We start from the raw sequence: 57,671 nt of genomic DNA, 5'->3' as shown, positions 1-57,671 counted from the left end.
CGCGCTTTTTGGGGAAGCCTTGGTGATCAATCATCCCGCTTTGCAGGAGGACTTCCGTTATTCGATCAAACAGCGGGGCGGCCTCTTGGCCAAAGGCCGTTTGTTGGGTTTGCAGTTTCTGGCTTTACTGCAGGATGATCTCTATTTTCAGATTGCTGCTCATGCCAATCAAATGGCGCAGCGTCTACAGACAGGCATCGCCGCGCAAGGGTATGGCTTCTTGACGCACTCTGCTACCAATCAGATCTTCCCGATTTTCCCCGATGCGATCTTACCGCAGCTGCAGGCTGTTTGCCGTTATGAGGTTTGGGGTAAAGCGGACGCTGCTGATACGGTCGTTCGCTTTGTAACTTCCTGGGCTACCAAAGAAGAAAGCGTAGAGGGATTTCTACAGGCTTTGGCTAAGGTGCGGGCATGACAACCGATTTGCAGACAGAGCGCGTGATCATCCGCCGCTTTCATCCGGATGATCTGATATCTCTTTGATGCAGCCGTGCTGTGCTATGAGCCCTATGCAGTGATGGATTTGGCTGGCTGCCAAGCAGAATTGGCTTTTCACTGCAATAATGCTGATCCTTATGCGGTCTGCTTGAAAGAAAGCGGCAAGCTGATCGGCAACTCCAGTTCGGGCAGCCGTTCTGGCAGGACACCTATGTTTATACCATCCTAGAAGAAAAATGGTTTGCCATGTATCCCGGCAAAGCAGAGACTCTCCCTCTTCGTTGAGTTAAGGGGGAACAAAATCCCGTCTGATTTCCGAATAACGACAAGCTCATTTTTCAAAAGAGCTGCCGCGGGAGACCGGACGGGGTTTTTATCCTTTTTTCAGTGATTCGTTGCTTGAATCGCCGTTTATTCTTGGTGGCGGCCGGCGCTGGCGTCGATCAGGTCGACAGCCGGCTGCAGATAATTCTGTTCGAGCAATTCCAGTTCGCCCCGATCGCAGGCTGCCGCCAAAGCGGGGTCGATGGGGATTTCTCCCAAAACGGGGATTTTGTGTTTCGCGGCCACTTCCTGCAGATGATAGGGACCGAAGACGGAGATTTTTTTGCCGCAATCCGGGCAGAGCAGATAGCTCATGTTTTCGATCAAACCGTAAATTGGGATATTCATCAATTTTGCCATCTTGATTGCTTTGCCAACGATAACAGACACCAATTCCTGCGGAGAAGTGACGATCACAATGCCGTCAATCGGCAGAGATTGAAAAACAGTCAGCGGTACGTCACCGGTACCGGGCGGTAAATCAACAAACATAGTATCGATGCGATCCCAAATGACTTCCGTCCAAAATTGTTTGACAGTGCCGGCAATAACCGGACCGCGCCAGACGACAGGATCTTCCGCATTCTCCAGCAAGAGATTGATGGACATCACAGCGATGCCGGTTTTGCTGTAGACAGGATAGAGTCCAGTTTCATCGGAAGTGGCTTTTGCGGTTAACCCAAAAATACGGGGAATCGAAGGGCCGGTCAGATCGGCATCCAGAATTGCAGTATGGAATCCCCGGCGCTGCATGGCGATGGCTAATAATGAAGTGACCAATGATTTTCCGACTCCGCCTTTGCCGCTGACGACACCGATCACCTTGCCAACCTGACTCATCGGATGGAGCGGCGCTTTTAAATCCTGTGGCTGACGCGATTCACAATTGCTTGAGCATTGTTCACAGTTGTGATCGCAGGTGGTATCATTCATGTGATGCGTCTCCTCTTTTCTTCCCATTGATTATAGAACGCTAAGACAGGAAAGTCAAATCGGGCTAAAAAAGTAAGTGCGGACAGGGACTTTGTTTCCGGTCAAAAAGCGCCGGCTTCCTTGCAATTTCACGGTTTCTCGTTATAATAGAATAAATAAGAGAGGGGAGGAAACGATGAACGATTCACTGCTGTTTACCGCATTGGCCGGTTTTACCCTGATCAATCTGATCGTGCTGGTGGCAGTCTATTCGATGCTGAAGCGAAATCTGACGAGAGAACGCGAGTTAGAAAAGCAATTTCGCGATGTGCTGCAAAATGAATTGCTGCAGGAAGAACGTCAGACCCGTCAGGAAATACAACAAACCATGCAGAATGTTTTCAGCACTTTCAGTCAATGGGTCCGCGACGGTCAAAGCCAAAATACACAGATGCTGGATACCCGTCTTTCCGAATTAAACAAGCAATACAGCCAACGTAATGAAGAAATGCAGCGTCAGATCAGTCAATTAACGCTGCAGACACAGAATCAACTGGCTGAAATGAATCGCAATGTCAATGAAAATCTGACGGCAATGAAGACCGAGAACGGCCGGCAACTGGACTTAATGCGGCAGACTGTGGATGAAAAACTGCAGAAAACCCTGGAGGAGCGCATCGGTCAGTCCTTTCAGCTGGTCAGTCAACGTCTGGAAGAAGTCTACAAAGGCTTGGGAGAAATGCAGACCCTGGCTGTCGGTGTGGGCGATTTAAAAAAAGTTCTGACCAACGTCAAAACACGCGGTATGTTGGGTGAACTGCAGTTGGGCGCTATTTTAGAGCAACTGCTGTCCCCGGAGCAATACGCAACCAACGTTGCGGTCGTTCCCAATACGGCCGAACGGGTTGAATTTGCCATTAAATTGCCGGGTGACGGCAGCGGGACCGTCTGGCTGCCGATTGATTCCAAGTTCCCGGTCGAGACGTATCAAGCTCTCCTGGCTGCTTATGACAGCGGTCAGGCGGAACTGGTGGCTCAAAGCGGTAAAGAATTCGAACGCATCATCAAAACCTTTGCCAAAACCATTCACGATAAGTATATCCGGCTTCCCTTTACTACGAATTTTGCCATTATGTTTCTGCCGGTAGAGGGGCTTTACGCCGAAGTGGTGCGGCACGGTATGATTGAAACCTTGCAGCGGGAGTACCAAATCAATATTGCCGGACCGACTACCATGGCCGCCTTACTCAACAGTTTGCAAATGGGATTCCGGACGCTGGCGATCCAAAAGCAATCCGGTGAAGTCTGGCGGACCTTAGGCGGTGTTAAAGCGGAATTCGAGAAATTCGCCGGTGTCTTGGGGTCAACACAGAAGAAATTGGATCAGGCCAGGGATGAATTGGATAAATTGGTGGGGGTGCGCACGCGAGCGATTCGCAGTAAACTGCGGGAAATAGAGGCGCTGCCGGAGGCAGCGTCCGGTCCGGAGCCGGAATTGGCAGTGAGTGCAGAATCCGAAGCGGAAAATCCACCGCTTGGCGGCGGATAAAAAAATTCCCGGCTGCCGGTATGAGCTTTTCTGGGCTAGTCAAACAGTAAAGGTTCCCCTTTTTTTCGCACTTGTGCTTGCCGAAAAGAAGTGTTAAAATGTGATCAAAATGAGGGAAGGGAAGAATTTAGGATGAATGAAACGATTCAAAGTATGCTGGATCGCCGCAGTATTCGCGCGTTCAAAGCAGAGCAGATTAAAGAGGAAGAACTGCAAACGATCTTAACCGCCGGTTTAACAGCTCCCAGTGCCAATAATTCTCAGCCCTGGTATGTCACAGTCATCCAGAACAAGGAAATCATCGATTGGATTGTTGAAGAGAATAAAAAAGTAATGCGCGCCTCCGGCAATCCGGAAATGGTCCAGCGGGCAGATGACCCTAAAACCCATAATTTTCATCATGCACCAACTGTCATTGTCTTTTCCGCCGAACAGAGCAGAACCCACGGTAAAAGTGACTGTGCCAATCTGGCGATGCAAACCGCTTTGGCAGCTCACAGTATCGGCCTGGGTTCCTGTTATGTTGCTTCTTTTATGCGGGCGTTTGCCGCAGAGAAAGGTTCGGATCTGGTCAAAAAACTGCAAATTCCGGACGGATATTTTCCGGTCTTTGCTCTGGCCGTGGGTTATCCGGATGGTCCGCAGCCTGCCGCAAAACCGCGCAAAGAAAACTGTATCACTTATTTGCGCTAAGCTTTTGAATTTCAGAACCACAAAACCGGCAGCAACAAGAATCTGGTTGCCGCCGGTTTTTTAAAGGAGTTTGAACCGTCTGTCTAGAAAAAATTAGCTATCACGACGATTTAGAAAGGGTGACATGAAATGAAAATAGGATTAATCGGCCTGCCGCTGGTGGGAAAGACCACTCTTTTTAATCTGTTAACAGACGGTGAAGCCGAAATCTCCAAACACTTAAGCGGCCGGACCGAACCAAATTTGGGTATGGCAAAGGTGCCGGATATCCGGATCGACTGGCTCAGCAAACTCTATAAGCCGCGAAAAACCACTTATGCTCAGATTGAAATTACCGACTTGCCGGGGCTTAACCATGAAGGTTCCACCGGCGCTAACTCGTTTTTGGATCGGATTCGGCAGGTTGATGCCCTGGTGCATGTTGTCCGTGCCTTCAAGACAGATGAAATTGAGCATGTGGACGGCAGTGTCGATCCAATTCGGGATTTGAATAATGTCGATGCGGAATTAGTTCTGGCGGACCTTGATTTTATCGAAAAGCGCTTACAGCGTATTCATGACGGTAAAAAAATAACTCCGGAGCAGAACCTGGAACGGACTGCTTTAGCAAAATATCAAACTGCTCTGGAAGCGGAAAAACCGCTGAGAGAAGTTGTTTTAAGCGAAGCAGAAGCTGTTTCCATTCGGAATTATGCTTTTTTCACTATGCTGCCGCAGCTGGTCGTTGTAAACGTCGATGAAGAGCAGTTCAAAGCCAATGATTTCCCTTCCAAAGCGAAGGTGGAACAAACCTTACGGGAGAAAGGCTACGGTTATTTGATGATCTGTGCCGAGATGGAGAACGAAATCGCTCAACTGCCGCAAGAGGATCGTACGCTCTTTATGGAAGATCTGGGCATCGTTGAAGCCGGTACTTATCGTTTGGCACGCAGTATGTATGAATTGGTCCACCTGATTTCTTTCTTTACCTCAGGTGAAGATGAGGTGCGGGCTTGGACCATTACAAAAGGATCGGAAGCCAAAAAGGCAGCCGGTAAGATTCACAGCGACTTGGAGCGCGGCTTTATCCGGGCCGAAGTCGTGGCTTATGAAGATTTGCACACCTATGGGACGGTTGGCAAGTGTAAGGAAAAGGGTTTGCTGCGCCTGGAAGGCAAAGACTACATTGTCAAAGACGGCGATATTTTGAATATCCGTTTTAATGTCTAGTCCCGGCAAACCGCTGACAACGGGATGCGGCGGTTCAAAAAACGAGCCGCGACATACGGTTGCTTACTGGTTTTCTGAACATTCCGCGGGGTGTGCTCAAATTGTTATGCCGCCGGCTGTTTGCAGGAACTCACCCCTCGCGCAGCGAATTTTTCTTTTGGGTAATAGTAAGGGATTTCCTGCGTTTTATTTTTTTAAGAGAACGGAAGGGGAAGATTTAGAATGATCGTTAAGCCAAAGGAAGCCACTCTCGTGGTAAAACAAAGCGTGAAAGGCGGCAAGGGAGCCATCGCCATGCGTCAACTAATGGAGGAACAGGATTTTGCCGGAACCGGTCGCTTGTTCAATGTGATGACGTTAAAGCCGGGGGATTCTGTTGGCCATCATACCCATGAAGGGGATTGGGAGGCCTATTATATTCTGGCCGGCCAAGGTTATTATCTTGACAACGGGAAAGAGTGTCGGGTGGAGGCGGGCGACTTCGCGCTTTGCCGTGACGGCGACAGCCATTATGTTTTAAACGATAGCAACGAAGACCTGGTTCTCCTGGCAATCGTGATTTATTCGGTAAAGAAATAATTTTTTGACTGACTTTACAAAAAGAAGCTGCAGCGGATGCGGCTTCTTTTTGTAAAAAAAGGTAAAATTACGAGACTGTCAGAAATAAGAGAAAGGAATTAAGCAAGTAATAAGAGAATCAAAAAAGACCTATCCAATGCGGCTGAGTTGAAATGAGCTGCATGGATCGTTTATTCCGAAGAATCAATTGAAATAGGAGGAATTAAAATGGGTTTGATTCGAGCAGCAATTTCGGTTGCGGGCAGTGCAATTTCCGATCAGTGGCTTGAAGTGATCGAGCCGGATGCCATGAGTGATACTACCGTGATGACCAGCGGCGTGACGGCACGTCGCGGTGATAAAAGAAATTTAAACCGAAATGCGACAGAAGGAACCATTAATGACGGTTCGGTTATCCATGTTTATCCCAATCAATTTATGATTTTGCTGGATGGCGGCGGTATCGTAGATTTTACTGCGGAAGAAGGGTACTATACCGTCAGCAATGTCGGCAATCCTTCTTTATTCGCCGGCGATTTTGCCGATGTTCTCCAGGATACCTGGAAACGTGTGAAATTCGGCGGCATGCCTTCCGGAAAACAAAAAGTGGTTTATATCAATACACAAGAAATCAAAGGCATTAAATTCGGTACACGCAACCCCATCGGCTATTTCGATAATTTCTACAACGCGGAACTGTTTTTACGGGCTCACGGGACCTATTCGATTAAAATAACCGATCCCATCTTGTTTTATACAGAAGCGCTGCCGCATAATAAAAGCACGGTGGAAATCGAAGAGATCAACGAACAGTACTTCTCCGAATTCATGTCGGCGCTGCAAGCCGCAATCAATCAAATGTCGGTGGATGGTATCCGCATCTCCTATGCTCCTTCCAAGAGTGTCGAACTGAGTAATTATATGGCAAATATTCTGGATATCGATTGGAGAACCAAACGCGGGTTTGATATTCAATCGGTTGGCATCGCCAGTATTTCTTATGATGAAGAATCAGCCAAACTGATCAATATGCGTAACCAAGGCGCCATGCTGAGCGATGCCAATGTGCGGGAAGGTTATATACAAGGCTCCATTGCCAGAGGATTGGAGGCTGCCGGAGCCAACCCTGCCGGCAGTATGTCTGGTTTTATGGGGATTCACATGGGGAATCAGACAGCCGGCGGCTTTATGGCGGCGGCGGCCAATCAGAATATGCAACAGAACGGTACCGCTGCCGTAGAGCCAACAGAATCTTGGAAATGCAGCTGCGGAGCTACTGCCGGCGGGAACTTTTGTTCTGTCTGCGGCGCGGCAAGACCCGGCGTTCCCTCTCATTGCAGCCAGTGCGGCTATCAATTTCAGCTGAGTGAAAAGAACGCAAAATTCTGTCCGCAATGCGGCAAGAAACGATAATCGAACCAAAAGCGCAGGGAACAGGATGGCAGGCTGCGTCACAGCTCTGATCTGAAATTGGCAGCACCTTTGCCAGCCGGAATGCAAAATTGATACGATAAGCGGACAGATTCAGCAAAAACAGCCGCCGCCGCTGCAGTTTTTGCTTTGATTGTACGCTGCGGGAAAAGAGGGTTACAAAGAGGAAAGAGAAGGTAAGCTTTATGAATATTGTTTTTCAGGATTTACCGAAAGACTATCGGGAGTTTGAGACTCTGGCATCGGAGATGATGGAATCACCTTTACATACGGTCGCATTATTCCTGCTTGCTTATCTCAGCTTTGAAGGGAACCCTGAGGAATCGGTTAAAATGATGAATTTGCTCAAAGGAGATAACCCCTTAAAAAAACGGGAAATCATCTACTTAAAGAATGCCAATAAAACCAGAGCGTATATAGCCAAGTCCTACTTCATCGGAGCCACGGCAAACAACCATTATCAACTGATCAAACCGCTGACCTTAGACATTCAAATCGACCGATCTCCGCCGACAAGCGAAGGGATGCAGAAGCTCTATGTCAGAAATGAAAGTTCGGGCAGTGACAGAGTGGTGATCGTTCGCAGAAAAGGCGGGAAATACTTCATTTGGGATTATTCGAACTTACTGTTGGACGTAAAAGATCCAAACGATTTTGAAGGATGGGATTAAGGCAGGTACCTGGCTTTGCCTTGATCCCACCGGCAGTTTGCTGTAAAAAATCACACTCCGGCAAAGAGTGTGAGAGATTCAAGGGATGCTTGTGATTTGAGGCCGGATTGAGGAGGTAATGTTGATGAAAGTCCTGATTCTAAATGGCAGTCCACGGCACAACGGCAATACGGCTGCAGCTTTAAAGGCAGTTCAGCAGGGGATCCTTGAGAAATCAGCTCAAACTGAAATCGAATTCTGCAATGTAACCCAATGGAATATCAAAGGTTGTATTGCCTGCAATATCTGTAAAACGAACGGCGGCATTTGCGTAATGCCCGATGAAACCAATCAAATCATGCAAAAAGTTACGGAAGCTGATCTGCTGCTTTTGGGCAGCCCGGTCTATTATTGGGGGTTGACGGCCCAATTGAAGACAGTGATCGATAAATTTTACTGCCGCAACAGCGCTTTCAGAATCGGCGGCCCCAAAAAGGTCGGTCTGGTGACAGTCGGCGGCGCCGCCCTGGATGATCCGGAGTATCGGCTGATCAGCGGCCAAATCACCTGCATCTGCGAGTATCTGCATTGGTGCCATCTCTTTACCAAGAATATTTCAGCCTATGATGCAGGCGAAGTGGCTGAGAATCAGGCTTTGCTGGCGTCTTTGCGGCTGTTGGGAACAACCCTGGTCTAGTCTGGCAGCTGTCGCGTGAAAAAGCGGCCATGCGCGGAAAATTGCAGCTTTTTTCTTTGTTTAGCTGCCGCAGGATGCCTGCCGGTTTCGGTGAAAAGCGGCAACCAAGTCCAGGATCGGTATAATTCTGCCAGTCAGCACGTTGGCGAATCGTGATAGGATAATAGGTATAGGTACCGCCGGGTGCCGAGCAGCTGGAACAATGGATCGAAAGTCAGCCATCGGGTATTGCTGATCTGTTCCGTATGACCGGCAGACGCCCGATATTGCTTGCTTCCTGAGTGGAAACCTGGCAGACAAGGCTTTTGCTTGGCAGGATGACTTCTTCCGAGCTCAGCTGCCGGATCCTCTGCGGTGAACCAATCTCTGGGAATGAAGCGAAACGTCCTTAACCATGGCTTGCCGGCTGCGCCGCTGCGCAGCCAAAAACCGGCAGCGGGTTGAGACGCTTTTTAGTTTGCGTAATCTGTTGCCGCGACGTTTTGGCGGTTGGTCGCAGAAGCAAAGTCATCGCCTCTGTAAATCAGATCAAGACAATGATCTGATTTACAGAGGCGCTCCGCCCGGAGGTCACCGCTCAGATATCCGCAATGCTGATCGGCTGTGTGACATCCTTTTTATTTATTCTTTAAGTTTTGTTCGAAAAACTTCATCATCCGCGGCAAGGCATCCAGCCAAGTCTTGCGGTAACGGAAGGTATGGCTTTCACCGGGATAATAAATGGCCTGGAAAGCCTCACCGCGTCCCAGGGCAACACAGTCGCGGACCAATTTATCCTGTTGGGTGATATCAACATTTAAATCAGCCGTACCTTGCAGACTGAGCAGGGGTTTGCTGAGGTTGTTTTTGTAGGTGCAGGGCGAGCCGAGTGCCCATAGTTCCGGATGCAATTCCATATCACCCAAAAAATAGGAATCGCCGTCATAATTGCCGTATTCCGCCCGCATCCAGCGACCCCATTGAGCAATGTCCCATAAACCGGCCAGATTGATTCCGCAGGCAAAAACATCGGGATATTGAGTCAGCGCATGCAGAGTCATATAGCCGCCGTAACTCAAACCATAAACAGCAACCTTGGCGGCATCGACGAAATCAAGCTGCTGCAGGTAGCGTCCGCCGTTGACGATATCGATCGTATCATCGATGCCTTTCTTTTGCCAGAGCCCGTGTCGGAAATCACGTCCGTAACCGATGCCGCCTCTGAAATTGGGAGAGAGAACAACGTAACCCTGATTGGCTAAATACTGATTGAAAGCGTAAAAATGGGCATAGGTCGCCGACGGATGCCAACTTCCCCGCATCTGACGCATGGGACCGCCATGCACCCAGACGATGGCGGGGTATTTCTTCCGCGCATCAAAATCGATCGGTTTAAAGAGGAAGGCATCGAGCAGCCATCCCTCCGCACCGGTATATTGAATCGTTTCGCTTTCCACCATTTTCTCGGCCAAACCTGCCGGCATCGAATGGGTCAATTGCCGGCTTTGACCGCTCGCAAAATCATAAAGCCACAAATCGCCATTGCGGCGCTTATCACAGTGCGTATAGACAAAGGATTGACCATCGGGGGCAAAAACCGGTGCAAGATTGCTGACCGCCAGATGCGTCAATTGCTGTTCGCTGCCGGTGAGGGTATCGTAGCACCAGATTTGTCGTTCGATCCGCTGGCTGCGGTTGCTGGCATACAGGAAGTACCTGCCGTCAGGTGACCAATCGGCCCGATCCCCCGCTTGGCCGAAATCTTCACAATGCCCGAACGTCAGCTGAGTCAAAGTTTTGCCGGTGAGGGAGTAGAGATAATGATGCAGATAACCGTCCAGTTCCAAACCCAGCAGCAAATCCTGACCGCCGGGTCGAACTGCTGTCATATATTGAAAATTACAGCTGCGCTCCAGATCCTGATGACTGGTAATTACTTCGATTTGAGGCGTAAAACGTGAAACGATGCCAAGCGGAGTATAGTTTTTCCAGGTTTCCCGGGCCGGTATCGTCACATGATAAGAGCAATATTCAGCGCCGAAAGCACCGCTCAGCAGGAAAATAAAGCTGTCATTGGTCAGCCATTCACCGGAACTGATCATTTTACTGTGTCCGGCAGAACGCCAGACATTGCCGTCTTCCAGAGTACAGATCGCCAGCCACGGCTTTTTAACGGAATCTACCCAGGTATAGAGAAACATACTGCCGTCGGGGTTCCAACAGAAAGAATCATGATGCACTGTTTGGCTGAAACGGCCAGCAAAGACATCGCCCAGTGGTTTGATGTCTTTGCGTAAACCGGTATCTACCTGCAAGAACATCAGCGTCTTTGCATCGGTAAAAGCCAGCCATTCGCCGTCGGGGCTGAAGGCAAGACACCCCATGATACCGCCTTGCCAGGTCAGCTGCTGTGCTGCAGACGGCTGATCGATCTGCATCCGATAGAGCGAGCCGTCCATGACATAAGCAAGTTCATGGCGGTGGGGACGCCATGAAAAATCGGCAACACCGGATTTGGCATGGGTCAGCTGTACAGCCGGCTGTTTTGCTTGCGGATTGATCAGCCAAAGATCATGGACTCCGCCATCATTCCATTTGTAGAGCAGCCATTTTCCGTCATCGGACCATTTGGGTAACCCGCTCAGATATTTCACGGATAAGACATCTTGAATTGTCATTTGATCCATCAGAAGCGAACCCTCCTTCACTTTTGTATACTTCATTTGTATACGATTCACACTACATTCGCTCAAAATGCAGTGAAATCCTGCATAGCTGTCAAAAGAAAGACGAAAAAAGTTCATATCTCCAAGAGGAAAGCGGTTGTAAAAGGGACGGTTTAATGATAAAATGAAATACATCCTTTGCATCAGTGTATTCGTTAGTATGTGGTTTTTTATCAGAATCCACTGAAACAGCAGAACGAAGTGATTAGGGGGAGCTTTATGTTCAGATCAAAACGCAGGATCTCACGCTGGTGGTTGGTTTTAGCGATTTTCCTTGGTTTGCTGATTGGTGGTTTACTGGGCGACTTCATCGGAAATTGGCTGCCGCTGGCACGCCTCGGCCTGGAAATCGGCAATGTGGAGCCATTTATTTTAACGAGTGCTTTGCTTGATCTGAGTTTGCAATTTATGATTCGCTTCAATCTGGGTTCTTTGATCGGACTCTTGATTTCTATACTCATTTTCAGATTATTGGATAAATAGGGAGTAGGCTGATGAAAGCTTTCATCTTAGCCAGCAACTCTCCGCGCCGAAAAGAGTTGCTGCAACAAATTCAGCTGCCTTTTCAAGCCGATCCCAGCAATCTTGAGGAGCTGGTTCCGGCTGGGTTATCGCCGGAACAGACGGTACTGTGTCTGGCACGGCAAAAAGTTGCCGATACAGCGCAGCGGCATCCGGATGCTGTTGTGATTGGAGCGGATACGCTTGTTGTTTTGAATGGCCAATGTCTAGGCAAACCGATCGATCATGATGATGCTTTGCGCATGCTGCACCAATTGGCAGGCAAAACGCATCAGGTCATGACCGGCATCGTTGTACGGGATACCTTGACCGGTAAACAGGCGGAGGCAGTAGAAATCACAAATGTTACGATGGGAGATCCTTCGGAGGCGCTGCTCCGGCAGTATGCAGCCAGCGACGAACCGATGGGGAAAGCCGGCGCTTACGCAATTCAGGGAACAGCAGCCATGTTCATCGAGAAAATTGACGGCTGTTACAATAATGTAGTGGGACTGCCTCTTTATCGTTTGTGCCGCTTGATTGAATTGGTGCAATCTTAAAGAAAGCAGACATAGGTGATACCCAATGGATGAGAACGGTGAAAACAAGAATTATTTTCATCTTTTACCGCAGGAAAGCAAGCCGCGCGAGCGGCTGCAGGCAGAGGGAGTGAAGAGACTTCGCGATGAAGAACTCCTGGCTATTTTGCTGCGTACCGGCTATAAAGGAACTGATGTCATGACCTTAGCAGCAAGGCTCTTGCAGACATATGGCGGCCTGCGTGGGTTGGTTGGCTTGGAGTATCAACAATTATATCAGGAAAAGGGACTGGGTAAGGCAAAAGCAGCCGAATTGGCCGCTTTGCTGGAGATTGCCTTGCGGATAGCAGCACCGCAAGACCAGCTCATCCTGACATGTCCTGACGAGGTTGCTGCTTTTTTAATGCCTTTGCTGCGGCAGGAGAATCAGGAGAAATTCCTGGTGCTTTCCTTGAACAGCAAGAATCAGCTGATTCATCAGGATGTCGTCTTTATCGGTACGCTCAATTCCACGGTAGTGCATCCGCGTGAAGTTTTTAAATCGGCGCTGCAGCATGCCGCAGCCGGAATTATCGTTGCCCATAACCATCCCAGCGGCGACCCGACTCCCAGTGCGGAAGACATGAAAGTGACGCAAAACCTGGTAGAAGCGGGTAAAGTGATGGGGATTCCCTTGCTGGATCACTTGGTGATCGGACATGGAAAATGGCTTAGTCTGCGCGATTGCAAGAATTTTTAATTTTCTTGCGGTCAATTCGTTCCGTTGGAAGAGACAGGTTTTTCTGAGGGAGGCTTCAGTATGCAAAATCAAACGCCAAAAAAGGATCGTTTCACTTTATGGATCATTGCAGGCGTTATTTTGCTTTGCTTAATGATAGCTTTTGATGTGCGGACCAGCAGTATCAGCAGTACGGTTCAGGGTGTTACCCGTGATGTTTTGGCTCCTATGCAAAAATGGTCGGCTGAAATCCTTGACTGGTGGAGAGAATCCGTTGATACGCTGCGTTCCCTGCAAACATTAAAAGAAGAAAACGCGGAATTGAAAGAACAAAATGATCTCCTGCTGCAGGCTTATTCCCGAATGCTGACAGTGGAAGCGGAAAATCAGCGGCTGCAGCAAATGTTGGATTTTAAACAAACCAATTTACAATATGAAATCGAAATCGCCAAAATCATTGGCTGGCCTGCTTCGAATTGGTCCAGCCGCTATATCCTGGGGCTGGGCAGCAAGGATGGAATATCAAAGAATATGGTGGCTGTTTCTACTTCGGGTCTGATTGGTAAAATTGTTCAGGTGACGGAAGCCACCGCCGAATTGATGCTGCTGACTGATGAGCTTTCCTCGGTTGGAGTCCGCATTCAATCCAGCGGCTGCCTCGGTATTGTCAGCGGAAACGGAGCCCAGACACCGACCTTAACCATGTCTTTTATTTCATCCGATGCGGTGGTGAAAGAAGGAGATTTGGTAGTCACTTCCGGCTTAAGCGATATATATCCGGAAGGTCTGGTGATTGGCAAAGTCGTCCGTTGTGCAGAGGAAGCATCCGGTATGCATCAGACGGCAGAGGTCGAAATGATTTCTGATTTCTATAGTCTCTATGAAGTGATGATTTTGCGCAATGTGCAATCGGTACCGACGGTAACCGCCAACAATAACCTTGCAAGCGGGGTGCCGCAGTGAAACAAAAGCTATTTTGGCTGCTGATTATCGTCGTGTTCTTATTGCTGCAAATCCTTGTCTTGCCCAATTTTTTCTTGGGAAGACTGAAAGTCGATTTGATGCTTTTATTGGTGATTGCTTTTGCTTTACTAAAAGGATCAAACGAAGGTATGATTTTCGGTTTGACAGCCGGATTGCTGTGCGATTGTTTGATTGGACAGCCCTTCGGTCTGCAAATCATCATGAAGGCACTCTGTGGTTTTGCAGCGGGGAAATTGCATGACATGTATATTGAAAATCAGCTGGGAGTTCCGTTGCTGGCTGCTTCCGCTTTGTTTTTACTGGCTGAACTTTTCCAGCGTATTTGCTATTGGCTGTTTTACGGTGGCGTTTTTTGGCCAAAAGGTTCTTATTGGACGGGAATCGGTATTTTATTTCTGCAGCAATCGGTGGTTTTTAGTTTGATTTATTACCTGGTGCGTTATTTATTGCGCTGGCAGTCGCGCAGGGAAGCGCTATTAAAGAAATAAGCTGGTGATGAAATCATGAATCCGGAGTATCTTGCCGAAATGGACAGCCGCAGACGGTTTCGCTTTATCGTGATCTGCCTTGTCGCGGTTGGGGTTCTGTTGATCGGCAGACTTTTTTATCTGCAAATCGTGAAGGGGGAGGAATATGATTCCTCATCTCAAGGAAATCGGATCCGAATCCTGACCGTGCTGGCGCAGCGCGGCGATATCTACGACTGCAATGGCAAATTGCTGGTGACCAGCCGAGCCGCCTATTCCGTCAGGATGATCGATTTAGGCGAAGAAAAAGTGCGGCAATCGGCCGAACTCCTGGCAGTTTTACTGAATCTGCCGGTAGAAACTATTCTGGATAAAGTGAATAACCGGGAAACAAAGGCGGAACCTGTCAATGTTGCCGTAAATGTGGATTTTACTACGGTGACGCGGGTGAAGGAACAAAGTGAAAGTCTACCCGGCGTCTATATCGATAGTCTGCCGATTCGGGAATACATCTACGGCGCGACACTTGCTCATGTTTTGGGTTATATCGCGGAGATTTCTCAGGAAGATTTGGATGGTTGGGCTGCCAATCAAGGCTATAAAGCCGGTGATTTAGTCGGCCGTGCCGGATTGGAACGCTCCTATGAGTCGGTTTTGCGCGGTAAGGACGGCGGTTTGGTTGTGGAAGTTGATTCACAGGATAACCTCATCCGTGTTCTGGAGCGAATCGAGCCGGTGGCCGGCCGGGATCTTCATCTGACCGTGGACATCGACTTGCAGCTGACAGCGGAAGAATGTTTGGAAAAATCGCTGACGACGATCCGCCAGCAGGTATGGCCTTCCTATCAGGCTTTGTCTGCCTACAGCGGCTCTCTGGTCATGTTGGAAAATGAGACGGGTCGGATTTTAGCGATGGCCAGTTATCCTGATTACGACCCCAACGATTGGGAATTTGGTGTTTTGACAGAGGAAGGGAAACGTCTGCAATACTTGATTGGTTCAAAAACCTATCCCAATGCGATGATGAATCGCACGGTCTTGGCAGCTTTGGCTCCGGGTTCCATTTTTAAACCGATTACGTTGGCAGCGGCTCTGGAGTCCGGCGTCTTACAGCTGGACGAAACAGTCGAATGCAAAGGGTATTACGATACTTTGGACTCGGTCAATCCACCCAAGTGCTGGGTTTATCCCAACAGCCATGGCTGGCTGACCGGGACACAGGCCATCTCCCATTCCTGCAACAGCTTTTTCTATGAAATGGGGCGCCGGGTCGGTATTGATCGGCTGGATTATTATGCTTCGCTTTTCGGCTTGGGAGAGGATACCGGTTTCAAGGATTTATTATATGAAGCGGAAGGTGACTATAGTTTTACCCATCGTTCCAACCCGGAATATAAACTCTGGGCTTCGGAAAATGGCCTGATTGCCGATGAACCCTGGTATGAGGGGGAAACCATTTTCTCCGCTATCGGTCAGGAATTCAGCGCATTTACACCCCTGCAGATGGTGGATGTGATGGCTCAACTCGCCAACAAAGGGGAGCGCTATGCTCCTGCTTTGGTCGATTATATTCAAAATGCCGACGACAGCATTGAACAGGTTTATCAAAAGACTTTGATGGAGAGCATTGAACTGAAAGACTCTACTTGGAATGCCATTCAGGAGGGCCTGGTTGGGGTAACCAAAGCGGGAGGCACTTCCGAGACCGCCAGCTTCGGAACGCAGGCGGCACTTAATCTGTGGCAAGATTTACCTTATGATGTAGCGGCAAAAACAGGTACGGCACAGGTCGCCAATGATCCCTATGATTTAAAGTCAGATGCCTGGTTTTCGGCTTATGCACCGGCAGATAATCCAAAGATTGCCATCACTATGTCGGTTGAAGCCGGACGCAGCGGCAGCTCCGCCTGTGCGCCGACGGTATCCCAATTGATCCGTCAGTACTTTGGCAATACCAAATTGAATTTACAGTTCATCAATTAGCGGCAGAAGCGGTTATTCGCCACGATCGGGGGGGGTGACAAAATGGGTAAAATTTATGCGATTGTTTCCGGCAAGGGAGGCACAGGCAAAACGACAGTGACTGCTAATTTAGGCGCGGCTTTGGCTATGCAAGGCAAGAAAGTCCTGTTGATTGACGGTGATGCCGGTTTACGAAATCTGGATTTGCTGCTTGGTCTGGAAACGGAGGTTTCTCTGGATTTCTCCCATGTCATCCAGCATATTTGTCCGGCAGAGAAAGCGATTTTAACTGTACCGTACTTCCCTACGCTGTTTTTCTTAGCGGCAGCAGAAAAAACAACAGAGTTTCCAGTCTTTGAAACAACGGAATTGCTGCGGCAGCTGCGCGAACAGTATGATTTTATCCTGCTTGATTGTCCGGCCGGGTTGGGAGATTTTTATCGTCTTGCCACCAGTCAAGCGGATGCTTTCATTTGCGTCACGATTCCGGATATTGCTGCTGTGCAAAACGCCAGACGAACTTTGCAGGAAGCGGCGCGCCACAGCAGCGCTGAAATCTACCTGATCATCAACCGGGTTCAGTTTCAGGTCATGCATCGCGGCGAAATGCTGGATATCGAGAGCATTTGCCAGATCATCCCTGCCATGCTGCTGGGGATTGTTCCTGAAGATGCCGGTTGTACGCGAGCCGCCAATCAGGGAGAGTTATTGGTATTGTCCGATCAATCGGCTGCTTCACAGAGTTTCCGCAGAATTGCCCGCCGCTTACTGGGAGAGAAAATAAGCTTCCCCAGACAGGAAAAACAAATTCAGGTCAGACGCGGGTTTTTTACCCAACTGATCGGCTTATTCCACAAAGAAAGCGAATTTCATGAGTAAGGTGAGGATAAAGAGATGAATTTTTTTCATTTCGATCGACGGTTATTGAAAAATGCAGATTGGCAGCTGATTGGGATCATGATCCTCTTTTTGATTGTCAGCAGCTTTGTGATTTACAGTGCCAGCCGTGATTTAGTAGAAGACCAACCTTATTATTATATTATTCGTCATCTTCTGGCTATGTTTTTGGGAATGGTGCTCTTTTTTATGAGTGCGATGGTTGATTATTCGATCTGGAATCATTTCAGCCGCTGGGTATATGGGATTATGATCGGTCTTTTAATTTTGGTCTTGTTGCTCGGGCGGGAAGGAAACTACGGCGGACAGTCTTGGATTCCGTTAGGTCCTTTGAGTTTACAGCCGGTCGAATTAGCCAAAATTATGCTGAGCCTGACCTTGGCAAAACTTTTGCTTGATGAGAACCGCTTAAAATCGATTCGTTGTCTGGGACCTTTGCTTTTGCTGGTGTTGGTTCCTTTGGGTTTGGTTTTATTGCAGCCGGATCTTGGTTCCGGTCTGGTTTTATTGGCGATCTGGCTGGGCATGGTGTTTGTGGCTGGACTTGATTGGCGCTATATCGCAGCTGTGATCGCGGCAGGCTGCGCGTCAGTTCCGCTCCTATGGGGCCATTTGGAAGAGTATCAAAAAGTGCGGCTGCTGATTTTTACCAACCTGGAATACTATAAAACAAATTCGGCTTATGGCAAATATACCTGGCAGTTGATACAATCCATGATCGCGATCGGTTCCGGACGGCTTTGGGGCAAAGGGTTTTTACAAGGAACGCAGACACAATTGGAGTTTTTACCGGAAAAACATTCGGATATGATTTTCTCATCCTTAGCAGAAGAATTTGGCTTTGTCGGAGCCAGCCTGATGATTGTCCTCTATCTGATCCTGATTTACCGCATTTTTTTCATCAGTTTTCATGCCGAGGACCGCTATGGAAAATTGATATGCGCCGGTATCGGCAGTATGCTGCTGTTCCATTTATTGATCAATGTCGGTATGACTTTGGGTGTGATGCCGGTTACCGGCATCCCCTGGCCCTTGATGAGTTATGCCAGTTCGAACCTAATGGCGGTTTTATGGGGCTTGGGTATTGTCACTTCGGTTGCTATGCGCAGCAATAAGACGTTGTTCCATAACTAGGGACAACGCTTTTTTTGCCCAGCCGGAAAGAGCAAAAACCGAACAGAAAACTTGCTGGCATATCGGCAGACAATCGGTTATAATGCGAATTATAACTGCGTTCAGATTAACGGCATGGTTACCGGAAAGGATGATTTGTCATGGAGGAAAACTGGCAGCGTAATCTGTATATTCTGTGGATCGGTACCTTTATTGCAGGTACCAGTTTTTCTTTGGTCTCACCCTTTTTGCCTTTATTGCTGCAAGAAATCGGTCAGGAAAGCAATGTAGAATTTTGGTCCGGTTTGATTTTTTCCGCTTCTTTTATTACCAGTTCGATCATGTCACCTATCTGGGGTTCTTTGGCAGACCGATTTGGTAAAAAGCCGATGATCATTCGTTCCGGTTTAGGCATTGCTCTGACCTATTTTATGATGTTTTTTGCGACACAGCCGTGGCATCTGCTGGTCTGTCGTCTTTTAAACGGTTTGCTCAGCGGCTTTATTCCTTCGGCGATCTCATTGGTGGCAACCAATACGCCGGAGCATCGAGTCGGACGTTCCTTAAGTTTGATTTCCACCGCCAGCAATGCCGGCAGTGTGATTGGTCCGCTCTTTGGCGGACTGTTGGCGGCAGCCTTCGGCATGCGTCAGACCATGCTGATCGGCGGCGGCACCCTGCTTTTAGCCACTGTGGTCGTTATATTCGGCGTACAGGAAAAGATTCTGAAAACGGAGAAACCGCGTTCCAATATCCTGCAGGATTTAAAAGAAGCGTCCTATAATCGCAGCCTGATGGCTATGCTGATCACGCAGACGATGATCACCCTATCGCTGATGATCATTCAACCGGTTCTGACTCTCTTTATCGGTCAATTGGGTGTCGGTGAGAATGTTGCCACCTACTCCGGCATTATTTTCAGTCTGGCTGGGATTGCTTCTGTAATTGCCGCACCGATTTGGGCGCGCTACGGAGAGAAGATCGGTTTTCGCAACACCTTATCCTACTCCCTGGTCGGAGTGGCTATGATGAATCTGCTGCAAATTTTTGCCCATAATGTCTACGTTTTTGCCGCCATGCGCTTTGCCTATGGGCTGTTTCTGGCCGGTGTGGTGCCGGCTGTCAATGCGATCATTGCCGCGTCGGTGCCATTGGAATTCCGCGGCCGTGCTTTTGGCATCAGCAACAGCTTTAACGGTTTTGGCGGTGCCCTGGGACCGCTGATTGGCGGTGCAATTGGTACCTGGCTCGGCATTCGTTTCGTATTTTTATTTGCCGCTGTTTCTATTGTGGTCAATCTGATCTGGATCCGCCTGGTTTTCAAAAAAGGGGTAGAGAATAGTACTGCCACGCCGGGGTAGAAAATCTGTTACCGGCAAGAAAACCATGCAAGGACGCTGCGGGTGAAAATTGCTGCTGCTTCTGCCACAAGCAATGATCAGGTGGGGATTCGGCAGCTTTTTCTATACTGTGTGTTGTCTTGTCAAACACAGTTGCTTCCTGTATACTGAAAATATGAAAAAGCAGAACTGAATGAATAGGTGATAGCGTGAAAAGGAACTGTTTGCATCCTTTTCATCTCGATTTATGCCATGAGCGCTGCGAAAGGAATGGATTTTAAAATGACAAAAATACTCGATGATGCTTTGCTGGCGACCGTCAGCAAACCGGTTCGCTATATGGGACAGGAGCTGAATGCTGTTGTTAAACCTCCGCAAAGCGTGGAAGTGAGCATGGCTTTTGCTTTTCCTGATGTTTATGATGTGGGTATGTCCCATTTAGGCTCAAAAATTCTCTATCATGTCGTCAATCGGTTGGAATGGGCCAGCATGGAACGGGTTTACGCTCCCTGGCCGGATTACGAAGCGTTGCTGCGCCGGGAAGGCGCCGCTTTGACGACGCTGGAAAACCGGCTTCCTCTGCATCAATTTCCTTTTTTGGGAGTGACACTGCAATATGAATTAACCTATACCAATCTGCTCACCATTCTGGATTTGGGTGGTATCCCCTTGCTGGCAGCGGATCGCGAGGATAGCGATCCAATCGTCATCGCCGGCGGACCGGGCGCCTTCAATTGTGAACCGATCACCGCTTTCCTGGATTTGGTCACTTTAGGCGACGGAGAAGAAATTTTACCGCAGCTATTGCAGCTTTACCGCCAACTCAAGCAAAACGGGCCGGTCAAACGTCAGGAATATCTGCTGCGGGCTGCTCTTCTGCAAGGCGTATATATCCCTTCGCTTTATGCAGCCAGTTATGATGAAGCGAATCGGTTTAGCGGGATTAAACCCTTGGTGCCGCAGGCAGCTATGCCGGTCCGCCGCAATCTCATCCAGGACCTGGATAAAGCACCCTATCCGGAGTCGCTGGTAGTACCTTACGGTGAGATCATTCACGACCGCGCCATGATTGAATTGTTCCGCGGCTGTACAGCCGGCTGCCGTTTTTGTCAAGCCGGCTGTTTATATCGTCCCGTGCGGGAACGTTCGCTGTCAACCTTATTAAAACAGGCGGAATTGCTGCTGCGCAGTACCGGTTACGATGAAATCTCGCTGATTTCTCTTTCCAGCATGGATTATACGCAAATTGAAGCGCTGATTGATCAGTTATTGCTGCGCTACCGCAAGGAAAGCATCGGCATTGCGCTGCCTTCGTTGCGCGTAGACAGTTTTTCCGTTCAATTAGCGGATAAAGTCCAGCAGGTGCGTAAGAGCGGTTTAACCTTAGCGCCGGAAGCAGGCAGCCAAAGATTACGCAACGTAATCAATAAGCGGGTATCGGAACAGCAGATACTCGATGCAGCCGGCGGGGCATTTGATGCCGGTTGGAGCAGTTTGAAATTGTATTTTATGCTTGGACTGCCCACGGAAACGGAGGAAGACCTGACGGAAATAATTGTTTTAGCGCAGAAAATTGCCGCTCTCTATCGTCAAAAAAAGCGCAGAAGCAAGCTGCATATCGGCATCAGTATTTCTACTTTTGTGCCGAAACCGCATACGAGTTTCCAGTGGGTGGGGCAGATTGCTCCGGAGGAAATTAAAAACCGGCAGAATTTTCTGCGCAGGCAGTTGCGCGACAGAGCCATTGAATTATCGACCCATGATGCGGAAACCAGTGCTTTGGAAGCAGTTTTCAGCCGCGGCGACCGTCAGCTTGCCAAGGTAGTGCTGCGTGCTTGGCAATTGGGGGCGCGCTTTGACGGTTGGTCCGAATATTTCCGGCCGGATCTTTGGCGTCAGGCTTTTGCAGAATGCGGTATTGTGCCGGAGAATTACAGCGAAGGTGCGATTGATTTTGCGGCAGCTTTACCCTGGGATCATTTAGACAGTGGTATCAGCAAAGAATGGTTGATCAATCAATGGCATTTGGCGGAGCAAGCGCACGAGACGCCCGATTGCCGCAGCGGTAACTGCAGTCTGTGCGGCGTCTGCCCCTCTTATGGTGTAGAGAACCTGATGGCTAAGGAGGAGTGGTAAACATGCGAATCTTCTTGAAATTTCAGAAAAATGCGGAAGTACGTTGGATTTCACATCTTGATTTGATCAAAGTGTGGGAACGGGCAGTGCGGCGGACCCAACTGCCGATTGCTTTTAGCCAGGGGTTTAATCCCCGCCCCAAGCTGAGTTTGGCGACTGCCCTGGCAGTCGGTGTGAGCAGCGAAGCGGAATATATTGAAATGGAATTCAGTGAAGAACTGCCGCTGAAGGAAATTTTGCAGCGCCTCAGCGCACAGATGCCGTCAGGGCTGCCGATCAGCGGGATCGGCGTTTTGCCGGAAAAGTCGCCGGCTTTAATGTCGCTGGTTTTTGCTTCTCTTTATCGCATCACGCTGCCGCCGGGCGACAGCCGGGAAATTGCAGCGCTCGAACACGCTCTGCTTGCTCTGCTGGCCGAAAAACAGTTGATTTTCAACTATCAGAACCGAGAAGGGAAAACGATTTGTCAGGATCTGCGGCCCGGGCTGTTTACAGCTGAGTGGGATGAAAAAAATGCGGTTTTATTGCTGAAAGTGGAAACGAGTTCACGCCTTTTTGTACGCCCGCAGCATTTCCTCTCGGTCTTGGCGCAAAAAATGCAGCGCCCCGATTGGCCAGCCGAACAGGTTGGTTTGCATCGCCTGCAACTGACCATGAAAAATAATCTGATCTAGAAGACGGCAGTTGCTGTATCGACAAAAAAACATCGAATCAGGCCGTGAAATATTTGACAAAACAACAATAAATGTGTATAATCTTTAAGTAGGCTTTGCGTCTCTATGCGCATACCGCTCGAAGCAGGCGCCTAAACTTCTCTCACGAAAGAAGTGCCTGGCATGGCGAGTCTTGAAGAAAAAGGAGGTGCAATGGCAAATGAATTATGCCATTATTGAAACCGGCGGCAAACAGTACAAGGTTCAGGCCGGAGATGTTATTTATGTGGAAAAGCTTTTGGTCGAAGTGGGCGAAGAATACAGTTTCACTCATGTTTTGGCAATCAGCAAGGATGACGGACAGATGATGATTGGCAATCCTCATGTAGCAGGAGCGAAAGTGACTGCCAAAGTGGAAGAGCAAGGCAAGGAAGCCAAAATAAACGGTTTCCGTTACAAAGCCAAATCCAATTATCGCCGCCGTTACGGACATCGTCAACCCTATACAAAATTCACGATTATCGCAATCGAAGCCTAAAACAATCATGATTTGTATCACTTTTCGTCGCGGTCTTCAACATTGGGATGGTTTCCGCAGCAGCGGTCACAGCGGTTATGCTGCGGCAGGCAGCGATATCGTCTGTGCCGGTGTCAGTGCGGTCGTGCAAACGGCACTGCTGGCGGTCTTGGCGATCAGTGAAGCAGCACCGGTTTACGAAATGGCGGACGGGTTGCTTGAATGCAGTATACCGAGAGAAGCATCAGATACTGTGGAACTGCAGATACAAGCAATACTCGACGCTGCTTTTCTTGGCTGTGTCAGTCTGGCGCAGCAGTATCCCCGTTATATTCGACTGCATGTAGAAGGTTTGGCAGGTTGGGAAGAAACAGCCAAAAAACCGGATGCTTTGCGTCACCTGATTCAATTAATAAAAAGAGCATAGGGAGGTGCACACCATGTTTTTAATGAATTTACAGTTATTCGCTCATAAAAAGGGTATGGGTTCGTCCCGTAACGGACGTGACAGCCATTCCCAACGCCTGGGCGTCAAGATTTTTGGTGGTCAATATGTCAAGGCCGGTAATATTCTGGTTCGCCAACGCGGCACCAAATTCTTCCCGGGTTTAAATGTGGGTATCGGTAAAGACGATACATTATTTGCAACAGTAGAAGGAACCGTTGAGTATATTACCCGCTTCGGGCACAAGAAATATATCAATGTTCGCCCTCTGGAAGCGGCGGCAGAGATCGCTAACGCCTAATGAAAGAAAGAGGCTGTTCCGCTACGATGATTCTGTCATTGTAAGGAACGGCTTTTTTTATTTCAGGCTATCATTCTGATCCCGGGGAACGGATGGGAACAAGGATTCGGTTGGTTTCGCATCAACGAGTCTACGACAGGAGGAAGCATGTTTGTTGATAGGGCAGCCATTAAAGTCATCGCCGGTTCCGGCGGCAATGGCCGCGTTTCATTCCGCAGAGAAAAGTATGTTCCGGAAGGCGGTCCCAATGGTGGTGACGGCGGCAAAGGCGGCAGTATCATTGCCCGGGTGGATACCGGTTTACATACTTTGATTGATTTTCGTTATCAAAGAGTTTATAAAGCAGCCAACGGTGGTTCCGGTGATATCAAGAATATGTCGGGTCGCAGCGGCGAAGACCTGGTGCTGCGTGTGCCGGCTGGGACTCTCTTTTTGGATGCCGCAACCAAACTACCGATTGCCGATCTGACCGAACCTGGTCAGGAGGCGGTTTTAGCCAGAGGCGGCCGGGGCGGACGGGGGAATGCCCGTTTTACCTCATCAACCAATCAGGCACCGGAAGTTGCCGAAAACGGCGCGCCGGGAGAAAGCCGGGATTTAATCCTGGAACTGAAAATGCTGGCATCGGTAGGATTAGTGGGTTATCCCAATGCCGGCAAATCAACCTTGTTGACTGCGCTGACGGCAGCGCGGCCGAAAATCGCCGATTATCCTTTCACAACCCTGACGCCAAATCTCGGTGTGGTACAGGCTGATGAGGAAAACAGCTATGTCATGGCGGATATCCCCGGTTTGATTGAAGGAGCGCATACCGGAATTGGCCTGGGTCACGATTTTTTGCGGCACATCGAACGGACCAAACTGTTGGTTCACTTAATTGATCTGGCTGCCGTGGATGGTCGTGATCCAATCTCGGACTATCTGGCAATTTGCCGTGAACTGACGCTCTACAGTGAGGAATTGGGCAAACGTAAACAGATCATCGTTCTGAATAAAATCGATTTACCGGCGGCGGCGGAACACATGCCGGAAGTCTTGGCTTGGTTTCAGGCCAGAGAGATCACTTGTTTTCCGATTTCAGCTCTGACGCGGGAAGGTTTTGCTCCATTATTGAAAGAAATCACGCTGCAGCTTTCTTTAATTCCGGACCTACCGCCGCTGACTTTTACTTCAACAGCCGAACTGATCTTTGCCGATGAGTCAGCGATTGAAATCCAGCGTGAATCCGAGGACTTGTGGGTAGTGAAGAGCAAACGCCTGGAACGGCATGTCTTAATGACCGATTTTACCCACAACGCTTCCGTGAAACGTTTCCAGGGTTTAATGCGCAAAATCGGTGTGGATGAAATGCTGCGCCAGGCAGGCGCTATGGCTGGTCATACCGTTCGCATCGGTGAGATGGAATTCATTTTTGCCGATTATGATGATGAAGAAGAATACTTGTATTAAAGGAGCCAGAACATGATTTTAACCGGTAAACAGAAACGTTTTCTGCGAGCCATGATGGTAACCGAAGCCGCTGTCATACAGATCGGCAAGGCTGGCATTACGGAAAATTTGGTAAAACAAACCAATGAGACTTTATTCAACCGTGAGATCCTGAAAGTGAAAGTACAAAATAATAATGATGAAGATCCTGAAATCCTGGCAAAAGCCTTGGCGGAGGCCTGCGAAGCGGAATTGGTCCAAGTGATCGGTCACAGCTTTGTCTTGTATAAAAAGCATCCCGAGCAGCCGAAAATCGTTTTGCCCTCCTCCAATGAATAAGTGTTTGTCGTGAGAAGACAAGAGAATTTGACATTGCTTGGCGGCAGCAAAAAGGCGGGCGACGTTTTTGAGTAATTTCCCTGAAAAAGAGATCGCACTCTACCTGCAGAGCAAGTTATCTGCCAAACGCTGGCGGCATACTTTGGGTTGTCAGCAAACGGCGATTCAATTGGCTGAGCGTTATAGTCTGGATGCCCTGAAAGCAAGTCAGGCAGCGTTATGTCACGATTACTGCCGCTCTGAAACACCGCAGCAATTACTGCAGCTGGCAGAAGAATTGCATTATACTTGTCAGCCGGCGGAACTGCAGGCGCCAATCCTCCTGCATGGACCGTTGGCAGCTCTGCTGCTGCAGAGGGATTGGCAGGTAGAGGATGCTGAGATTTTAGAAGCGGTACATTATCACACCACCGGCAGATTGAATCTCGGCGCTCTAGCGAAGGTCATTTTTTTAGCGGACGGGATCGAACCTCAGCGTGATTATCCGGGAGTTGAAGAGCTGCGCCATTTGGCACAAGAGGATCTCGATGCTGCCTGCCTTGCTTTTCTGCAGACCAATCTTGCTTACTTGCAGCAAAAGGGCATGGCAGTGCATCCGTTCAGCTATCAATGGCTGACCCAATTAAAAGAATTAATGGAAAGAACGGCGGAGAAACGTGACAAGCGAAAGCATAGCGAAACATGATCTGCCAAACGGTGGGAAAATTAAAAAATCCGGTTGGCAAACTGTATTGAAAATTCTGGGAGTATTGCTGCTCGTGGCGGGACTGCTCGTAACGGCTTTGTCCCTGGCGACCTCGAACTATCTGCAGGGGTTGAATAAAGACGAGCTCGTTTTGGCAAAACCCGCTAAGGGTGAACCGGTCAATTTGCTGTTGATTGGTACAGACGCCGGCTTGTTGGCCGGCGGCGGTACAATGCCTGCCCGCAGTGATGTGCTGATGTTGTTCAGCTTTGATCAAGTGCAGCATAAACTGGCGGTCATTTCTATTCCCAGAGACACACTGATCGATCTGCCGGAGATCGGTTATGAACGGATCAATGCCGCTCATGTTTTCGGAGGAACCGCATTGACTGTGCAGATGGTGGAAGAACTGCTGCAAACCAGTGTGCATTATTATGCCAAGGTAAATTTTGAAAGTTTTCAGGCGTTGGTAGATGCGGTTGGCGGTGTCGATTACAATGTGGAATTCGACATGGATTATGAAGATCCTTATGATGTTCCTCCGCTGATCGTTCATCTCAAGGCGGGACAGCAAGTATTGGACGGGGAAGCTGCCGAAGGATATGTGCGTTACCGGGCGGACGGTATGGGTGATATCGGTCGCGTGGAGCGTCAGCGCAATTTTATGCTGGCGCTGGCCGGACAACTGCTGCAACCGGCCATGTTGTTGAAAATGCCTGCCATTGCGGCCAAAATGCAGCCGTATTTGGATACGAATCTCAGCATGCTTGACGGTTTGAAACTGGCGACGTATTACCTGCGGATTCCGGATAAGCAGCGTTATACCATTACACTGCCGGGGGCAGGTCAGATGATCAATGAAGCCAGTTATTGGATTGCGGATGATATTGATCTGGCAGGGATCTGGCGGGATTATTGTCCGGCACCGGCGGCTGTCGATTAGAAAAATCAGGTTAATTTGAAAATGATGCGGAGGGAAAGTATGTATTCCAGTAAAGAATTAGCTCTGTCGGTTGTTCAATGGGCTGAAGCAAAAAAAGCCAAAAACCCGGTTGTGCTTGATGTGACAACCACCAGTACGTTTGCCGATTATTTCGTGATTTGTCACGCCAGCAACAAAATTCAGGTGGTAGCAATTGCCGAACATATTGCAGACCAGGCGGAAGAGATTTATGCCCTGCCTGTCTATCATAAAGAAGGTATGAGCGAAGGCAGTTGGGTACTCCTGGATATGAATGATGTGATCGTGCATATTTTTGATGAAGAGACGCGGGAATTTTATAACCTGGAACGTCTCTGGCACGATTCACCGCGTGTAGAATTGGTACCGGAAACAAAACAATAAAAGCATAAAAAAAGAGGCTGACTCCGGATGTCATCAAGCATCATCCGGAGTCAGCCTCTTTTTGAGGCAGTTAGTTTTTTTTCAGAAGATAGAAGGTGATGCCTGCGAGGATCAGGAATCCGCCCATGAGGGTAAGCAAGGGCGGTATTTCCCGCAGAATGAAATAAGCGAGCAGACTGGCAAACACCGGCTCACAAAGGGTGGAGAGCGAGATCAGCGTTGCACCGTGAAAGGGCAGCAACCAGTTATAAACGGTATGACCCAGAACAGAGCAAAAGAAAGCCATCGCGGCGAAAAGTAAATAATCGCTTGTTGGATAACCGCGAAAAGCAGTCTGTGTGAGGGTGACAAGCAGTCCCAGCGTGACTGCCGCACTGAGGTAAACGAGAAAAATATAAGTCCAGAGCGAAGCGGTCTCCTGAACGCGGACGCCCAACAGAAAATAAAAGGCAACAAAAAAGCCACCGGTCAAAGCCAATAAGTTGCCGCTGAAACTGAGATTGCCGCTGCCATTTGCCGCGATCAGCAACGTACCGCAGAAGGCAAGCGTCAAACCGAGCAATAAAGCCCGGCTGGGACGTTTTTGCTGCAGCAGGCATTCGACAGCGGCAACGATCATCGGACTGCAGGAGACGAGGACGGTGGAAGCGGCAACAGTCGTCATTGACAGCGAAGCAATCCAGGTGGCAAAATGCAGTGCCAGACAGATGCCGGAGGCGATACATAAGAGAAAACTGCCTCTTTTCATCTGCAAAATCTCTCTGCGATAATGGATGAAAACATAAGGCGTGATCATCATTACGGCAAACAGCATACGGTAAAAGGAAATGATCAAAGCAGGCGCCGTGGTTAACCGAACGAAAATGGAGGAGAAGGCGGTAAAAAACACAGCGAGCAGCACGGTCGCTTTGGGTGGGGCAGCGTGACTCAAAATCGCATCGGCTCCTTCGTTCGGTTCGGTTTGATTATGATTTTCGGATGACTCCGGTGGCTCTGGCTGCGTCGGCTACCGCAGTGGCAATCGTTTGACAGACACGCGGATCAAAAGGACCAACAATGATGTAATCATCGCGCAGATCTTCCTGAGCGATCAGACCGGCAATGGCATAAGCTGCCGCCAGTTTCATTGCCTCATTGATGGTGGTGGCATTGGCATCGAGAGCGCCGCGGAAAATACCGGGGAAACAAAGCGAATTATTGACTTGGTTGGGATAATCGGAGCGGCCGGTTCCCACTACCCGCGCACCGCCGGCTTTTGCCTCCTCCGGGAAAATCTCCGGTGTAGGGTTGGCCATGGCAAAGACAATGGCGTCCTTGTTCATACCGGCAATCATCGACCGGTCAGCAATATTGCCGGCAGAGACACCAATGAAAATATCAGCGCCTTTGAGCGCTTCCTTCAAATCTCCGGTTTGATGCAGCCGGTTGGTGATGGAGGCCAATTCATCCTGCGCAGGGTTATTTTTTGGATCGCCCACATTCAGAATACCATGACGGTCTACCATCAGCAGATTCCGAACGCCTGCTTTGAGAATCAAACGGCCAACTGCCGTGCCGGCGGCACCGGCGCCATTGATCACGACGGTGCAATTGCTTAACTCTTTGCCGATCAGACGGGTCGCATTCAGCACAGCCGACAGAACAATTACTGCGGTCCCATGCTGATCATCATGAAACACAGGAATGTTCAGTTCCGCTTTTAAGCGGCGTTCGATTTCAAAACAACGGGGAGAGGAAATATCTTCTAAATTAATCCCGCCAAAGGAGGGAGCGATGATTTTAACGGTTTGTACGATCTCATCAACATTCTTACTGTTCAGCATAATTGGCACAGCATCGATATCCGCAAAACGTTTGAAAAGAATACATTTGCCTTCCATAACCGGTAAGCCGGCTTCCGGACCGATATCTCCCAAACCCAAGACGGCGGTACCATCCGAAATAACCGCAACCGTATTGCCTTTGTTGGTATAAGTATAAACCAATTCCTTATTCGCGTATATTTCTTTACAGGGTTCCGCTACGCCGGGTGTATAAGCTAAACTCAAATCCAAAATATTGTTAACCGCTACTTTACTCTGAATGGATATTTTTCCTCTGTATTTGGCATGTAAGGCCAAAGCATCATCTCGTAAACTCATGCTTAAAAACTTCCTTCCCAATCAATTTATCTTATTCAATTCGACAGAGGCAGAATTCTTCCTTCCGAGCGGGAGCGCTACTTTCTGTTTTGTATTATTTCGGAGATTTTCGCAAGGCGGGGAGGAAATTTTCAGTGCAAGTCGAATTGAAAAAATATGCGTGTAGCATAAATGGTTACAGGAGGTGAACATAATGGCTTACAAGATTAATAAAGACTGTATAGCATGTGGTAGCTGCATACCGGAATGTCCCGTCGATGCGATTTCGGAAGGGAACCCCTACGTAATCGATCCGGATAAATGCATTGACTGCGGTGCATGCAACAACATTTGCCCGGTAGGTGCTCCTCAACCGGAGTAAAACGGAAGCATTGCCAAAGACTGCTTTGATTTGAAAAAATCAAAGCAGTCTTTTTCTACCTATTTCTGCCTGTTGAGCAGCGAGAGAATTCCCCAGACGCAGCGGATGGTTGCAACGAGCCGGCCGAAAGGAAGCAGTACAGCTGCCCGATTGCCTTCATAAAATCCCTTACGATTCCGACAGAAATAATTAGTTAGCTATGGTTGACATAAACCCTCTTTTCGTGTAAAGTGTAAGTAGTGGCTAACAGAGACCATTTTTTTCAGCAATAATTGTTAGATAAAGATAACATAAAAAAGGGGGGACGATCATGACCTTAGCACAGATTTCAGTAGGACACGGGGCCAGAATTCAGCAGGTTGGTGGCAGCGGCGCATTGCGGCGCAGGCTTTTGGAAATGGGACTGACACCAAAGACAAAAGTAACGATACGAAAAGTTGCTCCTTTGGGAGATCCTCTGGAATTGAGTCTGCGTGGTTATAGCTTAACCCTGCGAAAAGAAGACGCCGCTCTGATTGAGGTGGAGGCGGCAAACGCATGAGCGATCATTTCACTTTTGCTTTGGTTGGCAACCAGAATTGCGGCAAGACCACTCTCTTTAATCAATTGACCGGCAGTAACCAGCATGTCGGCAATTTCCCTGGTGTAACGGTGGAACAAAAATCCGGCGGCATCAAGGGTTATAAAAAAACGAAAGTTGTGGATTTACCGGGTATTTATTCGCTTTCTCCTTATACAACAGAAGAGATCGTGACCAGAGATTTTCTTCTGGATGAAAAACCGGACTGTATCATTAATATCGCCGATGCAACCAACTTAGAGCGGAATTTGTATCTGACGCTGCAGTTGCTGGATTTACAAATACCGATGGTCTTGGCGTTGAATATGATGGATGAAGTGCGGGCCAGTGGTCACTATATCGATTTTATGCAATTATCAGATGCATTAGGCATCGAAGTAATCCCGATTTCCGCAATGAAAAACCAAGGCGTAGCCGAACTGATCGATCGCATGATGGAAACGGCGGCAAAGAAGATTAAACCGCGGCATTTGGATTTTTGCAGCGGGGAATTACATAAGGCAATCCATGCGATCTGTCATCTGATTGAAAGCAAAGCGGAAGCAGCCGGCGTGGCTGTGCGTTTTGCGGCAGCCAAATTGGTGGAAGGCGACGAGCTGATGGAAAAACGTCTGGCTTTGACACCTTCAGAATTAGAAATCTTGCAGCGCATTGTGGAAGAAGCGGAACACAATCTGGGTATGGATCGGGAAGCCGCTGTGATTGATCTGCGTTATCAATTCATCGAACAGCTCTGCGCCAGAACCCTGAAACATCCGGGTCAAACCAAAGAGCAAATTCGCTCAGAAAAAATAGACCGCTTGCTGACTCACCGCTACTTTGGCATCCCAATTTTTTTCTTATTTATGATCTTGATTTTCTGGATCACCTTTGGTCCGATCGGCAGCTATTTTGTCGAGATTTTTGCTTTGGTTATTGACGGAATCACGGGTAGTTTCGATGCCCGGCTGACTCGTTTTGTTGTTAATCCGATTCTGCATTCTCTCTTAATCGATGGTGTATTTGCCGGTGTGGGCAGTGTACTGGGGTTCCTGCCGATCATTCTGATTCTCTTCTTTTTGCTGTCGATCCTGGAAGATACCGGCTACATGGCGCGCGTCGCCTTTATGATGGATCAGTTTATGCGTAAAGTTGGGCTTTCCGGCCGCTCGATTGTCCCTATGCTGATGGGGTTTGGCTGTTCTGTGCCGGCTATTATGGCTACCCGCACCTTGCCCGGTGATAGAGACCGCAAGATCACGATGCTGCTGACTCCGTTTTTATCCTGCAGTGCCAAAGTACCGATTTATGCAATTTTTTCGGCGGCCTTTTTTCCGGCGCAGCAAGCCCTGGTCATGATCACACTCTATCTTGGTGGCGTGCTGATGGCAATTTTGTCCGGATTTTTACTGAAATCCACGGTGATGAAAGGAGATTTAATGCCTTTCGTCCTGGAACTGCCGGCTTATCGGCTGCCGAATGCCAAAAGCGTAGCCTTTAATCTTTACGAGAAAGCCAAGGATTTCATGACGCGCGCTTTTACCGTGATTTTTCTGGGGACCATTGTGATCTGGTTTTTGCAAAGTTTTGATTTACGCTTCAATTGGATTACCGACAGTAATACCAGTATCCTGGCGGGGTTCGGCAGAAGTTTGGCGCCGCTTTTTGCTCCCTTGGGTTTTGCGGATTGGCGCGCGGCGACTGCCCTCTTAGCCGGTTTGACGGCAAAAGAAGCCGTGGTAAGTACATTGGCAATTCTGACCGGCGTGCGTGAGGTGAGTCAGGTTTCTGTTGCCTTACCGCAAATATTTACACCGCTTTCGGCATTCTCGTTTTTGGTTTTCACTCTGCTTTATTCACCCTGCATTGCCGCTTTATCCGCGGTTCGGCGGGAATGGGGCAGCTGGCGGGGCATGGTGATCGCCTTTTTGTATCAGACTGGGATCGCCTGGTTAGCGGCATACTTTGTTTTTCAGGTTGGCTCTCTGATTCTTTGATTTTTTGGGCTTGTTTTGAAAGGAATGTGAGATCATTATGCAAGGAATCGATTGGCTGCTGATTGGGCTGACATTGTTGGCTATCCTGTTTGCGGCGCGGAAAACAAAACGTCAAGCGGGCAGCGGCGGCTGCGGTTGTGGCTGCGCAAGTTGCAAGAAAGCGTGTATTTACAAAAAAAAATAAGAAAAAACAGCCTGGCGTTGCCAAATGCACCACTGCAGAGAGACGATTGCCCACCTCTCGCAAGTGGTGTATTTTAATGATGCGAAAGACTGTTCTTTCTTTCAATGCAGAGCATGCAGATATTGTTCCAGCAGATGAATGATCTGCTGACGGTTGGTTTTGATCGTCTTTTTGGTCTGACGATAAAGGAAATTCCAAAATGCAATGGTCATACCGTTGTCTTCTATCAAGAAAACAGCAACTGGATTTGTTACTTTACTGAGCATGACACCATAATCTTCTTTGACATATAACAAGTAAGGCGTCATATTTTGCTGATGAATCACGACATGATAATTGGGTTCACCGCGCAATAAATCAATCACATTGGCTAGATGCAGGCGAAATTCTTCCTTCGTGTAGTAAAAATAAGGCAAACCGAAAAGCTCTCGCAGCAATAGCGGTAAACTACCCTGTAACACAGTATTCAGGTTGGGCAAGGAAAGAAAATCTATCACGCCGAAGTGCTTTAGATTTTCCAACAGGGAAGTTTCTCTTTCCCGCTGGATAGCCAGAATGGCAGGTTGTCCGCTGCGCTCCGCAATACTCTTGGCGGCGGCAGAAGGCAGGGTGAGCAACGATAAATAAGGAGAGTAAAGTAACGTGTTACAAGGCTTGGCATCAAAGTCAAGCAAAGCTTCATGCAAAGCCGGGGTTTGTTCGTTGGTGTAGATTTTCATTAATGGTTTGCACAAAGCGAAATAACGTTCAAACTCTTTTTCAAAGGCTCGAATCAGCGTTTGGTTGGTAATATAAAAATTAGTCATATCATCCAGATTATTCTGCACAGAAGACGCTACAATTGCTGCGGTCCGCGGTGCAATAAATAGAGTGCGCCGAAGAACGCCGTCTTGTGACCTGGGATAATAATAAGGTTCGATTGACCCGGTCAGATACAAAGGCAGCCATTGGGTGATCGCCTCGAAAATCTCATTTAACGCACGGCTGACGGTATGAATAATCCTGATGTGATTTCCTTTCAAAATCGCAGTTGTCATTAAGTCCGCCCATTGTTTGGTGAATAGCGGGTCATTGGTCAGCCATGACATATCTTCGCTGCTGAAGAGCAGCAGCGTTTGCGTGAATTTTTCCCGTGTGACTTGATGCAAAAAGCGTAAAACTGCCTCCTGTTTTCCTTTGATGCCAAAGTAATAATTGGCTTTGGAACGCGACAGCGCAGGGCGCAACTTTGGGGCTGCCGGATCAGCCTGATGACGAAGCAGGCTGAAACGACGCAAGAAGGTTTCTACCGGTTCTTCCATATCATCGGTATCCTGCAGCAGCCAGTGAGATAAAAGTTGATTTAAGTGATTGCTGTCATCTTCATAGTGATAGGGAAAGGTGGGAACCGTCGCCAGGATCCGTTTTTGCTCCTCTGTAGTGATATTCCGGGCGAAATAGTCTACCATAGCGGGGATAAAAACAGGGTCTTTCGGCAGCTTGCGGCTGCCATTGCGTAATCGGCTGATATAGGAAGCATCCAGTGAGACGGCTTTGCCCAACGTACTGTTGGATGAATGGGTTAATTTCATTAAAAAATCTAATTTTTCGTGGAACACGAACTTTCACCTCAAATAATCAGTGTAGGATGCTTAATAGTTTAAGAAAACTGAAAATAACATATCATAAACGAACCAAAAAAGCAATTGTCAATCCTGCGAATTTTCGTGAAAAGGGCGCTGCCGACACGCATGCAAATTCAGCCGGTAAAATAAAATATGCTTGCCCCGGCGGATAAATTGTGATAAAATGCAGTAGCACATGCGGGCGTGGCGGAATTGGCAGACGCACCAGACTTAGGATCTGGCGGAGAAATTCATGCAGGTTCAACTCCTGTCGCCCGCACCATATAAGAACGCTAATATTGATACGATGGGTGTCAACATTAGCGTTCTTATTTTATGCCGAAAAAGCCTGCAAGCAAGGCATTTTCGGAACTTTTATGTGCTTTTTACTTCGTCACCTAACCACCAGATACCGCCGATATCCACCGAAACAGTGATGTCCTCTATACCCGCGCTTGCGATTACCCGAAATAGTTTCACTTTTTCCCACAGTTTCATTTGCCGCAAAAATAGTTTCATACCCGCGCTTGCGATTGGGTGCATACGTAAACATAGGTGATCTGCTAACTCTGTTCTGGACTAATTAGTGTATGCCTAAACCCCGTATTTTACAGACGAAAGGTGCTCAACATAAAAGCTCAATAACTGCTGTATCCTCTTGACAAAGCAAGAAGATGTAGTATCATCTAATTGTAATTGGTTGATGCTACATCTTGTTTTGTGTGGAGGCTTCTATGGACATTACAAAAAGACAGATCACTAAAATCGCGCGGGAAGTCAGCAAATTCACTATCCGCACCTTGCGGGAAGATGGTATCGGCACGGCAGAGTTTGATGTGATCCATGCCATCCGAAAAAATCCCGGCATCACACAGGCAGGCGTGTGCAAAATCGTGGGGATCGATAAAGGAGCTGTTGCACGCCAGACGGCGAATCTGGAGGCTAAGGGATATCTAATTCGAAAAGAGAATCCCGCCGATGGCCGCAGCCAGCTTCTGTTCCCAACCGAAAAAGCGGAGAGTCTCAAAAACTCAAAGGCGCATATCGAGTCGTTGTTTTATGAATGGTTGACGGGGGTGCTGTCAGATCAAGAGCGCGAGGAATTTGCTGGATTACTTGATATTCTGTATCTGCGCTGCAAGACAGAAAGCAAAGCTGATTTTTCTGAGATGCAGGATATTGTGAAGAGAGAGTGTCAAAATGGAAAATAATAAAAAGAAAAAGCTTTCGAAGGCAATGCTGTTTATACTATTGTTTGGCATTGTCAGCCTTTTTTCGGATATGACGCATGAAGGAGCATCCAGCATCCGGGGCGCGTATCTCTCCCTGCTGGGTGCATCTGCAGGAACAATTGGCTTTATCTCCGGATTGGGGGAACTCATTGGCTACTCCATGCGATATGTGTTCGGCAAGCTCACCGACAAAACAAAGCAATACTGGCCTATGACCGTTGTTGGGTACATACTGGATGTGCTGGCCGTTCCCGCCCTTGCGCTTGTTGGTGAGCACGGATGGATTGCCGCCTGTGCTCTGCTGGTTATCCAGCGCATGGGCAAGGCCATAAAAAAACCGGCGAAGGACACCATCATGTCTTTTGCCGCCTCGCAGGAAGGTGTGGGAAAGAGTTTCGGCATTCAGGAGGTACTCGACCAGATCGGCGCGTTCCTTGGACCGGTACTGCTCTATCTCGTCATGCTGTTCAAGACGGATGGCTCGACCTTTGAGGTGTATTCCACCTGTTTCGCGGTACTTGCGATTCCGGGTGCAATTACCATTAGCCTACTGCTCGTGACGAAGCATAAATTCCCGAATCCAGAACACTTTGAACCAGAACCAAAGGAATATATCCCATTCAAGATGAAGAAGGAGTTTATTCTATATATCGCCGGTATCAGTCTGTTCGCATTCGGCTTTATTGACTACTCTATTATTATCATGCATGTATCAAATACCTATACCAATCTTGCATCCGGCCTTGCCGAAACGACGTCGCTTGTAAACAGCGGGACGCTGCCTCTGCTCTATGCGGGCGCCATGCTGGTAGATGCGGTGGCTGCTCTGTTTTTCGGGCTCATGTACGATAAAAAAGGTGTCAAAGCACTGGTATGGTCAACAATTATTTCCGCTCCTTTTGCGATCTTTGTATTCGGCTTACATTCCGTTCCTACGGTGCTGCTGGGCATCGCCCTCTGGGGCGTGGGCATGGGCGCACAGGAGTCTATCCTAAAAGCCGCAGTGACGAATATGGTCCCCAAGGCCAGCAGAGCTACAGGCTATGGCATTTTTGAGTGCTCCTTCGGGGTGTTCTGGTTCCTTGGAAGCTGGCTTATGGGTGTACTGTATGATGTAAGCATACCGGCAATGATTGTGGTGTCCGTTGCCACCCAGCTTATGGCAATTCCGCTGTATTTGGGTTCATCAAGACTTAACCGCAGTATTTAAGAGATGTGTAGAATAATATGCCATGTGTTTTGTAAATGATATGCGGATAATATTTACGAAAAAAAGGTGGAGCACTCAACGCTCCACCTCAATCTCTCTGCTGCTTTTAAACTTGAACGCGATCCTGCCGTCCCGGAATACTGTCGCTCGGTCGAGAATTGAAATCCACAGCCTTTCGTCCCATTCTTCGAGGACGAGGGGCTGTTTCTTTAACTCCTCGATGAACAGCCGAAGCTCACGGTCTTGGTCGTGCTTATGCTCTTTCTCAGCAGTTACCTCCGTAAGCCGCGCCGTCGCTTTCTCGTAGCGGGCAAGCAGGCCGTTGTACTTCTTTGCGTATTCCTCCTGCGACTGTGCCGTTGAAGCATTCTCCTTGACACAGGTCTTGACCAGCTCCGACACGACCGTGATTTCCTCGTTCAAGTTGTCGAGCTCTGCGTCCAGCGCCGTAGTGTCAGAAAGCACTCGCCGCATCAAAGCACAATCCGAGATAACACCCTCGCGGTCTGCCATCAGGCGATTGTAGGCTATCAGGAACTTTCGCTGGATGGTTTCCGTGTCCAGATGAGGCGTGGCGCATTTCGTCTCGCCCTTGAACTTGCTGTTGCAGCGCCAGATCACCTTGCGGTACGGGTCGTTTGAGTGCCACACCTTTTGACCAAAGAAGCCACCGCAGTCACCGCAGACCAGCTTGGACGAGAACACGCTGTTGCCGCTGTAGGCTCTACCGAGCGACCTACGCCGCGCTATTTCCGCCTGCACCATGTCCCATTCCAGCGGCACTATAATGGCTTCATGGCTGTGCTCCACATAATACTGAGGCACTTCGCCCTCGTTGGTCTTCATCTTTTTCATCAGAAAATCCACTGTGAATTTCTTCTGTAGAAGCGCGTCGCCCTTGTACTTCTCGTTTGAGAGAATACTGTCCACCGTGGTCTGGCTCCATTTTTGCTTGCCGGAGGGCGTTGGAATACCCTGTTGTTCTAAGTATCGGCAAATCCCCGCTGGCGTTTTACCCTCAAGGAAAAGCCTGTAGATAAGCCGGACAATGGCGGCTTCCTCTTCGTTGACAACAGGCATCCCGTCCTCTCCTTTTTCATAGCCGAGAAACTGCTTATATGGCATACTGACCTTTCCGTCGGCGAAGCGTTTCCGCTGGCCCCACGTGACGTTCTCCGAAATGCTCCGGCTTTCTTCCTGCGCCAGTGAGGACATGATGGTTATAAGAAGTTCTCCCTTGCTGTCGAAGGTGAAGATGTTTTCCTTTTCAAAATAAATCTCTGTGCCGTGCTCCTTCAGCTTGCGGACGGTCGTAAGGCTGTCAACCGTATTACGGGCAAATCGGCTGACCGATTTCGTGACGATAAGGTCAATCTTACCGGCAAGCGCGTCCTTGACCATCTTCTTGAAGCCGTCGCGGTGCTTGGTGTTGGTCGCCGAAATTCCTTCATCGGTATAAACCCCAACGAACTCCCAATCCTCACGGGATTGAATGTAATGGGTGTAATAATCCACCTGTGCCTCATAGCTGGTTTGCTGTTCCTCGCTGTCAGTAGACACGCGGGCGTAGCCAGCAACCTTGCGTCTCGTCACCGAAGTCGTCGACAGCGCCGTAAAGCGGTTTATTGTGGCTGGTATCATCGTTACTGCTCTTGGCATTTCTTTTCACTCCTTTTCCTCGTTTTCTCTGCCGCTGCCTGACGCCTTTCCGCAGTCCAGCTCTCAGAGCGTGAGCGGTCTTGCCATGTGGCGTTTTCCGAATGTCCGTCTGTGAAAGTAAACTCCAGAGTATTGTTCGGTAGCGCGGAGACAAAAGCAATGCGCTCCGCAAATGCATCCTCATCAAATAAATCACAACCGAGTACCTTGGCAGTCACGGCTTTGAGCGTTTCTTCCGGTATCTGCTTGGAAGAGCAGTATTTTTTCCCTTTTGTGTTGTATGTGGCGCAGACCCAAGCGATGCCGGTATGCGTCGTCTTGCGCCGATACTTTTTCCCGCAGAGGCCGCAACGTATCTTACCGGTGAAAGCCGTAGACGAACCGGGTTTTACATGGACGCTCTCTGCTCGTCTGACAAGTTCTTGTTGAACCGCATCGAAAGTCGCCCTGTCGATGATTGGCTCGTGTGCGTCCTGAACATGGTACATAGGAAGCTCGCCGTGATTTATGCGAGTCTGCTTTGTCAGGTGGTCGGTGCGGAACGTCTTCTGCAGAAGCAGGTCACCAGTGTATTTTTCATTTCGGAGCATTTTTCGGATTGTGTCCTGATGCCAGCTCTTTTCAAAGCGTGTAGGAATCCCCAACTCATTGAGCCGGTTGGCGATTGCCTGTCTGCCAAACCCATCAAGATACCACTTGAACACCAGCCGCACTGTTTCCGCTTCCTCCGGCACAATCTCGAAAACACCGTCCTTTGCCCGGTATCCGAGAATCGTGCAATCCCACGGCTTTCCGGCTTCGAAATTGCGCTTGATGCGCCATTTCTGATTTTCGCTTGCCGACAGGCTTTCCTCCTGTGCGTAGGACGCGAGAATGGTCATCATCAGCTCACCCTCGCTGCTCTGTGTGTGAATGTTCTGCTCCTCTAAAAAAACATCCACCTCCAGTAGTTTCAGCTCTCGCACGGTTTCCAGCAGAGTGACCGTGTTTCGAGCGAAGCGGGAGATGGACTTGGTAAGTATCAGATCAATACATCCGGCGCGGCAGTCGGCAAGCAGCCTTTGAAACTCGTCGCGGCTTTCCTTGGTGCCGGTCATCGCCTCGTCAGCGTACACACCGGCATATTCCCAGTCGCCGTGCTTCTGTATCAGCGTGCTGTAATACGCGACTTGCGATGAGAGCGAATGAAGCATCGCGTCCTTGCCGCTGGACACGCGGGCGTAGGCGGCGACACGCTTTTTTCGCTCTAACTTCGGCGGATGCGCCACCTTTTTGATTATTTTTTGCATATTGTCACCCCCTTGTAGTGTGACATATTACCTCTGATACTACTATATAGCAAGCCATTTTCCCGGAATAAACTACACGAGGATAAGCCGTATTTTTCGGCCATCATTGTATCAATTATGGTGTACTCAGCTTCGTTGATGATGCCCTCTGACAGCATCCGACGTGCTTGCGCCATAGCGGATTTGTAGCCAAGAGTGTGGTCATTCATGGCTGTTACCTCCGAACCGGGCGGCAATATAGCACTGATGAGAGCAGTACTTCCGAGCCTTGTTTCCGATGCTCACGAAGGGCTGACTGCAGTTCGAGCATATCAGTTGATATTCCGTTCTGGGCTTGCTGCCACGATTGGCATACCACCATGCCGCACGACACTGGTCTGAGCAGAACTGACGCGCTCTGTGTTTGTTCTTCACCTTGATTGGTTTGCCACACTGTTTGCAAACAAGAACTGTTTTTTCAGTATTGTCAGTAAGCCGAGTACGACGGCAGTAAGTTTTTATCGTACTTTCCGAAATTGAGAGCGTCTCTGCAATACTCGCGTAGGTGCAACCCAGTCTTCGCATTTCGGTTATTATTTTTTTCTGATCGGTTGTCATGAGCTTTTCTCCAGTCCGAGAACTCTTGTCCTCACTACCCACTGGAAAAAAAGAAGACCATCGTACAAAAAATAAGCAAAAAAATAATGCCTACCAGAGAGATGTTCTCCAGTAGGCATCACTAAGTATATGTTTACTCGCTGTACTTTCAAAGAAAGAACGAAAGCCTGTATGTAAACGCAAAAGAGTTTGATAGGGAGGGTTTGAATTGGATCATTATTTCCGCGGTGCCTGAAAGTTTGTTAATGACAGAAGTGTACCAAAGCATTCAGATGACAATAATCCTTATGATAATCGCCATTCTTCTGTCGATACTGTTTTTTTACATCATAATAAGAAGATTGCTTAAACCTATGGGCAATTTGTTGAAAGTGGCTGATAACATATCATCCGGCAACCTTGCCGACAGGGCGGTAATTTTCAGAAATGACGAGATCGGCAGACTGTCGGGAGCTTTCAATGAAATGGCCGAAAACCTTTATGATTTAATAAACAATCTGGAAGATACGGTGAAAACAAGAACGGAAGACATGAAAACCAGCAAAGATCAGCTTCGGCTTCTTCTGGACTCAGCCGCCGAGGCAATTTACGGTATCGATTTGGAAGGAAACTGTACATTCTGCAACACAAGCTGCATCAAATTGCTCGGGTATTCCGGCCAGGAAGATCTTCTCGGAGAGAATATGCACCGGAAGATACATCACAGCAAGATTGACGGTACCCCCTTCTCCGCCGAAGAATGCAAAATTATGAAATCGATCAGACAAAATGAAGGTACACATTCTGACGATGAGGTTTTTTGGAAAGAGGACGGCACATTCTTCTATGTTGAATACCATGCTTATCCCCAGATAAAAAACGAAAAAATCGTTGGAGCAGTTATTACGTTCACGGATATTACAGGGCGCAGGAAAAGAGAAGCGGAAATCAAATACCTGAGCTGCCACGACACCTTGACCGGTCTTCACAACAGAAGATGCTTTGAAGAGAACCTTAAAAAATTAGATAATCCGGACAACCTGCCCTTATCGGTGATTTTTGCAGATATCAACGGTTTAAAGATGACCAATGATATCTTTGGACATTCAGCGGGAGATGCCCTAATCAAGAAGTCGTCGGAAATCCTTATGGAAGCCTGCAGAAAAGACGGCTCTGTCGCCCGCGTAGGCGGAGACGAATTTGTTATGATCCTGCCAAAAGCCACAAACGAGGACGCAATGAAAGTCCTTTCCAATATCAAAGATATTTTCTCCGACTCGCGTATTGCCGCAATAAAGTGCAGCATTGCGTTGGGCAGCAATACCAAAACAAATTCGGCACAACCCATTGAAGAAGTGTTGTCCAGCGCAGAAAACGCGATGTATAAAGACAAGGCGCTGAACCGGAAGTCCTTTAATATGGACATTATCAATACAATAATCGAAACCCTGCACAACCGCAGCCCTAAAGAAAAACAGCATTCGATTACTGTTGAGGAAATATGCGGCAGTATCGGCAGTGCCATGGACCTTCCGGATACGGAAATAAAAAGATTAAAACAAGCAGGGTTTTTGCATGATATCGGTAAAATTGTATTGGAAGAACACCTTTTGTCCAAAGCCGATTTGTCAGAGGAAGAGCTTGAAAAAATGCAGCAGCATCCGGTTATCGGTTACCGCATATTGAACCTGTTCGACACTACTCTTGATTTGTCGGAAGGCGTATACAGCCACCATGAAAGATGGGATGGAAAAGGATATCCAAAGGGGCTTAAAGGCAGAGAAATCCCCTTGCTGTCAAGGATAATTTCCATAGGGGAAACCTATGAAAGAGTGTTAAGCAGCGAGGAAAACCCAAACTCTGCAGGCAGGGAAAAGGCCATACAGGTGATTATTGACGGCGCCGGGAAACAGTTTGACCCTCAAATCGTCGACTTGTTTGTGCAAATGATGAATAAACAGTAGTCCACAGAGGTGCTTTAAGCTTGACTGTTTCAGAGCTGATTCTCTTTCGGTGCATTTTTAAGACAGTATTAATAAACCCTGGTCGGGGTCGATATATTTATTCAAGCAGAAAAAACTTCTGCTGAAATAAGCGAACATTTGATTACATTAATTTGCTGAAGGAGTGTTATATCATAAAAAAGATATCGATAAAAATCAAAATTTCAATTTATGTACTTCTTATATCCATGGGTTGTTCTCTATTAATAGGTTACTTCAGCTTTGCCACATACAAAAGCAATTTAGAAGATTATATGGGCAGGCGAGCTCTTGATATTGCTATGACAGTAAGCGAAAATATTGATGGAAACAAGATATCGGAATATGATAAAACCGGAGTGAAAGATGATTATTATCAGGTAATGCTGGATTATATAAGCAAGCTGAAAGAAAAATTGGATCTGACTTATTTATACATAATGGTTGATTCGGGCAGCAATTACAAATATATAGCGGACGGATATTCGGAAGGCGAAACACCCAGTATGCTTGGCGATACGCAGCCCAAGGATGAATACGGAGCCGAGCCCGGCGAAGCCATTTCAACAGGAAACGGCACCTTTTCTTCTGTTTATTCCAACGGAGCATACGGTGATCTTATTTCAGGCTTTGCACCTGTTTTTAACAGCGAAAACAAAGTGGTCGGCGTTGTCGGGCTGGATATCGGAGCTGATACCATCAATAAGAGTATTAATGATTATCTTCCCACTTTATTAGGAATAATGATCCTGTCGTGTGCTGTTTCATTTGTTTTGATTTACATTGTGGTTAAGAAAACAGTAGTTGACCCCATAAAAATACTGGAGAACGCTTCTTCCAGGTTATCCCAGGGTATAGTTGATATAACGTTTCCAGACAGATACCTGAACAAGACCGATGAAATAGGCATCCTGACGTCAGAGTTCGTCAAGATGATAAACAATATTCGCGAGCAGGCGGCGGCTGTCGAGAAGATTTCCGGCGGAGATTTGAATATATATTGAAAGCCCGGTCTGAGGATGATTTTCTTAACATAAAGCTTAAGGAAATGGTTGAAAAAATCAACCTGCTGCTGACTAATATCAACACTGCTTCAAATAATGTTCTGGCAGACTCCCGCCGGGCCTACGACTCCAATATGGCGCTTTTGCACGGCACATCCGAACAGGGGGCGCCGACAGCCTCCATAGTCGGGATATCTTCACTCATAAGCAATAATACCTGCAACGCGGACCAGGCAAATAAGCTGGCAAGCGCCGCCAAAGAGAAAGCTGTACAGGGTGATAACCAGATCAAAGAAATGGTTATCGCTATGGAAGAGATAAATGATACTTCCACAAATATATCCAAGGTCATCAAAGTGATTGAAGACATCGCCTTTCAGACAAACATACTGGCGCTCAACGCGGCAGTTGAAGCCGCAAGGGCGGGGCAGCACGGAAAGGGTTTCGCCGTAGTTGCGGAGGAAGTTCGGAACCTTGCTACGCGTTCCGCAGACGCAGCCAAGGAAACGGCTGAAATGATCCACGACACCATCAGTAAGGTTGACGGCGGCACAAAGATCGCAAAAAATGCCACGGATGCTCTCAATAAGATTGTCAGTGAAGTGTCCGCTGTTGCGGCCCTTATGAACGATATCGCTGTTTCGTCCAAAAAAATCGATCAGGGAATCATGCTGATATCCCAGGAAATGCAGTCAAATTCAGCGATAAATGAGGAATTGGCAAATCAGGCCGAGCTTATGAAAAAACAGGTAGGGAGTTTTAAGCTTAAAAATACAGACTATTAACTTACTGGAAAACTGAATCCCCAAAGGCTTTCTATGAATCATAGCATCAGAGTGTCGAAAAAGGCATCCTGTAAAAAAGTGCACAAATCCGATATGTTGGGGAACCTTTTTTCTTGAAAAAGGTTCCCCAAACCCTTCCAAAATACGCTTTATCAGCATTAAAAAACCTTGGGGGCGACGCCCCCAACTCCCTCGCGAACCTTTGAAAAGGTTCGATCGAAACTTTTTATACAAATTTTACTTTTATCTATGAATCAACGGAGCCAGTTCCGATCTCATACGGATAACTTTCAGTCAGACACTTTCTCATCCCGATATCTTGACACTGTAAAGATATCATATTATAATCTAAACAGCGTAAAGATGAAGAGGTGATAAAATGCCGGATAAACCCTATCATCATGGGAATTTAAGAAATTGTCTCATTGAGGCTGGGATTGAATTAATTAATCAAAAGGGTATAGAGCAGCTTTCATTGCGAAAAGTATGTGTCATGTGCGGTGTAAGTCAATCGGCGCCTTACAGTCATTTTCAAAGCAAGGAAGACTTGCTGGAGGCTATGCAGGATTATGTAACAAATCAGTTTATGGAAGTTCTTCACACCGCAATTGAATCCTGTCTAAATCAAAACGACCAAAGAGTGCTGATCCAAATGGGGAAGAGTTATGTGCTGTTTTTTGTTAAAAATCCAAATTATTTTCAGTTCCTGTTTTCACAGCCTTGCATAAAAGTTAATCTGTCATTGGATGAAAATGCGAAGAACAACTTTCCGCCTTTTGAATTACTGAAAGAAAATGTTTTACGTATCTTCGGAGAAACCGGAATGCCAAAAGAAAAAATGGAAGATACGATTATAGCATTATGGGCTTCCGTTCATGGCCTTGCTTCAATCGCTACAATGAAAAATATTTATTATGACAAAGATTGGGAAAAAAAGATTGAAGATATTATTTGGAACAAACAGACATTGTAAATCGGGGAAAAAAATGAAAATGATTAAGAATGAGAAGCTTTCTAAAAAATCGCTTGTAACTAGGGAGGGGCGTATTATGCCAATCACGCTTGCTTTTTTACTTGGATGTGTATTTATTCTCACAGGCATATTATTAGTAATCAGTCCGGGAAAACCTGAACCTTTTTTGGATAAAAACAATAGTATGCTTGAGGGAAGCATATCTGAAAAAGTTATAGTAAACATCGGTGGTGTCGAGCAGGGTATGTTTATAAAAGGTAAAAATACAAAAAACCCGGTGCTGCTTTTTTTGCATGGGGGACCGGGTATGCCGGAGTATTTTCTTGCCGAGAAGTATCCAACCGGGCTTGAAGACCACTTCACCGTTTGTTACTGGGAGCAGCGCGGCGCAGGGCTTTCGTATAACGCAGACATTTCGGCACAGGACTTAACCGCGGAACAGCTTGTATCCGATACGATAGAAGCAACAAATTATCTTCGCGAACGTTTTGGGCAGGATAAGATTTATTTAATGGCGCATTCCTGGGGTTCATTCCTCGGTATTCAAGCCGCGGCCCAGGCGCCTCAGCTATATATCGCCTATATCGGCGTGGCACAGATTTCACAAATGGCTGAATCGGAAAAGCTGGCATACACATACATTCTGGAGCAGTATACAGCGGCCGGAAACAATGAAATGATTAAGAAATTAAAAAACTATCCGGTTTTGGAATCTGATATCGCGGTTCGTTCATTTTTTGTTTCTTTATTACGTGACAGAACCATGCATGAGCTTGGCATTGGTACCATGCACAATATGAAATCCGTCATTACCGGTATATTTATTCCCGTCTTTCAATGCAGGGCATATACACTGAAAGAAAAAATAACGGTATGGCGTGCAAAAGCTTTTTTGAGAAATGATACCAAATTAATTGATCAGCTTTTTTCTGCGGATTTGACTGCCGAAGTATCCCAGTTAAAGATTCCTGCTTATTTTATCAGCGGCAAATACGATTATACGGTTAACTATGATTTATCAAAAGTTTACCTGAAACACTTGCAGGCTCCGGTAAAAGGTTTTTATACATTCGAGCAGTCTGCCCATAGCCCCATGTTTGAAGAACCTGAAAAATTTACGCAGATCATGCTCGAGGACGTATTAAACAAAAGTACTGCTCTTGCCGATACTGATACTGCATGACATGCAGAAAAAGGTATGAATTTTCGTTATACTCGTAGGTCCAATGAAGGAGGAACGTTATGAGAAGGAGGAGCAAAAAAATAATGCTCACTATAATCGGGGTTGTACTCTGCGTAACAGGTATCCTGATGATATTTTTTAATATTCCATATTCAAAGTCTAAAACGGACTTTGACAGGACGGCAAAGCAACTTATGACTGAAGCTGATCCTCAGGAAGGCATATTCCAGGAGGAAGACATTGCCGGCCTGCCCGCGCCTGTTCAGACATACTTCAGATATTGCGGTTATATTGGCACACCGAAAATGTCCTATATAAAAATATATTATCAGGATGTCGATTTTTTGTTCGGCAAGAATAAATCTGCGATAAAAATCGATTACACGCAATATAATTTCGTGAAAGAGCCGAATAGAATCGCCTATATTGACAGCTCGATGTATGGTATCCCCTTTGAAGGACTGGACACATATTCAGATGGTTCCGGTTCAATGAAAGGCGTTTTGGCAAAACTTTTCACTTTATTTGACCAAACAGGAGAAGTTATGGATAAATCGAGCCTGGTCACATTCCTCTCGGAAATCCTCTTTGTCCCTAATTCAGCTTTACAGGATTATATTAAATGGGAGGCAGTCGATGATCTGAACGCAAAAGCAACAATATCCTGTTATGGTATATCTGTCAGCGGAATTTTTACATTTAACGAAAATGGGGAAATGCTGTCTTTCACAACCGATGACAGGTCGGCTGTAGCAACCGATGGATCAAGCGAAACGATGGAATGGTCAGTTGTTTGTGATGATTATATAGAATTAAACGGTATCAAAAAACCGACCTCGTTTCAGGCAATTTGGCATTATGACGATGGGGACCTGATTTATTTTAACGGGAAAGGCACTATTACGGAAAATAACTAACAATCTTTGTTTACTAGATCGCAAAGGGCATGACATCATAGACATCGCGGTTATATTGGCAAAGCAGCTGCCCATACTTAATATTTTTTCTTGGACATATTTGCATATCTCTTTTGGGTAAATTCTACCCAAAAAGCTGCAAAATGTCCTTTTTTATTCGATTTTAATCTTCGCTGCCATTGCACCTTAATCTGTTATATTTGATATCCCTTGATACCGGAAAATTGTTTGCTTTGCAACGCAAAAAATGCTCATGCTTCATATTTGAACTCATCTGATTTCATGATAACCATTGACAAACAGCGGATTGAATGTATAATAGTTTATAATAAAACAGTTTCCATAGAAACTTTATGAGAGTGGTGGTGACCATATGCTTAAAGGCGGAGAAATATTGCAGCGCTTCCAAGCGGTAATGCGGCTGTTCGAGCTAAGCGGTAAAGACGTATGCGAAAAGTACGGCCTTACGCAGATCGAGTCGAATATACTGATGTTTCTTAACAACAATCCGGGTAAGGACACAGCAAGCGATATCGTCGATCTGAGAAGGTTGCCGAAGGCAAACGTATCAAAGGCAGTAGAATCGCTGATACAAAAGGAGCTGCTGCTGCGCAGGCAGGATACGGGCGACAGACGGCGCATCCATCTTATGCTGACAGACGATGCGCAAAAGATGATACCTGATATATCCGCAGTGCTGGACGCGTTTTCGGCGCAGCTTTTCAGCGGCTTCACCCTGGTGGAACAGAAACAGTACGCAGACATGAATGTGCGCATATGGCAAAACGCACTGGAAGGATTGGAAAGGAAGTAAACTTACATGAAATCGCAATCTCAATCCCTATCCCTATCACAAAACAACGATTTTCTTGGGACAGAACCTATCGGAAAACTGCTTCGCCGGATGGCCATACCAACGGTACTTGCGCAGCTCATCAACATGCTTTATAACATTGTCGACCGTATTTACATCGGCCATATGCCGGAGAACGGCGCGCTGGCGCTGACCGGAGTGGGCGTGTGCCTTCCGGTCATCATGATAGTAACCGCATTTGCATCGCTGATTGCATCTGGAGGCGCACCCCGTGCTTCCATATCCATGGGCAAGGGAGACAATGCTTTCGCCGAAAGGACGCTGGGCAGCTGCTTTCTGTTTCAGATCATTATTTCAGTCATACTGACTGTGGTTCTTTTGATATGGAACAGAGATTTTCTGCTGGTATTCGGCGCAAGCGAAAACACCATTAATTACTCGACAGATTACATGAACATTTATGCCCTCGGCACGATATTCGTGCAGCTCACACTGGGCATGAACGCTTTCATCACCGCCCAGGGCTTTACAAAGATCAGTATGCGCACAGTGCTGATCGGGGCATTGTGCAATATCGTGCTGGATCCCATATTCATATATGGGCTCAAAATGGGCGTACGCGGCGCGGCACTGGCGACCATTATTTCTCAGGGAGTGTCCTGCGTATGGGTCGTATACTTCCTCTTCGGAAAGAAAACTCTGCTGAAGCTCAGGCGCGCCAATATCAGGCTGGACGCAAAAATCATCCTGCCCTGTGTCGCTCTTGGCCTTGCGCCGTTTATTATGACTGCCAGCGAAAGCGTCATCGCGGTCTGCTACAATTCGTCGCTGCTCAGATACGGAGGCGACATTGCGGTTGGCGCCATGACAATACTAACCAGCATTATGCAGTTCGCCATGCTGCCGCTGCAAGGCCTCGGCCAGGGAGCGCAGCCTATAGCAAGCTATAACTACGGCGCTAAAAACACTGTCCGGGTCAGACAGACCTTCAGGCTTCTGCTTAAGGCAAGCCTGATCTATTCGGCTGTGTTGTGGGCGCTCATCATGCTGTTCCCGCAGATATTTGTCGGCATCTTCACGTCTGATGCGGCACTGTCGGCATTTACCTATACAGCAATGCGTATCTATTTCGCAATCATGCTTATCTTAGGCATACAGATAGCCTGCCAGATAACATTCCTCGCGATCGGAAGCGCCAAAGCGGCCATATCCGTTGCCATCGTCCGGAAATTCGTGCTGCTCATCCCGCTCATCTTTATTTTGCCGCATATTTTCCAGGCAAATCAGGCCGTCGCAATATATGCGTCAGAGCCAATCGCGGACATCATCGCTGTTGTCTTCACAGCAATCCTATTCGCGGCACAGTTCAAGAAGGCGATGAAAGAACTTGAATTGGACGGAGCGCCCCCAAAAGAAACCGACTTGCCTCAAAAGGTCTGAAGCATTTAAAAACTGAATTCAATCTGCTGTATGTATATAAAAAAGAATATTTATCTGCAATCAAAAGAAATCCCTGATGAATAACCCTGAGGCTGATCCATATGGGAGCAGCCCGAGGATTGCATGCCCCAGAATCCGTCGGATAAAACATTCCCGCCAAATTTCAATGATGATGTTTGGCGGGTTTTTTATGCTCAGATCAATAAAGCTTATTTGGTAATTTTTTTTAAAACTCATACGTTATAACTTGTAGCTTTATAAATAATATTGTATAATTAAAATAAATTTAAGAATTTTTTAGAATTTAAGCCGAAACTGAAAAAATATTAGCACCGCGCACTGTTAGATTTGTCTTATACACGTAATTGCTGTAACAGCTGTGTATAGGATTTTTTTCTTCCATAACCTATAGTATTCACGAATAATTATTAAATCGAACCCCTGTTATAAAACTCCTCGATGAGGAAAACAGCTTAATCTCCCGAAAATCCAGCCAAACAACGACCGATGACTTGAAAGGATGGCGGATACATGAAAGGAAACACAGGAAACAAAAGCATCTCGATCAGAGGTATTCTCATTATAACTTTTGTTTTTGCAATGTTGATTTCCATGAGTATTATAGGGCATCTTGTTTTTTCAAACTGGTCTTCATCCGCTTCAAAAATAACAGAAAATACTGCCAGGAATATGAATCAGGAGATTTATTACAAGATAAATGCGTTTATGCAGGTTCCTGAGCACATCAATGAGTTCAACCACAAATTTATAGAAAATAAAATTTTCGATTTTTCGGACGAAGATGCCCGGGACAGGTTTTTTACAGGCGTTTTATACTCCCATGGCAACGAGATCTACAGCTTCAGTTACGGTACTGAAAACGGTGAATATTATGGGGCAAGAAGAAATGAAAATAACGTAATTGAGATCATGAAAAATAATTCCTATACGGACGGGAATTCCTGGTATTATTCGGTGAACAGCGATTATACTGCCGGCGAAATCACTGTCCGGGCAGGAAAATTTGATCCTCGTACGCGCGTATGGTACAAGGCTGCAAAGGAAGCGGGCGGACCCGTATTCTCGCCTGTATATAAGCATTTTGTGATGGAAGACATGACCGTATCGGCTGCCTGGCCAATATATGACGGATCCGGCAATCTGCAGGGGGTCCTTGGAACGCATATGCTTCTGACAGGTATTGGCTCTTATTTAGAAGATATTGTACAGGAAAACAATGGCTATGCATTCATTATTGAAAAAGATACAGGGGAACTGATAGCGAACTCTTTGGGAAAAACCAATTATACCGTTCTTCAGGACGGCACTTTAAAACGATATACCCTCAGCGAAATCGATAATACACTTGTTCGTCAGATGTATGAACAGTATAATTCCGAACATAATTCTCAGTTTCTTTTTACAAAAGCATCAGTAAAGCCGGCCGCCTTAATCTTTGCAAGCATGGCTTCTGCGTTTGCCTTAACGGAATACGCGCCGACCTGCACACGGTAATATTTCTTCGGCGCAGTCGGCTCGGCGGGGGCGGCAGAGGCAAGACCGGATTTTACATCAGCACGGAAGGTATCCATGCTCTTGCCGTGCTTCGGGAACCAGTGCATCACATCGCCGTGATTGCTGGCAATGCCGAGCTTGTGACCCTCCGAGTGGCAGATGATGTCCTTCTCCGTCAGTCCGTATTGCTTACAGAGATACACGCAAATCTCCACGGCTTCCTTGTAAACAGTAGAAAAATACGAGGTATCGGTCAAACCGTCCTCGCAGATTTCAAAGCCGATATAACCATTGTTATTGGCATTTTTTGCGTAGCCGAGTGAACCGCTTCCGCTGTGCCATCCTACCATGTCCCAAGGCAGCGTCTGGTAGGTGGCAATTGAACCATCTTTTAGTTTACCAATAAATGCGTGAACGCAGACCTCGCGTCCGCCCGGCTTGGCGGCGTTCCAGTGATTGTTGTATTGGTTTACTCCGAGTAATCCGTCATCAGGACCTACATAGCGTTTTAGATTGGGATTGTTTGCTCCGGTGGAGTGCACCAGGATACCTTTAACCGTATGTTTCTTTCCTGACTTGTAGCAGTTGTTTTCAGTGAGATAATACTGCTTTAAATTCATAAAATTAGCCCTCCTTGTCGTTTCGGTTGTGAAACTGCTCTAAAACGTCTTTGAGTTTCTGCGGCACCGGCAGACCGATGTGCGCGACATTTTCGAGGATGGAAACACCTTCGTTCGATAGATAGAAAAAGATTACCGCCGTCCTGATTACCGAGCCGTCTCCGATCACACTTTTGTCGACGATGTGTCCTATGGCTACCAGCGAGAAGATAAGTACCTTCTTGAAAATACCGCGAAAGCCGACCTCGCTGGACAACTTCTTATCCAGCACCGCGCACATAATACCTGTGATATAGTCGATGACGACAAAGGCAAGGAGCGCATACAAAAAACCGTCCCAGCCTCCGAGGAAGTACCCCAGCCATCCGCCGACAGCAGCAACTGCCGCTTGAATCCAGATCCAAATTTCCTTCATAATGAACCTCTCTTTCTTTTGAACAATGAAAAAGCGCCCCGGAAGAGGCGCTCATCACGATTCGTTTGTAATAATAGATTTTGATGTCTTGCTTCCGGAGAGCTGGGCTACATAGTCCTTCAGCATCGGTTTACCTTTTCGTCCGCCGCTGTCCACCGTAAATTCGGTATAGAAACCCTTGCTTCCCATTGTGTGTTTTACATTAGTGACGGTACCGATGTCTTCTGAGATATCGCCGTCAACCATCACCACCGCGTCCCTGATTACCATCTGAGGAGTAAAGCGGCCTGCAAAGGTTTCTACACGCCCGGATAACGCAATTCCCTCGGCAAGTTCAGCCGCATAGCTTTCCATCTCGGCGGTGGTTGTCCCGTCCGGTACTGTAATATATAGTGTCCGGTGTCCCGGAATGGGCCACAGTTTATGCGGGTCTAAATCAATGTAAAGTCTGTTTTCCGGTTCCTTGCAGAGGATACATACTCTTGCGTAGGTATTTTCGTCGGAGTATTCGCTTGCATAGCTCCAGCAATTCTTATCCCGTTCGAATTGGTAAGTAGTAGGCTGATCAAACCGAGCATCTGTGTAATGCCCGATGCCAACCACGCCGTCTGCTGTTTCTTCCACCTTCCAACCCGGCAGGAGCCTTATGATATCCTCGATACCGCCGAGCAGCGTATCCTGCGCTTCAAAGCTCAGCTTCCAGCTCTTGCCCGCATCGCCCACAAAAAAGGACTCCACACCGGCATATGAGAGAATTGCTCTCAGATTATCACTCAGTGTTGTTTCCGTATAAGCAGCTGCCTCGTCAAATGTTTGTTCCTTCAGCAGTTTACCTATGGTATTTCTCGCTGTGACAGAGAGGTTGTTCCCCGGTATGGTCGTGCCGACTCTGTCGATATACCATTTCCCAAGGGATATTTCATCTGCTGTTCCCATTGAAAAATATAGTTCAAGCATTGCGTTGGGTGAAACCAGCGACCGGTACTTTCGCAGCAAATAACCATTAACGTTTTGAAAGCTGAAAGAGGCGCTGGATACAGGGCTGTCCTTTGTGTGATTGATTGTTCCGTCGATGAGCGTCTCGGAAATATCAGTCGGCAGCATATACATCACAAAGCGATGCTCTGTACCGGCACTCCAAAAACCGAAGGCTCCGTAGTGTGCGATTTTTTTCAAACTGGGATAAGCAATACTCTCATCCGGAGACATCCGGCCTTTGGTTTCCCAACTCAAATCGCCATACAGCCCGAGTTCAGGAAACGAAACAATGCCTTCAACCAGACCACCGTCATCCACGTAAATGATACGGAAGCCGTTTTCCATCATGTGAACGACCTGCGGGGAGTGGCCGCTGCCTATCGACTCTGTATACTCAAAGGTGAGAATCATAGGCGTCAGCCCCTTTCAAACTGAACGGCAAATGAAAAATCAAGCACCCAGTTTTCGTTCTTAAGAGGTCTGTCAATCGCACAGTCCATCTCAATAGAAGCCCCTGCCGCAGGCGGTGAGGTAAATGTAAGCCCTGGAGTTGTGTGCCCTACTAAAATGTTGTATCCGACGCCATTCTTTGTTGCGTAGTCGCCGATAGCAAAGTATTTGCTGGTAGGCGTATCATTGGCTTCCAATGTTTGAAATGCGATGTAGCGTGCTGTGACCGTTTCGAATCTATATGTCTTCTTCACAGGGGGAAAGCCTGAATATTCATTATCGAAGAGTTCCGTCACCAAACAAGTTTCCCATGTCTGATTGTCCAGAGAGTACAGCATTTTTAGTTTGACAGTACCGCTATAGCTGTCTCCATAGTATCGAACGGCATAGGGATTCAGGATAAGTGTATTAAATGCTTTTGCCTCTCTGAAATCATATTTGTTGCTGGTAACAACCCCCACTCGGCGAGACGAATTAACAGCGTCTACATAAGACGTCGTAGGATAAATAAGCGGAATGTCTGATGATCCCCGATAGTCCGTTCCGCTGGTGTTTGTGATCAGGGGTTCATGCGATTTAGCGTCTGCGCTCAGCATTAACTCCGGATAGAAAATGTTATTGTTATCATAGTCGATAGCATAATCTGTACCTTTTGTCTGGAGGACATTGTCTATATGAACGACCTCAGAATTGGGAACGATTTTCGGAATCGGACAAGAAAACTCCGTTGCCACACCGTCGCCGACACCGACAGGCAAGTTGGATAGTGTAATCTGCGGAAAAATATCCGGGTTTGGCAACAGCCATGCGGCAATTGTGGGAGAACCGATTGCGCTTACCATATGTGAGTTCGCCTCATTATAGTTCCATCGGGTAACAGGTATCTGCCATTTGCGGTTTGGCTGATCTGCTGACGGGCTGATACCTGTTTTACTTGAAATAGAAATTCCAGACAAGTCATTAGCCTGTTCCAGAGTATCATACGCACCCATGATCAGAGTCAATGTGGAATAGGAGTCTTGTAGGACCGCAGAAATGACGGCATTGTTGTTTGGTGTGGGCAGTACATAAACGCCAGGCACAGCTTCACCGATGGTAAGATAAAAGGTGGCATAGACAGTGAGGACGTCGGTGTCGGTTTTCTGAATGGCAATCTGGTTGCCCTCGCTGTCCTTCAGCATGGAATGTGTGACCGCGGTACCGCTGGAGGTGCTGTACCCGAAGCCCACTTCAGTGATACGGGCTCCCACATAGTCCGAGGGTGAAAGAACGATTTTTCTGCGTGTGTAGCTTGTGGGATATGCCTTGACCGTTTCGACAACGGTATTTGCCATTGCCCCCAGAAAGGTGAACATGGAGGTTCTTGTCACTGTCGGAGTTCCCGAGCCTGTACCGAGATGGATGTAGCCTATTTTTGACGAACGACTGATAAGTCTTGTGAAATACTGATCCAGAATGATGTTGTAGGATGTGACGCACTGCTTGATCTCGCCTGTCCTCGCATCCGCCACCTCGATGTCAAAGCGGTTATGCACCACAGGCCGTATGATGTTCTCCATAAAACTATACCTCCTTAGATTGGCACTGGACCGACCTGTGTGGCCGCTAAAGTGCAGGAATATGAAATATTGATTGAGGGCTGTTCCTCGTATTCATTATCAGAGTAGTAAACTCGTTTGTTTATAAATGTTACAACCCTTGGTACCACCGTGACCGTGGAATCGTCCGCGTAGACAGGTTCAGGCGGAAATACCGCCGTGAAAACAGGAACCAGAAGCCAGCTTGTTCCCGAAGAACGAAAGCGTAAGCTGCTATAACTCTGCAAGTTAATCTGCACACGCTGCCGAAAGGACACCGGCTTATCTGCTGTAATGCGAAGTATGTTTTCGTCAATTACAACAGATGCCGCGACCGGAGCCGATCCGATCAAAATATCCGGAACAATAGAAATGAAGTTTGTTAGCGGCAAGCGCTCCTGCATTTCATGGCTGCAGGTAATCACATACTCCGTATCACTGGTTCTTTCAGTCGATACGATTTCAAAAACCGGATACTCTTTGCACGAACCGATGTAACAGTCCGGCTGCGGAATACTTGAGAGTGCAAAACCAGCCCCATCACCATAAGCGGTTAAATATTGTATAGGCGTGACCTTTACATAGCAGTTCTCGACGACCTGTCCGTATATGCTCTCCGGGCGGACGCTCTGGCCTGCGTAATTACGTGAAGAAAGAACATAACTGAAACCACCGGCGTTTTCGCAAATAAAGCCAACCCGGAAGTCGTTCGTCCGGAAAACATTCAAAGTATCATTTCCGCTGCCGAGCTCAGTGATCTGACGTTCGGTTTCCCAGACAAGCTCACCGCTCTCCTGCAAACAAAGAGCGCGGTAATATACCTCGCCGTCCTTGAGATAACCAATTATTAAACCTTGGTCGAGCAGTGGCTCATCTGTGGACTGCCATGCCCGGCAAGCGGATATTTGTGAGACTCCTTCTGCCAGCGGGATTCGAGTATCTTCATCGTTCCATTTTTGCAAATACAGTGTGCCTTCGCTTACAAAGAAGATATATGGCGTCAGTTCAGTCCTGAGAAAATACCATTGCTTCGAAGTGTCGAGTTCCCAGACTCCGTTAAATTCAATAGCGACCTCCGAAGCCGCACCCAAGGACCATACATAGCTCCAAGGATTCTCCATATATGCAGGAAAACGACGTTCATATATTTCTGCAATACCTTCATCGATACAGCACGCGTAAGCGAGTGAAGGCGAGGTTTCGCCGCTAAGCTGACGGATGGCCACATCGCCAAAGTCTGCCGGGATATCTTTATGCATGAGCTCTGACAAGAGCGTGTTCGTTGTTGACTGGGTTGCCACAACACGCAGACTTGGTGCAGCACCAGCGTCCTTAACCTGCGTGTTTTGCAGCAGCTTCTGACGCAGTTCGGCAGGCAGTATTTTCATTCGACTGCCTCCTTTGCCAAGAGCACGGTGGCTTTAAAAAAGTCTCCGGCTAACCGCTCAGAGAAGGAAAGCTCGATGACTCGCCCGTAGTAGAGTCCGTGCTTCACCGAAACCTCAAGCAGCGCAGCGGTGTCTTCTGCGTTTTGCAGCAGGGCTTTACCAGCTCTGTCCACATAAGCTAAAACAGCATAGGATACTGTCGGTTCACCGATTCTCTGAATATATACGCCGCCATCCAAAAGCTGCTGAGTGGTTCGGATAACCTCCTGCTTCACCTCAAGGCTGACAAAGTGAGAGATGCAAACTCCGGTGGTTTCATTTGTTATATATGCCATCAGACACGCACCTCCCGTCTCAATTCGCCCATAATGATATCCACGACTCCGGAAAGCGCACCTCTGTCGGTTACACCTTCCACACGTATAGTGCCGGTGTGCTCCATAAGCTGACGAACAACGCTTCCGGCGGATGTATCGCGCACAGTCTTACGGATATCCGCATCTATATCTAAGTCTGTGGGAATCGCACCTGTAATGTCTTTCTCCACACCCTTCATGGCGTCGGTGAAACCCTCTCCGATACCAAGGCCCATGTTTTCACCGATACCAGCAAACACAGTTGAGGGCGAGTTGATGCCCAGGAGACTTTTCGCACCATCTACAATACCGGAGAAAAATCCAGAAACCTTATCTGCTATCCAAGAACCAAGGGACTTAATACCTTCCCAAAGACCTGTCACGATATTCTTGCCGATTTCAAACACAGAACCGACCGCTTTTCCAAGGCCGGTCACGATGGCCGCGATGATCTCCGGCAGTTTTGCCACAAGCTGCGGTATGGCTTGAATCAGTCCGACCGCAAGCTGAACGGTTAGCTGAATTCCCATCTCAATAATCATAGGAAGGTTTTCTGTAATAAAATCAATTATGGATGTTATGATTTCTGGCAATGCGTCTATCAACTGCGGCAGTGCGTTCAGCAACCCCTCCGCCAGTCCCTTTATAATGGCAAAGGCGGCTTCGAGGATTTTGTCCATGTTGTCGAGCAGCACCTGAACAATCAGGAGGATTGCCTCGACGATGGAAGGAATCAGTTCCGGAAGCGCTTCCGCAATACCCAATGCCAGCGTGACGATCATCTGAATCGCGGCTTCAATAATGGCGGGCAGATTGTCGATGATACCTTGAACCAGTGTAAGGACAAGCTGCAGAGCACCTTCCGTGATAGCGGGCAGAGCCTCAATCAAGCCTTCGAGCAGAGTCATGACGATAGAGGATGC

The 57,671-nt window shown here is 47.6% G+C and carries 58 protein-coding genes and 1 tRNA gene (1 of these 59 running past the window's edge); 42 read left to right on the top strand and 17 right to left on the bottom strand.

Translation table 11 applies throughout. The features are described 5' to 3' along the window. Nucleotides 1-418 carry the 3' end of a threonine aldolase gene (locus LLG09_08305; protein MCE5197110.1) on the top strand. It extends 611 nt beyond the left edge of the window, so the window shows 418 of its 1,029 coding nt (coding positions 612-1,029); its start codon lies off the left edge, out of view; the stop codon is at nt 416-418. A gap of 434 nt (nt 419-852) precedes the next feature. Here LLG09_08305 and LLG09_08300 read toward each other — a convergent pair whose 3' ends face one another. Then, nucleotides 853-1,698: an Mrp/NBP35 family ATP-binding protein gene (locus tag LLG09_08300; protein MCE5197109.1), complete on the bottom strand. Its 846-nt coding sequence runs from the start codon at nt 1,696-1,698 to the stop codon at nt 853-855. Between the two features lie 175 nt (nt 1,699-1,873). On the opposite strand from LLG09_08300, the gene rmuC reads away from it, so the two are divergent. The 7 genes from rmuC to LLG09_08265 all read left to right on the top strand — a co-directional run bounded on the left by rmuC (nt 1,874) and on the right by LLG09_08265 (nt 8,464). Beyond that, nucleotides 1,874-3,226, top strand: a complete 1,353-nt coding sequence (gene rmuC / locus LLG09_08295; GenBank protein ID MCE5197108.1) for a DNA recombination protein RmuC — start codon at nt 1,874-1,876, stop codon at nt 3,224-3,226. 132 nt (nt 3,227-3,358) lie between these two features. Beyond that, nucleotides 3,359-3,919, top strand: a complete 561-nt coding sequence (locus tag LLG09_08290) for a nitroreductase family protein (protein MCE5197107.1) — start codon at nt 3,359-3,361, stop codon at nt 3,917-3,919. Between the two features lie 129 nt (nt 3,920-4,048). Further along, on the top strand, nt 4,049-5,128 hold the full coding sequence (ychF, locus tag LLG09_08285; GenBank protein ID MCE5197106.1) for a redox-regulated ATPase YchF: 1,080 nt from the start codon (nt 4,049-4,051) through the stop codon (nt 5,126-5,128). 222 nt (nt 5,129-5,350) lie between these two features. After that, nucleotides 5,351-5,707: a cupin domain-containing protein gene (locus tag LLG09_08280; GenBank protein MCE5197105.1), complete on the top strand. Its 357-nt coding sequence runs from the start codon at nt 5,351-5,353 to the stop codon at nt 5,705-5,707. Nucleotides 5,708-5,914: 207 nt separating this feature from the next. After that, entirely contained in the window at nt 5,915-7,099 is a 1,185-nt protein-coding gene (locus tag LLG09_08275; GenBank protein MCE5197104.1) for an SPFH domain-containing protein, read from the top strand. 203 nt (nt 7,100-7,302) lie between these two features. Beyond that, nucleotides 7,303-7,788 (top strand): hypothetical protein, encoded by a 486-nt coding sequence (locus tag LLG09_08270; GenBank protein MCE5197103.1) that lies wholly within the window; start codon nt 7,303-7,305, stop codon nt 7,786-7,788. Between the two features lie 124 nt (nt 7,789-7,912). After that, entirely contained in the window at nt 7,913-8,464 is a 552-nt protein-coding gene (locus LLG09_08265) for a flavodoxin family protein (GenBank protein ID MCE5197102.1), read from the top strand. A 617-nt stretch (nt 8,465-9,081) separates the two neighbouring features. Here the strand turns inward: LLG09_08265 and LLG09_08260 are convergent. Continuing rightward, nucleotides 9,082-11,130: an alpha/beta fold hydrolase gene (locus LLG09_08260; GenBank protein MCE5197101.1), complete on the bottom strand. Its 2,049-nt coding sequence runs from the start codon at nt 11,128-11,130 to the stop codon at nt 9,082-9,084. Nucleotides 11,131-11,388: 258 nt separating this feature from the next. On the opposite strand from LLG09_08260, the gene LLG09_08255 reads away from it, so the two are divergent. From LLG09_08255 to rsfS, 19 genes are all read left to right on the top strand, one after another. Beyond that, nucleotides 11,389-11,652: a hypothetical protein gene (locus LLG09_08255; GenBank protein MCE5197100.1), complete on the top strand. Its 264-nt coding sequence runs from the start codon at nt 11,389-11,391 to the stop codon at nt 11,650-11,652. 11 nt (nt 11,653-11,663) lie between these two features. Then, nucleotides 11,664-12,230 (top strand): Maf family protein, encoded by a 567-nt coding sequence (locus LLG09_08250; protein ID MCE5197099.1) that lies wholly within the window; start codon nt 11,664-11,666, stop codon nt 12,228-12,230. A 25-nt stretch (nt 12,231-12,255) separates the two neighbouring features. Further along, nucleotides 12,256-12,948, top strand: coding sequence for a DNA repair protein RadC (gene radC, locus LLG09_08245; protein ID MCE5197098.1), 693 nt, complete (start codon nt 12,256-12,258; stop codon nt 12,946-12,948). A gap of 60 nt (nt 12,949-13,008) precedes the next feature. Beyond that, the gene (mreC, locus tag LLG09_08240) at nt 13,009-13,890 is read left to right on the top strand and encodes a rod shape-determining protein MreC (protein MCE5197097.1); all 882 of its coding nucleotides are present in this window, start codon (nt 13,009-13,011) and stop codon (nt 13,888-13,890) included. Further along, nucleotides 13,887-14,399 carry a rod shape-determining protein MreD gene (gene mreD / locus LLG09_08235; protein MCE5197096.1) on the top strand — a complete coding sequence of 171 codons (513 nt, stop codon included), beginning with the start codon at nt 13,887-13,889 and terminating at the stop codon, nt 14,397-14,399. Before mreC ends, mreD begins: the two co-directional genes overlap by 4 nt. A 15-nt stretch (nt 14,400-14,414) precedes the next feature. Further along, nucleotides 14,415-16,361 (top strand): penicillin-binding protein 2, encoded by a 1,947-nt coding sequence (gene mrdA, locus LLG09_08230; GenBank protein ID MCE5197095.1) that lies wholly within the window; start codon nt 14,415-14,417, stop codon nt 16,359-16,361. Between the two features lie 42 nt (nt 16,362-16,403). Further along, a complete protein-coding gene (gene minD / locus LLG09_08225) occupies nt 16,404-17,219 on the top strand; it encodes a septum site-determining protein MinD (GenBank protein MCE5197094.1) in 816 nt (271 codons plus the stop codon). Nucleotides 17,220-17,234: 15 nt separating this feature from the next. After that, nucleotides 17,235-18,371: a rod shape-determining protein RodA gene (gene rodA / locus LLG09_08220; protein MCE5197093.1), complete on the top strand. Its 1,137-nt coding sequence runs from the start codon at nt 17,235-17,237 to the stop codon at nt 18,369-18,371. Between the two features lie 140 nt (nt 18,372-18,511). Beyond that, nucleotides 18,512-19,711 (top strand): MFS transporter, encoded by a 1,200-nt coding sequence (locus LLG09_08215; GenBank protein MCE5197092.1) that lies wholly within the window; start codon nt 18,512-18,514, stop codon nt 19,709-19,711. Nucleotides 19,712-19,972: 261 nt separating this feature from the next. Next, complete coding sequence (locus tag LLG09_08210) at nt 19,973-21,826, top strand: TIGR03960 family B12-binding radical SAM protein (GenBank protein ID MCE5197091.1); 1,854 nt, start codon at nt 19,973-19,975, stop codon at nt 21,824-21,826. A 2-nt stretch (nt 21,827-21,828) separates the two neighbouring features. Beyond that, a complete protein-coding gene (locus LLG09_08205) occupies nt 21,829-22,500 on the top strand; it encodes a TIGR03936 family radical SAM-associated protein (GenBank protein ID MCE5197090.1) in 672 nt (223 codons plus the stop codon). Nucleotides 22,501-22,699: 199 nt separating this feature from the next. Further along, entirely contained in the window at nt 22,700-23,017 is a 318-nt protein-coding gene (rplU, locus tag LLG09_08200) for a 50S ribosomal protein L21 (protein MCE5197089.1), read from the top strand. A 7-nt stretch (nt 23,018-23,024) separates the two neighbouring features. Then, nucleotides 23,025-23,423, top strand: coding sequence for a ribosomal-processing cysteine protease Prp (locus LLG09_08195; protein MCE5197088.1), 399 nt, complete (start codon nt 23,025-23,027; stop codon nt 23,421-23,423). A 13-nt stretch (nt 23,424-23,436) separates the two neighbouring features. Further along, on the top strand, nt 23,437-23,742 hold the full coding sequence (rpmA, locus tag LLG09_08190) for a 50S ribosomal protein L27 (GenBank protein ID MCE5197087.1): 306 nt from the start codon (nt 23,437-23,439) through the stop codon (nt 23,740-23,742). Between the two features lie 147 nt (nt 23,743-23,889). Continuing rightward, the gene (gene obgE / locus LLG09_08185) at nt 23,890-25,191 is read left to right on the top strand and encodes a GTPase ObgE (protein MCE5197086.1); all 1,302 of its coding nucleotides are present in this window, start codon (nt 23,890-23,892) and stop codon (nt 25,189-25,191) included. A gap of 15 nt (nt 25,192-25,206) precedes the next feature. After that, a complete protein-coding gene (gene yhbY / locus LLG09_08180; GenBank protein MCE5197085.1) occupies nt 25,207-25,509 on the top strand; it encodes a ribosome assembly RNA-binding protein YhbY in 303 nt (100 codons plus the stop codon). A gap of 67 nt (nt 25,510-25,576) precedes the next feature. Beyond that, nucleotides 25,577-26,194 (top strand): bis(5'-nucleosyl)-tetraphosphatase (symmetrical) YqeK, encoded by a 618-nt coding sequence (gene yqeK / locus LLG09_08175; GenBank protein ID MCE5197084.1) that lies wholly within the window; start codon nt 25,577-25,579, stop codon nt 26,192-26,194. Further along, nucleotides 26,166-27,137, top strand: a complete 972-nt coding sequence (locus LLG09_08170) for an LCP family protein (protein ID MCE5197083.1) — start codon at nt 26,166-26,168, stop codon at nt 27,135-27,137. Before yqeK ends, LLG09_08170 begins: the two co-directional genes overlap by 29 nt. A gap of 39 nt (nt 27,138-27,176) precedes the next feature. Next, nucleotides 27,177-27,539 (top strand): ribosome silencing factor, encoded by a 363-nt coding sequence (gene rsfS, locus LLG09_08165; GenBank protein MCE5197082.1) that lies wholly within the window; start codon nt 27,177-27,179, stop codon nt 27,537-27,539. 70 nt (nt 27,540-27,609) lie between these two features. Here the strand turns inward: rsfS and LLG09_08160 are convergent, their stop codons facing one another. Both LLG09_08160 and LLG09_08155 read right to left on the bottom strand, forming a co-directional pair. Beyond that, complete coding sequence (locus LLG09_08160) at nt 27,610-28,470, bottom strand: DMT family transporter (GenBank protein ID MCE5197081.1); 861 nt, start codon at nt 28,468-28,470, stop codon at nt 27,610-27,612. 34 nt (nt 28,471-28,504) lie between these two features. Then, on the bottom strand, nt 28,505-29,680 hold the full coding sequence (locus LLG09_08155; GenBank protein MCE5197080.1) for an NAD-dependent malic enzyme: 1,176 nt from the start codon (nt 29,678-29,680) through the stop codon (nt 28,505-28,507). A 193-nt stretch (nt 29,681-29,873) separates the two neighbouring features. Here LLG09_08155 and LLG09_08150 point away from each other — a divergent pair, with 193 nt between their 5' ends. From LLG09_08150 to feoB, 3 genes are all read left to right on the top strand, one after another. After that, a complete protein-coding gene (locus LLG09_08150; GenBank protein ID MCE5197079.1) occupies nt 29,874-30,041 on the top strand; it encodes a 4Fe-4S binding protein in 168 nt (55 codons plus the stop codon). A gap of 310 nt (nt 30,042-30,351) precedes the next feature. Further along, nucleotides 30,352-30,582 (top strand): ferrous iron transport protein A, encoded by a 231-nt coding sequence (locus LLG09_08145; protein MCE5197078.1) that lies wholly within the window; start codon nt 30,352-30,354, stop codon nt 30,580-30,582. After that, on the top strand, nt 30,579-32,597 hold the full coding sequence (feoB, locus tag LLG09_08140) for a ferrous iron transport protein B (GenBank protein MCE5197077.1): 2,019 nt from the start codon (nt 30,579-30,581) through the stop codon (nt 32,595-32,597). Before LLG09_08145 ends, feoB begins: the two co-directional genes overlap by 4 nt. Before the next feature lie 285 nt (nt 32,598-32,882). On the opposite strand, the gene LLG09_08135 is transcribed toward feoB, so the two are convergent. Next, a complete protein-coding gene (locus LLG09_08135; GenBank protein MCE5197076.1) occupies nt 32,883-34,379 on the bottom strand; it encodes a hypothetical protein in 1,497 nt (498 codons plus the stop codon). Nucleotides 34,380-34,583: 204 nt separating this feature from the next. Here LLG09_08135 and LLG09_08130 point away from each other — a divergent pair. Further along, nucleotides 34,584-34,668, top strand: a tRNA-Leu gene (locus LLG09_08130). A gap of 92 nt (nt 34,669-34,760) precedes the next feature. Here the strand turns inward: LLG09_08130 and LLG09_08125 are convergent. Continuing rightward, nucleotides 34,761-34,904 carry a hypothetical protein gene (locus LLG09_08125; protein MCE5197075.1) on the bottom strand — a complete coding sequence of 48 codons (144 nt, stop codon included), beginning with the start codon at nt 34,902-34,904 and terminating at the stop codon, nt 34,761-34,763. A 215-nt stretch (nt 34,905-35,119) separates the two neighbouring features. Between LLG09_08125 and LLG09_08120 the strand changes: the two genes are divergently transcribed. Together LLG09_08120 and LLG09_08115 are read left to right on the top strand one after the other, a co-directional pair. Next, nucleotides 35,120-35,596 (top strand): MarR family winged helix-turn-helix transcriptional regulator, encoded by a 477-nt coding sequence (locus LLG09_08120; GenBank protein ID MCE5197074.1) that lies wholly within the window; start codon nt 35,120-35,122, stop codon nt 35,594-35,596. Next, entirely contained in the window at nt 35,586-36,827 is a 1,242-nt protein-coding gene (locus LLG09_08115; GenBank protein MCE5197073.1) for an MFS transporter, read from the top strand. Before LLG09_08120 ends, LLG09_08115 begins: the two co-directional genes overlap by 11 nt. Nucleotides 36,828-36,902: 75 nt before the next feature. Here LLG09_08115 and LLG09_08110 read toward each other — a convergent pair whose 3' ends face one another. From LLG09_08110 to LLG09_08095, 4 genes are read right to left on the bottom strand one after another with little or no spacing between them, the layout of a single operon-like run. Next, complete coding sequence (locus tag LLG09_08110) at nt 36,903-38,486, bottom strand: recombinase family protein (GenBank protein ID MCE5197072.1); 1,584 nt, start codon at nt 38,484-38,486, stop codon at nt 36,903-36,905. Further along, entirely contained in the window at nt 38,471-39,775 is a 1,305-nt protein-coding gene (locus LLG09_08105) for a recombinase family protein (GenBank protein ID MCE5197071.1), read from the bottom strand. Before LLG09_08105 ends, LLG09_08110 begins: the two co-directional genes overlap by 16 nt. Continuing rightward, nucleotides 39,763-39,984, bottom strand: coding sequence for a hypothetical protein (locus LLG09_08100; protein ID MCE5197070.1), 222 nt, complete (start codon nt 39,982-39,984; stop codon nt 39,763-39,765). The genes LLG09_08105 and LLG09_08100 overlap by 13 nt, the downstream gene beginning before the upstream one ends. After that, nucleotides 39,977-40,372 (bottom strand): RNA polymerase subunit sigma-70, encoded by a 396-nt coding sequence (locus LLG09_08095; GenBank protein MCE5197069.1) that lies wholly within the window; start codon nt 40,370-40,372, stop codon nt 39,977-39,979. Before LLG09_08095 ends, LLG09_08100 begins: the two co-directional genes overlap by 8 nt. Before the next feature lie 203 nt (nt 40,373-40,575). Here LLG09_08095 and LLG09_08090 point away from each other — a divergent pair, with 203 nt between their 5' ends. From LLG09_08090 to LLG09_08050, 9 genes are all read left to right on the top strand, one after another. After that, a complete protein-coding gene (locus tag LLG09_08090; GenBank protein MCE5197068.1) occupies nt 40,576-42,315 on the top strand; it encodes a diguanylate cyclase in 1,740 nt (579 codons plus the stop codon). Between the two features lie 152 nt (nt 42,316-42,467). After that, a complete protein-coding gene (locus LLG09_08085) occupies nt 42,468-43,337 on the top strand; it encodes a hypothetical protein (protein MCE5197067.1) in 870 nt (289 codons plus the stop codon). Nucleotides 43,338-43,381: 44 nt separating this feature from the next. After that, nucleotides 43,382-44,122: a methyl-accepting chemotaxis protein gene (locus tag LLG09_08080; protein ID MCE5197066.1), complete on the top strand. Its 741-nt coding sequence runs from the start codon at nt 43,382-43,384 to the stop codon at nt 44,120-44,122. A gap of 379 nt (nt 44,123-44,501) precedes the next feature. Then, nucleotides 44,502-45,095 (top strand): TetR/AcrR family transcriptional regulator, encoded by a 594-nt coding sequence (locus tag LLG09_08075; GenBank protein MCE5197065.1) that lies wholly within the window; start codon nt 44,502-44,504, stop codon nt 45,093-45,095. A 76-nt stretch (nt 45,096-45,171) separates the two neighbouring features. Further along, entirely contained in the window at nt 45,172-46,278 is a 1,107-nt protein-coding gene (locus LLG09_08070; protein ID MCE5197064.1) for an alpha/beta hydrolase, read from the top strand. A gap of 59 nt (nt 46,279-46,337) precedes the next feature. Beyond that, the gene (locus LLG09_08065; GenBank protein ID MCE5197063.1) at nt 46,338-47,195 is read left to right on the top strand and encodes a hypothetical protein; all 858 of its coding nucleotides are present in this window, start codon (nt 46,338-46,340) and stop codon (nt 47,193-47,195) included. A 373-nt stretch (nt 47,196-47,568) separates the two neighbouring features. After that, on the top strand, nt 47,569-48,009 hold the full coding sequence (locus LLG09_08060) for a MarR family transcriptional regulator (GenBank protein ID MCE5197062.1): 441 nt from the start codon (nt 47,569-47,571) through the stop codon (nt 48,007-48,009). A gap of 6 nt (nt 48,010-48,015) precedes the next feature. Further along, nucleotides 48,016-49,449 (top strand): MATE family efflux transporter, encoded by a 1,434-nt coding sequence (locus tag LLG09_08055; GenBank protein ID MCE5197061.1) that lies wholly within the window; start codon nt 48,016-48,018, stop codon nt 49,447-49,449. A 531-nt stretch (nt 49,450-49,980) separates the two neighbouring features. Then, nucleotides 49,981-50,964: a cache domain-containing protein gene (locus LLG09_08050; protein MCE5197060.1), complete on the top strand. Its 984-nt coding sequence runs from the start codon at nt 49,981-49,983 to the stop codon at nt 50,962-50,964. Here LLG09_08050 and LLG09_08045 read toward each other — a convergent pair. From LLG09_08045 to LLG09_08015, 7 genes are all read right to left on the bottom strand, one after another. After that, nucleotides 50,859-51,584 (bottom strand): N-acetylmuramoyl-L-alanine amidase, encoded by a 726-nt coding sequence (locus LLG09_08045; protein ID MCE5197059.1) that lies wholly within the window; start codon nt 51,582-51,584, stop codon nt 50,859-50,861. The genes LLG09_08050 and LLG09_08045 overlap by 106 nt on opposite strands. 4 nt (nt 51,585-51,588) lie before the next feature. Beyond that, nucleotides 51,589-51,999: a phage holin family protein gene (locus LLG09_08040; protein ID MCE5197058.1), complete on the bottom strand. Its 411-nt coding sequence runs from the start codon at nt 51,997-51,999 to the stop codon at nt 51,589-51,591. A 54-nt stretch (nt 52,000-52,053) separates the two neighbouring features. After that, nucleotides 52,054-53,388 carry a hypothetical protein gene (locus LLG09_08035; protein ID MCE5197057.1) on the bottom strand — a complete coding sequence of 445 codons (1,335 nt, stop codon included), beginning with the start codon at nt 53,386-53,388 and terminating at the stop codon, nt 52,054-52,056. Between the two features lie 5 nt (nt 53,389-53,393). Continuing rightward, nucleotides 53,394-54,986 carry a hypothetical protein gene (locus LLG09_08030; GenBank protein ID MCE5197056.1) on the bottom strand — a complete coding sequence of 531 codons (1,593 nt, stop codon included), beginning with the start codon at nt 54,984-54,986 and terminating at the stop codon, nt 53,394-53,396. A gap of 14 nt (nt 54,987-55,000) precedes the next feature. Next, the gene (locus LLG09_08025; protein ID MCE5197055.1) at nt 55,001-56,392 is read right to left on the bottom strand and encodes a hypothetical protein; all 1,392 of its coding nucleotides are present in this window, start codon (nt 56,390-56,392) and stop codon (nt 55,001-55,003) included. After that, nucleotides 56,389-56,727 (bottom strand): hypothetical protein, encoded by a 339-nt coding sequence (locus tag LLG09_08020; protein ID MCE5197054.1) that lies wholly within the window; start codon nt 56,725-56,727, stop codon nt 56,389-56,391. The genes LLG09_08025 and LLG09_08020 overlap by 4 nt, the downstream gene beginning before the upstream one ends. Continuing rightward, a partial coding sequence (locus tag LLG09_08015) for a phage tail protein (protein ID MCE5197053.1) occupies nt 56,727-57,671 on the bottom strand: 945 nt, incomplete at its 5' end. The genes LLG09_08015 and LLG09_08020, both read right to left, overlap by 1 nt.

The organism is Negativicutes bacterium, assembly GCA_021372785.1.
In the GTDB taxonomy this organism is placed as follows: domain Bacteria; phylum Bacillota; class JAAYKD01; order JAAYKD01; family JAAYKD01; genus JAJFTT01.
This window is presented reverse-complemented; position numbering and strand designations above follow the sequence as displayed.

What these genes read in the sequence shown, in the direction of transcription:
- LLG09_08210 (MCE5197091.1), top strand. Translation starts at nt 19,973, where the DNA reads ATGACAAAAATACTCGATGATGCTTTGCTGGCGACCGTCAGCAAACCG.
- LLG09_08195 (MCE5197088.1), top strand. Translation starts at nt 23,025, where the DNA reads ATGATTTGTATCACTTTTCGTCGCGGTCTTCAACATTGGGATGGTTTC.
- LLG09_08025 (MCE5197055.1), bottom strand. Translation starts at nt 56,392, where the DNA reads ATGAAAATACTGCCTGCCGAACTGCGTCAGAAGCTGCTGCAAAACACG.
- LLG09_08080 (MCE5197066.1), top strand. Translation starts at nt 43,382, where the DNA reads ATGGTTGAAAAAATCAACCTGCTGCTGACTAATATCAACACTGCTTCA.
- LLG09_08250 (MCE5197099.1), top strand. Translation starts at nt 11,664, where the DNA reads ATGAAAGCTTTCATCTTAGCCAGCAACTCTCCGCGCCGAAAAGAGTTG.
- LLG09_08205 (MCE5197090.1), top strand. Translation starts at nt 21,829, where the DNA reads ATGCGAATCTTCTTGAAATTTCAGAAAAATGCGGAAGTACGTTGGATT.
- LLG09_08055 (MCE5197061.1), top strand. Translation starts at nt 48,016, where the DNA reads ATGAAATCGCAATCTCAATCCCTATCCCTATCACAAAACAACGATTTT.
- LLG09_08020 (MCE5197054.1), bottom strand. Translation starts at nt 56,727, where the DNA reads ATGGCATATATAACAAATGAAACCACCGGAGTTTGCATCTCTCACTTT.
- feoB (MCE5197077.1), top strand. Translation starts at nt 30,579, where the DNA reads ATGAGCGATCATTTCACTTTTGCTTTGGTTGGCAACCAGAATTGCGGC.
- LLG09_08100 (MCE5197070.1), bottom strand. Translation starts at nt 39,984, where the DNA reads ATGAATGACCACACTCTTGGCTACAAATCCGCTATGGCGCAAGCACGT.
- LLG09_08040 (MCE5197058.1), bottom strand. Translation starts at nt 51,999, where the DNA reads ATGAAGGAAATTTGGATCTGGATTCAAGCGGCAGTTGCTGCTGTCGGC.
- LLG09_08255 (MCE5197100.1), top strand. Translation starts at nt 11,389, where the DNA reads ATGTTCAGATCAAAACGCAGGATCTCACGCTGGTGGTTGGTTTTAGCG.
- LLG09_08095 (MCE5197069.1), bottom strand. Translation starts at nt 40,372, where the DNA reads ATGACAACCGATCAGAAAAAAATAATAACCGAAATGCGAAGACTGGGT.
- LLG09_08075 (MCE5197065.1), top strand. Translation starts at nt 44,502, where the DNA reads ATGCCGGATAAACCCTATCATCATGGGAATTTAAGAAATTGTCTCATT.
- LLG09_08280 (MCE5197105.1), top strand. Translation starts at nt 5,351, where the DNA reads ATGATCGTTAAGCCAAAGGAAGCCACTCTCGTGGTAAAACAAAGCGTG.
- LLG09_08150 (MCE5197079.1), top strand. Translation starts at nt 29,874, where the DNA reads ATGGCTTACAAGATTAATAAAGACTGTATAGCATGTGGTAGCTGCATA.
- LLG09_08035 (MCE5197057.1), bottom strand. Translation starts at nt 53,388, where the DNA reads ATGATTCTCACCTTTGAGTATACAGAGTCGATAGGCAGCGGCCACTCC.
- LLG09_08290 (MCE5197107.1), top strand. Translation starts at nt 3,359, where the DNA reads ATGAATGAAACGATTCAAAGTATGCTGGATCGCCGCAGTATTCGCGCG.
- LLG09_08070 (MCE5197064.1), top strand. Translation starts at nt 45,172, where the DNA reads ATGCCAATCACGCTTGCTTTTTTACTTGGATGTGTATTTATTCTCACA.
- mreC (MCE5197097.1), top strand. Translation starts at nt 13,009, where the DNA reads ATGCAAAATCAAACGCCAAAAAAGGATCGTTTCACTTTATGGATCATT.
- LLG09_08065 (MCE5197063.1), top strand. Translation starts at nt 46,338, where the DNA reads ATGAGAAGGAGGAGCAAAAAAATAATGCTCACTATAATCGGGGTTGTA.
- LLG09_08155 (MCE5197080.1), bottom strand. Translation starts at nt 29,680, where the DNA reads ATGAGTTTACGAGATGATGCTTTGGCCTTACATGCCAAATACAGAGGA.
- LLG09_08275 (MCE5197104.1), top strand. Translation starts at nt 5,915, where the DNA reads ATGGGTTTGATTCGAGCAGCAATTTCGGTTGCGGGCAGTGCAATTTCC.
- mrdA (MCE5197095.1), top strand. Translation starts at nt 14,415, where the DNA reads ATGAATCCGGAGTATCTTGCCGAAATGGACAGCCGCAGACGGTTTCGC.
- LLG09_08260 (MCE5197101.1), bottom strand. Translation starts at nt 11,130, where the DNA reads ATGGATCAAATGACAATTCAAGATGTCTTATCCGTGAAATATCTGAGC.
- rsfS (MCE5197082.1), top strand. Translation starts at nt 27,177, where the DNA reads ATGTATTCCAGTAAAGAATTAGCTCTGTCGGTTGTTCAATGGGCTGAA.
- rplU (MCE5197089.1), top strand. Translation starts at nt 22,700, where the DNA reads ATGAATTATGCCATTATTGAAACCGGCGGCAAACAGTACAAGGTTCAG.
- minD (MCE5197094.1), top strand. Translation starts at nt 16,404, where the DNA reads ATGGGTAAAATTTATGCGATTGTTTCCGGCAAGGGAGGCACAGGCAAA.
- LLG09_08045 (MCE5197059.1), bottom strand. Translation starts at nt 51,584, where the DNA reads ATGAATTTAAAGCAGTATTATCTCACTGAAAACAACTGCTACAAGTCA.
- LLG09_08120 (MCE5197074.1), top strand. Translation starts at nt 35,120, where the DNA reads ATGGACATTACAAAAAGACAGATCACTAAAATCGCGCGGGAAGTCAGC.
- LLG09_08215 (MCE5197092.1), top strand. Translation starts at nt 18,512, where the DNA reads ATGGAGGAAAACTGGCAGCGTAATCTGTATATTCTGTGGATCGGTACC.
- LLG09_08270 (MCE5197103.1), top strand. Translation starts at nt 7,303, where the DNA reads ATGAATATTGTTTTTCAGGATTTACCGAAAGACTATCGGGAGTTTGAG.
- LLG09_08110 (MCE5197072.1), bottom strand. Translation starts at nt 38,486, where the DNA reads ATGCCAAGAGCAGTAACGATGATACCAGCCACAATAAACCGCTTTACG.
- rmuC (MCE5197108.1), top strand. Translation starts at nt 1,874, where the DNA reads ATGAACGATTCACTGCTGTTTACCGCATTGGCCGGTTTTACCCTGATC.
- LLG09_08145 (MCE5197078.1), top strand. Translation starts at nt 30,352, where the DNA reads ATGACCTTAGCACAGATTTCAGTAGGACACGGGGCCAGAATTCAGCAG.
- rpmA (MCE5197087.1), top strand. Translation starts at nt 23,437, where the DNA reads ATGTTTTTAATGAATTTACAGTTATTCGCTCATAAAAAGGGTATGGGT.
- radC (MCE5197098.1), top strand. Translation starts at nt 12,256, where the DNA reads ATGGATGAGAACGGTGAAAACAAGAATTATTTTCATCTTTTACCGCAG.
- obgE (MCE5197086.1), top strand. Translation starts at nt 23,890, where the DNA reads ATGTTTGTTGATAGGGCAGCCATTAAAGTCATCGCCGGTTCCGGCGGC.
- LLG09_08115 (MCE5197073.1), top strand. Translation starts at nt 35,586, where the DNA reads ATGGAAAATAATAAAAAGAAAAAGCTTTCGAAGGCAATGCTGTTTATA.
- LLG09_08060 (MCE5197062.1), top strand. Translation starts at nt 47,569, where the DNA reads ATGCTTAAAGGCGGAGAAATATTGCAGCGCTTCCAAGCGGTAATGCGG.
- LLG09_08030 (MCE5197056.1), bottom strand. Translation starts at nt 54,986, where the DNA reads ATGGAGAACATCATACGGCCTGTGGTGCATAACCGCTTTGACATCGAG.
- ychF (MCE5197106.1), top strand. Translation starts at nt 4,049, where the DNA reads ATGAAAATAGGATTAATCGGCCTGCCGCTGGTGGGAAAGACCACTCTT.
- LLG09_08050 (MCE5197060.1), top strand. Translation starts at nt 49,981, where the DNA reads ATGAAAGGAAACACAGGAAACAAAAGCATCTCGATCAGAGGTATTCTC.
- LLG09_08125 (MCE5197075.1), bottom strand. Translation starts at nt 34,904, where the DNA reads ATGAAACTATTTTTGCGGCAAATGAAACTGTGGGAAAAAGTGAAACTA.
- LLG09_08105 (MCE5197071.1), bottom strand. Translation starts at nt 39,775, where the DNA reads ATGCAAAAAATAATCAAAAAGGTGGCGCATCCGCCGAAGTTAGAGCGA.
- LLG09_08265 (MCE5197102.1), top strand. Translation starts at nt 7,913, where the DNA reads ATGAAAGTCCTGATTCTAAATGGCAGTCCACGGCACAACGGCAATACG.
- rodA (MCE5197093.1), top strand. Translation starts at nt 17,235, where the DNA reads ATGAATTTTTTTCATTTCGATCGACGGTTATTGAAAAATGCAGATTGG.
- LLG09_08300 (MCE5197109.1), bottom strand. Translation starts at nt 1,698, where the DNA reads ATGAATGATACCACCTGCGATCACAACTGTGAACAATGCTCAAGCAAT.